This is a genomic window from Ramlibacter humi (genome assembly GCF_004681975.1).
GTDB lineage: Bacteria > Pseudomonadota > Gammaproteobacteria > Burkholderiales > Burkholderiaceae_C > Ramlibacter > Ramlibacter humi.
On sequence record NZ_SMLK01000008.1, the window covers coordinates 1 to 57,671 of the forward strand.

General features: G+C 69.5%; 42 protein-coding genes (1 of these 42 running past the window's edge). 19 read left to right on the top strand and 23 right to left on the bottom strand.

The window, feature by feature from the left end; translation table 11 throughout:
* Positions 1 to 146: 146 nt before the first annotated feature.
* From EZ216_RS18700 to EZ216_RS18725, 6 genes are all read right to left on the bottom strand, one after another.
* The gene (locus EZ216_RS18700; protein ID WP_135251314.1) at positions 147 to 788 is read right to left on the bottom strand and encodes a glutathione S-transferase family protein; all 642 of its coding nucleotides are present in this window, start codon (positions 786 to 788) and stop codon (positions 147 to 149) included.
* Between the two features lie 49 nt (positions 789 to 837).
* A complete protein-coding gene (locus tag EZ216_RS18705) occupies positions 838 to 1,263 on the bottom strand; it encodes a PaaI family thioesterase (RefSeq protein ID WP_135251315.1) in 426 nt (141 codons plus the stop codon).
* Between the two features lie 184 nt (positions 1,264 to 1,447).
* Positions 1,448 to 3,805: a DNA topoisomerase IV subunit A gene (gene parC, locus EZ216_RS18710; protein WP_135251316.1), complete on the bottom strand. Its 2,358-nt coding sequence runs from the start codon at positions 3,803 to 3,805 to the stop codon at positions 1,448 to 1,450.
* Between the two features lie 43 nt (positions 3,806 to 3,848).
* Complete coding sequence (locus EZ216_RS18715; protein WP_135251317.1) at positions 3,849 to 4,628, bottom strand: lytic transglycosylase domain-containing protein; 780 nt, start codon at positions 4,626 to 4,628, stop codon at positions 3,849 to 3,851.
* Positions 4,625 to 5,143, bottom strand: a complete 519-nt coding sequence (locus tag EZ216_RS18720) for a GNAT family N-acetyltransferase (RefSeq protein WP_135251318.1) — start codon at positions 5,141 to 5,143, stop codon at positions 4,625 to 4,627. The genes EZ216_RS18715 and EZ216_RS18720 overlap by 4 nt, the downstream gene beginning before the upstream one ends.
* A gap of 1 nt (position 5,144) precedes the next feature.
* A complete protein-coding gene (locus EZ216_RS18725) occupies positions 5,145 to 7,112 on the bottom strand; it encodes a DNA topoisomerase IV subunit B (RefSeq protein WP_135251319.1) in 1,968 nt (655 codons plus the stop codon).
* Between the two features lie 245 nt (positions 7,113 to 7,357).
* On the opposite strand from EZ216_RS18725, the gene EZ216_RS18730 reads away from it, so the two are divergent.
* On the top strand, positions 7,358 to 8,578 hold the full coding sequence (locus tag EZ216_RS18730; RefSeq protein WP_135251320.1) for an MFS transporter: 1,221 nt from the start codon (positions 7,358 to 7,360) through the stop codon (positions 8,576 to 8,578).
* Positions 8,579 to 8,583: 5 nt separating this feature from the next.
* Positions 8,584 to 8,718, top strand: a complete 135-nt coding sequence (locus EZ216_RS22020; RefSeq protein ID WP_275405165.1) for a hypothetical protein — start codon at positions 8,584 to 8,586, stop codon at positions 8,716 to 8,718.
* A 9-nt stretch (positions 8,719 to 8,727) separates the two neighbouring features.
* Here EZ216_RS22020 and EZ216_RS21510 read toward each other — a convergent pair whose 3' ends face one another.
* Positions 8,728 to 8,868: a hypothetical protein gene (locus EZ216_RS21510; RefSeq protein ID WP_167772963.1), complete on the bottom strand. Its 141-nt coding sequence runs from the start codon at positions 8,866 to 8,868 to the stop codon at positions 8,728 to 8,730.
* 66 nt (positions 8,869 to 8,934) lie between these two features.
* On the opposite strand from EZ216_RS21510, the gene EZ216_RS18735 reads away from it, so the two are divergent.
* From EZ216_RS18735 to EZ216_RS18755, 5 genes are all read left to right on the top strand, one after another.
* The gene (locus EZ216_RS18735) at positions 8,935 to 9,747 is read left to right on the top strand and encodes an SDR family oxidoreductase (protein ID WP_135251321.1); all 813 of its coding nucleotides are present in this window, start codon (positions 8,935 to 8,937) and stop codon (positions 9,745 to 9,747) included.
* A gap of 1 nt (position 9,748) precedes the next feature.
* Positions 9,749 to 10,321 carry a class I SAM-dependent methyltransferase gene (locus EZ216_RS18740; protein WP_135251322.1) on the top strand — a complete coding sequence of 191 codons (573 nt, stop codon included), beginning with the start codon at positions 9,749 to 9,751 and terminating at the stop codon, positions 10,319 to 10,321.
* Positions 10,318 to 11,205 (top strand): 4-hydroxy-tetrahydrodipicolinate synthase, encoded by an 888-nt coding sequence (gene dapA / locus EZ216_RS18745; RefSeq protein ID WP_135251323.1) that lies wholly within the window; start codon positions 10,318 to 10,320, stop codon positions 11,203 to 11,205. Before EZ216_RS18740 ends, dapA begins: the two co-directional genes overlap by 4 nt.
* Before the next feature lie 26 nt (positions 11,206 to 11,231).
* The gene (gene bamC, locus EZ216_RS18750; protein WP_135251324.1) at positions 11,232 to 12,311 is read left to right on the top strand and encodes an NlpB/DapX family lipoprotein; all 1,080 of its coding nucleotides are present in this window, start codon (positions 11,232 to 11,234) and stop codon (positions 12,309 to 12,311) included.
* A gap of 118 nt (positions 12,312 to 12,429) precedes the next feature.
* Positions 12,430 to 13,203, top strand: coding sequence for an MBL fold metallo-hydrolase (locus tag EZ216_RS18755; protein WP_135251325.1), 774 nt, complete (start codon positions 12,430 to 12,432; stop codon positions 13,201 to 13,203).
* Positions 13,204 to 13,267: 64 nt separating this feature from the next.
* Here EZ216_RS18755 and EZ216_RS18760 read toward each other — a convergent pair whose 3' ends face one another.
* The 3 genes from EZ216_RS18760 to EZ216_RS18770 form a co-directional block, all read right to left on the bottom strand.
* Positions 13,268 to 13,522 carry a hypothetical protein gene (locus EZ216_RS18760; RefSeq protein ID WP_135251326.1) on the bottom strand — a complete coding sequence of 85 codons (255 nt, stop codon included), beginning with the start codon at positions 13,520 to 13,522 and terminating at the stop codon, positions 13,268 to 13,270.
* A 142-nt stretch (positions 13,523 to 13,664) separates the two neighbouring features.
* Positions 13,665 to 14,162, bottom strand: a complete 498-nt coding sequence (locus tag EZ216_RS18765; RefSeq protein WP_135251327.1) for a hypothetical protein — start codon at positions 14,160 to 14,162, stop codon at positions 13,665 to 13,667.
* The gene (locus tag EZ216_RS18770; protein WP_135251328.1) at positions 14,159 to 15,283 is read right to left on the bottom strand and encodes a JmjC domain-containing protein; all 1,125 of its coding nucleotides are present in this window, start codon (positions 15,281 to 15,283) and stop codon (positions 14,159 to 14,161) included. The genes EZ216_RS18765 and EZ216_RS18770 overlap by 4 nt, the downstream gene beginning before the upstream one ends.
* A 32-nt stretch (positions 15,284 to 15,315) precedes the next feature.
* Between EZ216_RS18770 and EZ216_RS18775 the strand changes: the two genes are divergently transcribed.
* Complete coding sequence (locus EZ216_RS18775) at positions 15,316 to 15,834, top strand: FKBP-type peptidyl-prolyl cis-trans isomerase (RefSeq protein ID WP_135251329.1); 519 nt, start codon at positions 15,316 to 15,318, stop codon at positions 15,832 to 15,834.
* Positions 15,835 to 15,992: 158 nt separating this feature from the next.
* Here EZ216_RS18775 and EZ216_RS18780 read toward each other — a convergent pair whose 3' ends face one another.
* From EZ216_RS18780 to coaBC, 3 genes are all read right to left on the bottom strand, one after another.
* Complete coding sequence (locus EZ216_RS18780; protein WP_167772964.1) at positions 15,993 to 16,568, bottom strand: glycine zipper 2TM domain-containing protein; 576 nt, start codon at positions 16,566 to 16,568, stop codon at positions 15,993 to 15,995.
* 131 nt (positions 16,569 to 16,699) lie between these two features.
* Positions 16,700 to 17,146 (bottom strand): dUTP diphosphatase, encoded by a 447-nt coding sequence (gene dut, locus EZ216_RS18785; RefSeq protein ID WP_135251331.1) that lies wholly within the window; start codon positions 17,144 to 17,146, stop codon positions 16,700 to 16,702.
* The gene (gene coaBC / locus EZ216_RS18790) at positions 17,143 to 18,378 is read right to left on the bottom strand and encodes a bifunctional phosphopantothenoylcysteine decarboxylase/phosphopantothenate--cysteine ligase CoaBC (RefSeq protein ID WP_135251332.1); all 1,236 of its coding nucleotides are present in this window, start codon (positions 18,376 to 18,378) and stop codon (positions 17,143 to 17,145) included. The genes dut and coaBC overlap by 4 nt, the downstream gene beginning before the upstream one ends.
* A gap of 213 nt (positions 18,379 to 18,591) precedes the next feature.
* On the opposite strand from coaBC, the gene pyrG reads away from it, so the two are divergent.
* From pyrG to EZ216_RS18825, 7 genes are all read left to right on the top strand, one after another.
* Positions 18,592 to 20,262 (top strand): CTP synthase, encoded by a 1,671-nt coding sequence (gene pyrG / locus EZ216_RS18795; protein WP_135251333.1) that lies wholly within the window; start codon positions 18,592 to 18,594, stop codon positions 20,260 to 20,262.
* A 1-nt stretch (position 20,263) separates the two neighbouring features.
* Positions 20,264 to 21,121 (top strand): 3-deoxy-8-phosphooctulonate synthase, encoded by an 858-nt coding sequence (gene kdsA / locus EZ216_RS18800; protein WP_135251334.1) that lies wholly within the window; start codon positions 20,264 to 20,266, stop codon positions 21,119 to 21,121.
* Between the two features lie 14 nt (positions 21,122 to 21,135).
* Entirely contained in the window at positions 21,136 to 21,426 is a 291-nt protein-coding gene (locus tag EZ216_RS18805) for a DUF1330 domain-containing protein (RefSeq protein ID WP_135251335.1), read from the top strand.
* A 141-nt stretch (positions 21,427 to 21,567) separates the two neighbouring features.
* Entirely contained in the window at positions 21,568 to 22,851 is a 1,284-nt protein-coding gene (eno, locus tag EZ216_RS18810; RefSeq protein ID WP_135251336.1) for a phosphopyruvate hydratase, read from the top strand.
* Between the two features lie 143 nt (positions 22,852 to 22,994).
* Positions 22,995 to 23,276: a septum formation initiator family protein gene (locus tag EZ216_RS18815; protein ID WP_135251337.1), complete on the top strand. Its 282-nt coding sequence runs from the start codon at positions 22,995 to 22,997 to the stop codon at positions 23,274 to 23,276.
* A gap of 31 nt (positions 23,277 to 23,307) precedes the next feature.
* Positions 23,308 to 23,928 (top strand): nicotinamide riboside transporter PnuC, encoded by a 621-nt coding sequence (gene pnuC, locus EZ216_RS18820; RefSeq protein WP_135251338.1) that lies wholly within the window; start codon positions 23,308 to 23,310, stop codon positions 23,926 to 23,928.
* Positions 23,925 to 24,551 (top strand): AAA family ATPase, encoded by a 627-nt coding sequence (locus EZ216_RS18825; protein ID WP_135251339.1) that lies wholly within the window; start codon positions 23,925 to 23,927, stop codon positions 24,549 to 24,551. The genes pnuC and EZ216_RS18825 overlap by 4 nt, the downstream gene beginning before the upstream one ends.
* 119 nt (positions 24,552 to 24,670) lie before the next feature.
* On the opposite strand, the gene hslO is transcribed toward EZ216_RS18825, so the two are convergent.
* Together hslO and EZ216_RS18835 are read right to left on the bottom strand one after the other, a co-directional pair.
* Positions 24,671 to 25,648 carry an Hsp33 family molecular chaperone HslO gene (gene hslO, locus EZ216_RS18830; RefSeq protein WP_135251340.1) on the bottom strand — a complete coding sequence of 326 codons (978 nt, stop codon included), beginning with the start codon at positions 25,646 to 25,648 and terminating at the stop codon, positions 24,671 to 24,673.
* Positions 25,649 to 25,685: 37 nt separating this feature from the next.
* Complete coding sequence (locus EZ216_RS18835; RefSeq protein WP_135251341.1) at positions 25,686 to 26,210, bottom strand: gamma carbonic anhydrase family protein; 525 nt, start codon at positions 26,208 to 26,210, stop codon at positions 25,686 to 25,688.
* Between the two features lie 114 nt (positions 26,211 to 26,324).
* Here EZ216_RS18835 and EZ216_RS18840 point away from each other — a divergent pair, with 114 nt between their 5' ends.
* Together EZ216_RS18840 and EZ216_RS18845 are read left to right on the top strand one after the other, a co-directional pair.
* Positions 26,325 to 27,551, top strand: coding sequence for an EAL and HDOD domain-containing protein (locus EZ216_RS18840; RefSeq protein ID WP_135251342.1), 1,227 nt, complete (start codon positions 26,325 to 26,327; stop codon positions 27,549 to 27,551).
* A gap of 12 nt (positions 27,552 to 27,563) precedes the next feature.
* The gene (locus tag EZ216_RS18845; RefSeq protein WP_135251343.1) at positions 27,564 to 28,358 is read left to right on the top strand and encodes a ferritin-like domain-containing protein; all 795 of its coding nucleotides are present in this window, start codon (positions 27,564 to 27,566) and stop codon (positions 28,356 to 28,358) included.
* Positions 28,359 to 28,367: 9 nt separating this feature from the next.
* On the opposite strand, the gene EZ216_RS18850 is transcribed toward EZ216_RS18845, so the two are convergent.
* The 7 genes from EZ216_RS18850 to EZ216_RS18880 all read right to left on the bottom strand — a co-directional run bounded on the left by EZ216_RS18850 (position 28,368) and on the right by EZ216_RS18880 (position 55,523).
* Positions 28,368 to 30,056, bottom strand: a complete 1,689-nt coding sequence (locus EZ216_RS18850; protein ID WP_135251344.1) for a ShlB/FhaC/HecB family hemolysin secretion/activation protein — start codon at positions 30,054 to 30,056, stop codon at positions 28,368 to 28,370.
* Positions 30,056 to 49,996, bottom strand: coding sequence for a leukotoxin LktA family filamentous adhesin (locus EZ216_RS18855; RefSeq protein ID WP_135251345.1), 19,941 nt, complete (start codon positions 49,994 to 49,996; stop codon positions 30,056 to 30,058). The genes EZ216_RS18850 and EZ216_RS18855 overlap by 1 nt, the downstream gene beginning before the upstream one ends.
* A 233-nt stretch (positions 49,997 to 50,229) precedes the next feature.
* Complete coding sequence (locus EZ216_RS18860; protein WP_135251346.1) at positions 50,230 to 51,405, bottom strand: MFS transporter; 1,176 nt, start codon at positions 51,403 to 51,405, stop codon at positions 50,230 to 50,232.
* A gap of 113 nt (positions 51,406 to 51,518) precedes the next feature.
* Entirely contained in the window at positions 51,519 to 52,487 is a 969-nt protein-coding gene (locus EZ216_RS18865; protein ID WP_135251347.1) for a threo-3-hydroxy-L-aspartate ammonia-lyase, read from the bottom strand.
* A gap of 5 nt (positions 52,488 to 52,492) precedes the next feature.
* Positions 52,493 to 53,467, bottom strand: a complete 975-nt coding sequence (locus EZ216_RS18870; protein WP_135251348.1) for a Bug family tripartite tricarboxylate transporter substrate binding protein — start codon at positions 53,465 to 53,467, stop codon at positions 52,493 to 52,495.
* Between the two features lie 147 nt (positions 53,468 to 53,614).
* Positions 53,615 to 54,535 carry a site-specific tyrosine recombinase XerD gene (gene xerD / locus EZ216_RS18875; RefSeq protein WP_135251349.1) on the bottom strand — a complete coding sequence of 307 codons (921 nt, stop codon included), beginning with the start codon at positions 54,533 to 54,535 and terminating at the stop codon, positions 53,615 to 53,617.
* 16 nt (positions 54,536 to 54,551) lie between these two features.
* Complete coding sequence (locus tag EZ216_RS18880) at positions 54,552 to 55,523, bottom strand: tripartite tricarboxylate transporter substrate binding protein BugE (RefSeq protein WP_135251350.1); 972 nt, start codon at positions 55,521 to 55,523, stop codon at positions 54,552 to 54,554.
* A 121-nt stretch (positions 55,524 to 55,644) separates the two neighbouring features.
* Here EZ216_RS18880 and EZ216_RS18885 point away from each other — a divergent pair, with 121 nt between their 5' ends.
* Positions 55,645 to 56,550: an AEC family transporter gene (locus EZ216_RS18885; protein ID WP_239024438.1), complete on the top strand. Its 906-nt coding sequence runs from the start codon at positions 55,645 to 55,647 to the stop codon at positions 56,548 to 56,550.
* Here EZ216_RS18885 and queG read toward each other — a convergent pair.
* Positions 56,533 to 57,573 (bottom strand): tRNA epoxyqueuosine(34) reductase QueG, encoded by a 1,041-nt coding sequence (gene queG / locus EZ216_RS18890; protein ID WP_135251418.1) that lies wholly within the window; start codon positions 57,571 to 57,573, stop codon positions 56,533 to 56,535. The genes EZ216_RS18885 and queG overlap by 18 nt on opposite strands.
* A gap of 27 nt (positions 57,574 to 57,600) precedes the next feature.
* Here queG and tsaE point away from each other — a divergent pair, with 27 nt between their 5' ends.
* Positions 57,601 to 57,671, top strand: the 5' end (the start) of a protein-coding gene (gene tsaE / locus EZ216_RS18895) for a tRNA (adenosine(37)-N6)-threonylcarbamoyltransferase complex ATPase subunit type 1 TsaE (protein WP_439126748.1). The gene runs 442 nt beyond the window's last position; only the first 71 of its 513 coding nucleotides appear in the window; its start codon is at positions 57,601 to 57,603; the stop codon falls past the right edge of the window.

The following is a 57,671-nucleotide window of genomic DNA, read 5'->3' on the forward strand; positions in this document are numbered from 1 at the left end:
GTGGCGAGCGCAGCTCGCAACGAGTTGCGCCGGCCGTCCCGGGCCCGGCCGATTCGGCGGGAAGCCTGTGCGAGCGCAGCGGAGCACGGCCGCTGGAGCATGAGGCTGCGCCAGGCGCCACCCGCCGCGCCACCCCGGACCTCGGCTCACCATTTCGGCGCCAGCTTCTCCCCCGGCAACACTTCATACGGATCGCCCCACCCCGGCAACTGCTTCAACCGCGCCCGCCACGCAACGATGTTCGGAAAGCGCCCTTCGACGTCATAGCCGCTCTCCTCCACCGGATAAAACACATACCCGCTCAACGAGAAATCCGCGATCGTCGGCGCATCCCCCACCATCCACTCGCGCCCCGCGAGGTGCTTGTCGACGACGGCATATGCGCCGTCCACGCGTCCCTTCAGCCAGTTCATCACCGCCGGATCCGGCGGCGCAGGACCGAAGGCTTTGGAAAACCGGTAACTCGCGAAGTAGCTGGTGAACTTGTGGTTGTCGAACAGGATCCAGCGCAGGATCTCGTGCTTCTCCTCCGCCGTGCGCCCGCCGAATTTCCCGTGCCTGTCGGCCAGGAAAGTGAGGATCACGCCCGACTGCGTCATCAGCTTGCCTTCGGCCTCCAGCACCGGCGCCTCGCCCATCTCGTTGGTCGATGCGCGCCAGTCGGGCGAACGCGTGGCGCCATTCATGAAGTCGACGAACACGGTCTCGAAAGGCTGGCCCATCGCACGCAGCGCGAAGGCGACCTTGAACGTGTTGCCGGATTGGCAGAAGCCGTGAAGACGGTACATGGTGAACCTCCGTGTTGACGGGATTCCCGCCTAGGCGGGGATGACGGAACTACTTCTGGCGGCGATGCGCGGCCGGCGGCAATGCATACGTGCCCACGGCGTGCGCCACGGGCTCGGGATCGCCTTCGGAAAACAGCGTCACCTCGCCGATGGCCAGCGTCTTGCCGACCTTCAGCAGCCGGCAGTCCGCGACGATGCCCTTGTCGCCCGCCGGCTTGCGCATGAAATGAAACGTGAGGTCGGTTGTCACCGTCAGCGGTTCGATGCCCACCGTGCCGTGGAGGGCCACGTACAGCGCCACGTCGGCCGTGGCCATCATCACCGGGCCGGCCACCGTGCCGCCGGGGCGCAGCTCACCTTCGCCCACGTCGTGCACCACGCGGCATGACTTGTGCCCGACCTCCAGCACCCGCACCCGCGTCTGCGGGAACTCGGCCGCGATGAATGCGGCGATCTCTTCCTTGCTTGCTGCCATGCCACTAGTGTGCCGGATGCGGCTCAGCAGGCCAGCGAGGGCTGGAAGCGCGTGCCATCCAGGCCCGCACGCACGTGGCGCGCGGTCGCGTGCAGGGACTGGCCTTGGGACACGCCTGCAGCGCATCGCCTTGCGCCTGGACGCCCGCCACTTCGGAATCGGCGAACGACAGGCGCATGGCTCGCTACTCCACGCGCTCGATGGACGTGGGATCGAAGGTGAAGTTGCCGGCCTTGCCCTTGCGGCCACGGGCACCCAGCGCGTTGTTCAGCGAGCGGATCTCCAGTGTCTCATCACGCTCCTTGCCGCGGAACATGCCGCGGATGACGACGCTGCGCACGTACGCGGCGGCGCCGGCCAGCGTTTCCTTCTTCTCCAGGTCCATCAGCACCAGGCCGCGGCCGCCGTTGGCCTGCTGGCGCAGTTCGCCGATCGGGAAGGTGAGGATGCGCCGCGCCGACGAGACGCAGGCGACGTGCGTCGCGGGAACATTCAATGCACCTGCCGTGCCGCCCGCCGGCGCCGGCACGTTGGCCGGTGAAGGCCGGCACAGCGCTTCGCCTTCGCCGCAGGTGACGAAGCCCTTGCCGCCGCGCTGGCGCGACGTCATGTCGGCCACCGTGGCCAGGAAGCCATAGCCGCCCGTGTTGGACAACAGCAGCCAAGCGTTGGCCGCGCCGGCGAAGTAGTGCACGAGGTGCGTGCCCGACTCCAGGTCGATGTAGGTGGTGACCGGCTGGCCGTCGCCACGCGCGCCCGGCAGCGTGGACACCGGCACCGAGTAAACGCGGCCGTTGCTGCCGAAAGCCAGCAGCGTGTCGACGGTGCGGCACTCGAACGCGCCGTACAGGCCGTCGCCGGCCTTGAACGCGAAGCTGGCGGCTTCGTGGCCATGGCCCTGGCGCGCGCGCACCCAGCCCTTTTGCGAGACGACCACCGTGACCGGCTCGTCCACCACCTTGATCTCGGCGACGGCCTTCTTCTCTTCCTTGATCTCGGTGCGGCGCGCGTCCTGGAACTGCTTGGCGTCCTGCTCGATCTCCTTGACCATCAGGCGGCGCAGCGCGGCCGGGCTGCCGAGGATCTCTTCCAGCTTCTTCTGCTCTTCGCGCAGGTTCTTCAGCTCCTGCTCGATCTTGATGGCTTCCAGCCGCGCGAGTTGCCGCAGCCGGATTTCGAGGATGTCCTCGGCCTGCCGGTCCGAAAGGCGGAAGCGGTCGATCAGCGCCTGCCTGGGCTCGTCGCTGCCGCGGATGATGGCGATGACCTCGTCGATGTTCAGCAGCACCAGCTGCCGGCCTTCGAGGATGTGGATGCGGTCCAGCACCTTGTCCAGGCGATGGCGCGAGCGGCGCTCGATGGTGCGCTGGCGGAACTCGATCCACTCCACCAGCATCTGGCGCAGCGACTTCTGCACCGGCCTGCCGTCCAGGCCCACCATCGTCAGGTTGATCGGCGCGGACGTTTCCAGGCTGGTGTGCGCCAGCAGCGTGGTGATGAGGTCCTGCTGCTCGATCTTGCTGGTCTTGGGCTCGAACACCAGGCGCACCGCGGCGTCCTTGCTCGATTCGTCGCGCACCGCATCCAGCACGGACAGCACCGACTGCTTCAGCTGCAGCTGGTCCTGCAGCAGCGCCTTCTTGCCGGCCTTCACCTTCGGGTTGGTGAGCTCCTCGATCTCTTCCAGCACCTTCTGCGAGCTGACGCCGGGCGGCAGTTCGTTGACCACCAGCTGCCACTGGCCGCGCGCCAGGTCTTCGATCTTCCAGCGCGCGCGCACCTTCAGCGAGCCGCGCCCGCTCCTGTACGCCTCGGCGATGTCGCCGGCGCTGCTGATGATCTGGCCGCCGCCGGGGAAGTCGGGGCCGGGCAGCAGCGTGAACAGCTCTTCGTCCGTGAGCTTCGCGTTCTTCACGAGCGCCACGCACGCGTCGGCCACTTCGCGCAGGTTGTGGCTGGGGATCTCCGTCGCCAGGCCCACCGCGATGCCGCTGGCGCCGTTGAGCAGCGTGAACGGCAGGCGGGCGGGCAACCGCACCGGTTCTTCGAACGCGCCGTCGTAGTTGGGCACGAAATCGACCGTGCCTTCGTCGATCTCTTCCAGCAGCAGGTTGGTGATGCGGGCCAGGCGCGCTTCCGTGTAGCGCATGGCCGCGGCGCCGTCGCCGTCGCGGCTGCCGAAGTTGCCCTGGCCGTCGATCAGCGGGTAGCGCTGGCTGAAGTCCTGCGCCATGCGCACCAGCGCGTCGTAGGCGGCCTGGTCGCCGTGCGGGTGGAAGCGGCCGAGCACGTCGCCGACCACGCGCGCGCTCTTCACCGGCTTGGCGCCCGCGTTGCCCGCGCCGAAGCCCAGGCCCATGCGCCACATCGAGTACAGGATGCGGCGCTGCACCGGCTTCTGGCCGTCGCTGACGTCGGGCAGCGCGCGGCCCTTCACCACCGACAGGGCGTATTCCAGGTAGGCGCGCTGGGCGTAGCTGGCCAGGTCGATCTGGTTGCCGGCGCCGCCGTCGTCCAGGGGGATCAGCTGTTCTTGGTCCATGGGTTCACTTGTTGTTCGGCCGCTGCCGCGGCGGACGGCACGCTCAGCGCTCCAGCGGCGGCGGCAGGTTGCCGCGGCCTTCGGCGCCGCCGGCCAGTTCCATGCGCACGCGCGCGGGCGCGCGGCCGCGCAGCGGCGCGGGCGGCTTGAGCATGGCGTACAGCTGCAGCACCGTCTTGACGTAGTTCTGCGTCTCGCGGAAGTTGGGCACCTTGTTGCCCGCGCGCAGCACGGCGCCTTCGCCCGCGTTGTAGGCGGCCAGCGCCAGGTCCAGCTGGCCGGGGTACAGGTCCATCAGGTAGCGCAGGTAGCGCGTGCCGGCGCGGATGTTGGTGCGCGGGTCGGCCAGCTGCTTGTCCACCGGCGACTTCGGCGCGGCGACGACGCCGTAGCGTTCGGCCGTGGAGGGCAGCACCTGCATCAGGCCCACCGCGCCCTTGGGCGAGACGGCCGTGGCGTCGAAGCCCGATTCGGTGGCGATGAGCGCCTTCAGCAGGTCGTAGTCGATGCCCAGCGAATCGGACGCTTCCTTCAGGTGGTGCTTCACCTGCTTGTACGACGGCGAGATCTCGAAGAACGCGATCAGGCGCGATGCGGTGGCGGGCACCTGCACCGGCCGCGGCGTGGTGGCGGGCACCCCTTCGCTGGTGTCGAAGCTTTCGCCGCCGCGGAAGAACAGCTCGTAGCGGTCGTCCTGTTTCTCGCTGGCGAAGTGCGCCGTGCCCTTCTCGTCCACGTAGCCCCATACGTCCGCGCGCGCGGGCGCGGCCAAGCCCGCGAGGGCGAGGGCCAGCGCCGCGGCGGCGAACGTGGCGCGCTTCACGCGGCCAGCTCCAGCGCGTGCGCGCGGCGCGCGGCGTACTCGGACTGCAGCACCGACATGACCACCAGCGACTCGAAGCCCGTGGCCGTGCGGACGGACTCGCGCAGCGTGCCTTCGACGACGAAGCCTTCGCTGTCGTACAGCGCCTTGGCGCGCGTGTTGTGGGTCTTCACGTCCAGCCAGAAGCGGTGCGCGCCCAGGTCGTCGAAAGCGACCTTCTTGGCCACGCGCAGCGCGGCGCGGCCGTAGCCCACGCCCTTGCGCTGGATGACCATGCGCTTCAATTCCAGCGACTGGTGCGGGCTCTTGCAGCCGATGAGGATGAGGAAACCCACCGCGTCCAGCCCGTCGCCGCCTTCCACGATGAAGTGCCGGAAGTCCGGGAAGCGGATGGCCGCCTCGTGCTGGGTGCGCTCCCAGGGCGTGATGTACGGCAGGTTCTCCGGGTCGCGCTCGATGGAGAGCACGAATTCCAGGTCGCTCTGCATGGTGGGCCGAAGGCGCACGCGGGCCATGTCAGATGTCGATCTCGACGGCGTCGCCGTGCAGTTCCATCAGCTCGCGGCGCGCGGCGGCTTCGCCCTTGCCCATCAGCTTGGTGATCAGGCTTTCGGTGCCGGCGAAGTCCAGCCGGCCCAGCTGCACGGGCAGCAGGCGGCGCGTGTCGGGGTTGAGCGTGGTTTCCCACAGCTGCTCGGCGCTCATCTCGCCCAGGCCCTTGAAGCGGCTGATGGTCCACTTGCCTTCGGCGACGCCTTCCTTGCGCAGCTTGTCCAGGATGTGGGTGAGCTCGCCCTCGTCCAGCGCGTATTCCTTGCCGGCAGGCTTCTTGCCGCGCGCGGGAATGTCCACGCGGAACAGCGGCGGCCGCGCGACGTACACGTTGCCGGCCGCGATGAGCTTGGGGAAGTGGCGGAAGAACAGCGTGAGCAGCAGCACCTGGATGTGCGAGCCGTCGACGTCGGCGTCCGAGAGGATGCAGACCTTGCCGTAGCGCAGGCCGGAGAGATCGGGCTCGTCGTTCTGCCCATGCGGATCGACGCCGATGGCCACCGCGATGTCGTGGATCTCGGTGTTGGCGAACAGGCGGTCGCGCTCCACTTCCCAGGTGTTCAGCACCTTGCCGCGCAGCGGCAGGATGGCCTGGCACTCCTTGTCGCGGCCCATCTTGGCGCTGCCGCCGGCGGAGTCGCCTTCCACCAGGAAGATCTCGTTGTGCGAGAGGTCCTTGCTTTCGCAGTCCGTCAGCTTGCCGGGCAGCACGGCGACGCCGCTGCCCTTGCGCTTCTCGACTTTCTGGCCGGCCTTCTGGCGCGACTGCGCCGCCTTGATGGCCAGTTCGGCCAGCTTCCTGCCGTAGTCGACGTGCTGGTTGAGCCACAGCTCCAGCGCCGGGCGCACGAAGCTGGACACCAGGCGCACCGCGTCGCGCGAGTTGAGGCGTTCCTTGATCTGGCCCTGGAACTGCGGGTCCAGCACCTTGGCGGACAGCACGTAGCTGGCGCGCGCGAACACGTCTTCCGGCAGCAGCTTCACGCCCTTGGGCAGCAGCGAGTGCAGCTCGATGAAGCTCTTCACCGCGTTGAACAGGCCGTCGCGCAGGCCGCTTTCATGTGTACCGCCCGCGCTGGTGGGGATGAGGTTGACGTAGCTCTCGCGCACGGGCGCACCGTCTTCCGTGAAAGCCACGCACCAGGCCGCGCCCTCGCCTTCGGCGAAGGTCTCGTTGTTCTCGGCGTAGCCCTCGCCCTCGAACAGCGGGATGACCGGGTCCGCGGGCAGCGTCTGCATCAGGTAGTCGCGCAGGCCGCCCTTGTATTGCCAGCTTTGCGATTCCCTGGTCTTCTCGTTGACCAGGTACACCGCCACGCCGGGCATCAGCACCGCCTTGCTGCGCAGCAGGTGCGCCAGCTCGGCCATCGGCAGCTGGCTGGACTCGAAGTACTTGCCGTCGGGCCACACGCGCACGGTGGTGCCGGACCGGCGGTCGCCCTCGGCGGCCTTGCGCACCTTGAGCGGCTCGATCACTTCGCCGCCGGAGAACACGATGGCGGCGACCTGGCCTTCGCGGTGGGTGGTCACCTCCAGCCGCCTGGCCAGCGCGTTGGTGACGGACACGCCCACGCCGTGCAGGCCGCCGGAGAAGCTGTACGCGCCGCCCTTGCCCTTGTCGAACTTGCCGCCGGCGTGCAGCCGCGTGTACACCAGCTCGATGACCGGCGCCTTTTCTTCGGGGTGCAGGCCGAACGGGATGCCGCGGCCGTCGTCTTCCATGCTGACGGAGCCGTCGGCGTGCAGCGTGACCTTGATGCGCTTGCCGTGGCCGGCCAGCGCCTCGTCGGCGGCGTTGTCCAGGACCTCCTGCAGGATGTGCAGGGGGTTGTCGGTTCGGGTGTACATGCCCGGCCGCTGCTTGACGGGCTCCAGGCCCTTGAGCACGCGGATGGAGCCTTCGGAGTACTCGGTGGACGGTCGGGTGGCCATGAGGGTGCGGATTGTAGTCGGGCGCGGGGCTGGGACTGTATGAAATCACAGGCCGCATGGAGGGGGCGAAAGCGGACGCCCTTACGCAGAGCTCGCGGAGGTTGCGCAGAGGGCGCAGAGAAGACAAATTGATCGGACTTTTCCTCCGCGATCTCTGCGCAACCTCCGCGTACTCTGCGCAAGGGAGTCCGGCTTCGTACCCCCGCCCAAGGCAGGTCTTGCGGCTTTGGCTACAGTCGCGCCCCATGTCAACTGCCCGTCTCCCCTTGCGCCAGGTGCTCGCCTGCGGCGCCGCCGTCGTCACCCTGTCCATGGGCATCCGCCATGGCTTCGGGCTGTGGCTCCAACCGGTCACCCAGGCCCAGGGCTGGACGCGCGAGACCTTCGCCTTCGCCATCGCCATCCAGAACATCGCCTGGGGCTTCTTCGGCATCTTCGCGGGCATGCTGGCCGACCGCTTCGGCGCGTTCCGGGTGCTGGTGGCGGGCGCCCTCCTCTACGCGCTGGGCCTGGCGGGCATGGCGCTGTCGCCGACGCCGCTGCTGTTCGCCCTGACGGCGGGCGTGCTGATCGGCGCGGCGCAGGCCGGCACCACGTACGCGGTGATCTACGGCATCGTCGGCCGCCAGGTCGATCCCGCCCGGCGATCCTGGGCGATGGGCATCACCGCGGCCGCGGGCTCGTTCGGGCAGTTCCTGATGGTGCCGGTGGAAGGCTTCCTGATCAGCGGCACCGGCTGGCAGAACGCGCTGCTGGCGCTGGCCGCCGCGGTGCTGCTGATCGCGCCGCTGGCACGGTGGCTGCGCGAACCGGGGTTCGCCGCCGGCGCCACGCCGGTCCGGCGCGAGCAGACCATTGGCCAGGCGCTGCGCGAAGCGTTCAAGTACCCCAGCTTCCAGTTGCTGATGGCGGGCTACTTCGTGTGCGGCTTCCAGGTGGTGTTCATCGGCGTGCACATGCCCAGCTACCTGAAGGACAAGGGTCTGCCGCCGCACGTGGCCAGCTACGCGCTGGCGCTGATCGGCCTGTTCAACATCTTCGGCACCTACATCGCGGGCGTGATGGGGCAGAAGCTGGCCAAGCGCAAGATCCTCGCCACCATCTACCTGAGCCGCGCGGTGGCCATCGCCGTCTTCCTGTGGGCGCCGCTCACGCCGATGTCGGTCTACGTGTTCTCGGCCGTGATGGGCTTCCTGTGGCTGTCCACCGTGCCGCCGACCAACGCGGTGGTGGCGCAGATCTTCGGCGTGGCGCACCTGTCGATGCTGGGCGGCTTCGTGTTCTTCAGCCACCAGATCGGCTCGTTCATGGGCGTGTGGCTGGGCGGCCTGCTGTACGACCGCACCGGCAGCTACGACATCGTCTGGTACCTGGCCATCGCCCTGGGCGTGTTCGCCGCGCTGGTGAACCTGCCCGTGCGCGAGAACCCGATCCGCCGCGCCGGCGCGGTGCCGCAGCCGGCCTGATCGCCATGGCGCCCGCCATCCGCCGGATCACCGCCTGGGGCGCCGTCGCGGCAGCCCTGGCGGGCGTGTTCGCCCTCTACACCCGGCCCGACGTCGCGGTGATGCTGGCGGAGCAGTTCTGGGCCTGCTTCGGCAGCTGAAGCCGCGGCTCAGCGGGCCGCCGCCTCGCCTTTCAGCCGGAACACCCTCACCGCGTTGCGCCACGCCACCTGGTCGGCCGCCCTGGGCGCCAGCTGCGCCCGCAAGCCATGGGCGCACCAGGGTTCGGGTGCGCGATCGTGTCCAGCCATCCCTCAAGGGCATCAAGCGCAAACCCGGGTTCCCCCTGATCCCGGGATGAAGGAACATCGCGGCCCATGGCCACCTACGTCATCACCGGCGCATCCGAAGGCATAGGCGCGGAACTCGCGCGGCAGATCGCGGCGCGCGACGGCGGCAACGCCGCCCTCGTGCTGGCCGCCCGCAATGCCGGCAAACTGGCCCAGGTGCAGGCGCAGTGCGACGCCCTGGGCGCCAGCGCGATCGTGGTGCCCACCGACGTCGCGCAGGAAGCGCAGTGCCGCGCGCTCATCGCCACGGCGGTGGACCGCTGCGGCGGCATCGACGTGCTGGTGAACAACGCCGGCGTCTCAGCGCACGCGCTGCTGGAAGACGTCAGCGCCGAAGACCTGCACTGGTACCAGGACCTGATGCAGGTCAACCTGTGGGGCGCCGTGTGGTGCACCCACGCCGCCCTGCCCCACCTGAAAGCCACTCGCGGCCAGGTCGTCGCGGTGTCCTCGCTGGCGGGACTGGTGGGCGTGCCGGGCCGCACGGCCTACAGCGCCACCAAGTTCGCCATGACCGGCTTCTTCGAGGCGCTTCGCGCGGAACTGAGGCCGGCGGGCGTCGGGGTGACCATCGCCTATCCGGGCGTCGTCGCCACCGAGATCCGCCGCAACGGCTTCAATGCCCAGGGCCGCCCGGCGGGCAAGAGCGGGCTGAAGGAAGACGATGCGATGCCGGTGGACGAATGCGCGCGCCTCATCCTCGAAGGCATGGCCGCGCGCGAGCGCGAAGTCGTGATGACGGTGCGCGGCAAGGCCGGCCGCTTCCTCAAGCTGCTGGCGCCCGGGCTGGTCGAGAAGATGTCCCTGGCCGCGCTGGCCGACCACGCGCGGCCGCGCTGAGATGCACGGCACGGGCGAGCCCTCCCCGTGGGTGGTGCGCTGGTCGCACCTGGTGCGCGCGGGAGGCAAGGTGCTGGACGTCGCGTGCGGCCACGGGCGCCACATGCGCTGGTTCGCGGACCGCGGCCATGCGGTGACCGGCGTGGACCGCGATGCCGGCGTGGTGGCGGCCGTCGCGGACCTGGGCCGCGCGGTGCAGGCCGACATCGAGAACGGCTCCTGGCCTTTCGCCGGCGAGACCTTCGACGCGGTGGTCGTCACCAATTACCTGTGGCGGCCGCTGTGGCCCGCGCTGCTCGGCTCGCTGGCACCCGGCGGCGTGCTGCTGTACGAGACTTTCGCCGAAGGCAACGAAACGGTGGGCAAGCCTTCGCGCCCCGACTTCCTGCTGAAGAACGGCGAACTGCTGCAGGCCTGCGCCGGCTTGCGGGTGGTGGCCTACGAGGACGGCTTCCTGGAAGCGCCCGACCGGTTCGCCCAGCGCATCGCCGCGGTACGACAGGACCCCGGCCACGGAAGGGCTCGTCACAGGCTCCAGATAGAATCCGCCTTTCCCGAGCGAACCCGACAATGACCCCCATCACTGGCAGTATCGTGGCGCTGGCAACGCCCATGCAGGACGACGGCAGCGTCGACTACGCGGCGTTGCGCAAGCTCATCGACTGGCACATCGCCGAAGGCACCGACTGCATCGGCGTGGTCGGCACCACGGGCGAATCGCCCACCGTGAACGTCGACGAGCACCAGGAAATCATCCGCGTCTCCGTGGACCAGGCCAAGGGCCGCGTGCCCATCATGGCCGGCTGCGGCGCCAATTCCACCGCCGAAGCCATCGAGTTGGCGAAGTACGCGAAGAAGGTCGGCGCCGACTGCCAACTGCAGGTGGTGCCCTACTACAACAAGCCGACGCAGGAAGGCCAGTACCGGCACTTCACGGCCATCGCCGAAGCCGTGGGCGACCTGCCGATGGTGCTGTACAACGTGCCCGGCCGCACCGTCGCGGACATGCAGCACGACACCGTGCTGCGCCTGGCCCAGGTGCCCGGCATCGTCGGCATCAAGGAAGCCACCGGCAACCTCGAGCGCGCCCAGTGGCTGCTGCGCGACGCGCCCAGGGGCTTCTCCATCTACTCGGGCGACGACCCCACCGCCGTGGCGCTGATGCTGTGCGGCGGGCACGGCAACATCAGCGTCACCGCCAACGTCGCGCCGCGCGCGATGCACGAGCTGTGCATGGCCGCGGTCGCCGGCAAGGCGCGCGAGGCGATGGCCATCCAGAACAGGCTGATGCCGCTGCACAAGCAGCTGTTCGTCGAGGCCAACCCCATCCCCGTCAAGTGGGCGATGGCGCGCCTGGGCCTGTGCGGGCCGGCGCTGCGCCTGCCCATGACGCCGCTGTCGCCGCAGTTCCATGCGCAGGTGGAAGCCGCGCTGCGCTCGGCGGGCCTGCCGGCCTGAGATCAATCCAAAAAGGAACACGCAAAGTGAACCGTTTCGCAAAGCTGGGCATCGTCGCCGCATGCGCCGCGCTGGCCGCCTGCTCGGTGCTGGAGAACGACCGCATCGACTACAAGTCCGCCAGCAAGGGCCCCACCCTGGAGGTACCGCCCGACCTGACGCAGCTGTCGCGCGATTCGCGCTACCAGGTGCCCGGCGGCCCGGTGACGGCCAGTGCCTATCAGGTGGGCACCGCGGCGCCGTCCGTGCCCACCGCCGCCAACACCGTCGGCGACGTACGCATGGAACGCGCCGGCGACAAGCGCTGGCTGGTGATCAACCGCCCGGCCGACCAGCTGTGGACGCCCGTCCGCGACTTCTGGCAGGAGAACGGTTTCCTGCTGTCCACCGACCAGCCCAACCTGGGCATCATGGAGACGGACTGGGCCGAGAACCGCGCCAAGATCCCGCAGGACTTCATCCGCAGCACGATCGGCAAGGCTTTCGACGGGATCTACTCCCTGCCCGAGCGCGACCGCTTCCGCACGCGCCTGGAACGCAGCGCCAACGGCGGCACGGAGATCTACATCTCGCACCGCGGCATGGCGGAAGTCTATGCCGGCCGCGCCGGCGATTCGACCACGTGGCAGGTGCGACCGGCCGACCCCGAGCTGGAAGCCGAGATGCTGCGCCGCCTGATGGTCAGGCTGGGCGTGCCGCAGGAGCAGGCCAAGGCCCAGGCGGCTTCGGGCGTGGTCAAGACCACTTCGCGCGTCGCCACCGTGAACAACGCGCCGGTGGTGCAGATCGACGAAGGCTTCGACCGCGCATGGCGCCGCGTCGGCCTGGCGCTGGACCGCACCGGCTTCACCGTGGAAGACCGCGACCGCAGCCAGGGCACGTACTTCGTGCGCTACGTGCCGCCGAACCCCGACAAGAAGGAACCCGGCTTCCTCGCCAAGCTGTTCAGCGCCTCGCCCAAGGCCGAACAGCCGCTGAAGTACCGCATCGCGGTCAAGAGCCAGGGTGAAGCCACCACGGTGTCGGTGCTCAACGCCCAGGGCGCGCCGGACGCTTCCTCCGATGCGCAACGCATCGTGCAGGTGATCGCCGACGACCTGAAATGACGGACGACGGGGCCGCTGCGCGGCCCGCGTGACGAATGACAAATGGCGGAAGGCACCGTCATTTGTCGTTGAGGCCGCAGGCCGAAGTCATTCGTCATCCGGCATCGGCAGTACCGCGATGATCCGTTTCAAGAGCCTGGGCAGCGGCAGCACCGGCAATGCCACGGTGGTGCAGGCGTGCAGCGGCGCGTCCACCACCCACCTGCTAGTGGACTGCGGGCTGGGCATCCGGCAGCTGGACAAGCGCCTGGGTCAGGCCGGCATGCTGGCCGAGCAGATCGACGCGATCTTCATCACCCACGAGCATTCCGACCACATCGGCTGCGCGCGTTCGCTCGCGCTGCGCGAACGCATCCCGGTGTGGATGTCCGAAGGCACCTGGCTGGGCCTGGGGCAGCCCGACTTCGACGGCCTGCTGCGCATCGCGCGCGACTCGGACGCCATCACCGTCGGCGCGCTGGAAGTGCGGCCCTTCACCGTGCCGCACGACGCGCGCGAACCGCTGCAGCTGACCTGCGGCGATGGCGACCGGCGCCTGGGCATCCTCACCGACCTGGGCCACGCCACGCCGCACGTGATCGCGCAGCTTTCGGGCTGCGCCACGCTGCTGCTCGAATGCAATCACGACCCCGGGATGCTGGAGAAAGGGCCCTACCCGTGGTTCCTGAAGCAGCGTGTCGGCGGTGACTGGGGTCACCTGGCCAACGACGCTGCCGCGGCCATCGCGCAGGCGGTGCTGGCGCATGGCCTGAAGCAGGTGGTGGCCGCGCACCTGAGCGAGCAGAACAACCGGCCGGAACTGGCGCGCGACGCGCTGGAATCCGCGCTGGGCGCCGCGGTGGAAGTGCACGTGGCCGACGGGCCGACGGGCAGCGGGTGGCTGGCGGCTTGACGGCGTGACGTCCAAATACAAAAGCCGCCCGAAGGCGGCTTTTGTTTCGCAATCGGCGAACCGATTACTTGCTGGCGGCGGAAGCGGCCGGGGTGGCGGCAGCAGCCGGGGCCGAAGCGGCGGCGGCAGCGTCGGAAGCGGCCGGGGCGGCGGCAGCAGCCGGAGCCGAAGCGTCGGCGGCCGGAGCGGAAGCAGCGGGAGCGGGAGCCGGGGCAGCGGCGGGGGCCGGAGCGGGCGCGGGCGCCGGTTCTTCCTTCTTGCCGCAAGCAGCCAGCGCGGCGGCAGCCACCAGGGTCGCCAGGACGAGCGATTTCTTCATTTCCAGTTTCCTTTGGGTCTGAGAGATTTTGGCCACGCAACCGGGAGTGGCGCGCTGGCTGAACAGCTAGTACGAGCTTTCTGCTCAGCCAGAAATTATAGGGCTTTCCGTTGCGTCTTCGGGACAAACCCTGAGGCCTTCGTCACAAACCCAACGTGGTCGCCGGGAACGAAGGAGAGCTGCGCTGCAGCCATTCCCGCAACCGCTCGCGCAAGGCGAGGCGCCGCTCGGGCTCGCGGCCCGTGTAGCCATTGCAGCGCTCGGGGTCGCGCCTTTCCATCACCCACGAAGGTGTCCAGATCGCGCTGGGCAATTCCAGCTCATCGGCCGAAGGACAAGCCCGGGCTTCGACGATGTGCGACCACTGGCGCCGCCAGGTGACGAAGCGCGCGTGCCGCCGCACCACCTCGTCCCAGCGGCGCGCGAGCAGCGTGCACTTGCGGCCGCTGGCCGACCATTGCTGCAGCGACTCGGCCACCGCCCGCTCACCCAGCGGCCAGTCGGCGAATTCCGCGTCGCACAGGATGATCTCGCGCCAGCCTTCGCGCGCCGCGGCCGCGAGCGCATCGCGCACGAGCTGCCGGAAAGCCTCGCGGCCTTCGAAGCGCCCTTCGGGCAGCGGTGCGGCGTCCGCCGTCATGCGCCTTCCTCCTGCAGCCAGCCGGCTTCGGCCCACGACGCGAGCAGGTCCAGCGCTTCGTCGCTCGCCCGCGCGAGGTCCTCGGGCGCCAGGCGGCGATCGTCGGCCAGCTTGCGCATCAGGCGGGCGTCGGGCCCCGAAGCACGCCAGCTCTCGCCGTTGACGAACAGGTGGCGGCCGTCGTACAGCATGCGCGTGCGGCGGTCCAGCACCAGCGCGCGGCCGGGCGACGGCGGGCGGCCCGCATCGAACCACACGTTGGCCTTGGGTTCGCTCAGGTACTCGCCCAGCGCCCGCCCCAGCGCACGCGGATCCTTCAGTGCGGCGCGCAGCGCGTCCTGCGCGAAACGCTCCAGCTCGGGCGGGATGGCGCCGGCCTCGCGCACCGCGGCCTGCGCCGCGTCGCGGTACATCGTGCCCGCGCCCTCCTCCACGTCGTCGGCCAGGCGCTGCAGCAGTTCGCGGGCGAGTTCCTCGCGGCCGGGCGCGCGGAACCCGATGGAGTACGTCTGGCACTCGCCTTCGGCGATGCCGTCGTGCGCGTAGCGCGGCGGCAGGTACAGCATGTCGCCGGGTTCGAGCACGTGCTCCTCTTCCGGCTCGAAGTCCGCCAGGATCTTCAGCGGCAGGTCCTCGCGCAGCGACAGGTCGGACTGGCGGCCATAGCGCCAGCGCCTGCGGCCCTGCGCCTGCAGCAGGAACACGTCGTAGCTGTCGAAGTGCGGCCCGACGCCGCCGCCATCGCTGGCCCAGCTGATCATCAGGTCGTCCAGCCGCGCCTGCGGCACGAAGCGAAAGCGCTGCAGCAGCCGGTGCGCCGCTTCCACGTGCAGGTCCACGCCCTGCACCAGCAGGGTCCAGGCCGGGCGGGACATTGGCGGCAGCGATCGCGGACCGAACGGCCCGCGGCGCAGCGACCAGCGGCCGCCGGCGCGCTGCTCCACGACGCGGGACTCGACGCCTTCCTGCTGCGCCAGCGCGAACAGCTCGCGGCGTTCCAGCAAAGGCCGCATGTCGGGCACGGCGCCGCGCACCAGCAGTGGCTTGCGCTGCCAGTGGCGCTTCATGAACTGGCGGGGGGAGAGGCCGCCGAGCAGCGGCGTGGGAAGGTGGACGTCCATGGATGGCGGGGGAACTGCGAGAATTCTCCCTTATGGAAGTCACCCCGCAATGCGTCGTCGCGCTGACCTGGACGCTGAAGGACACCCTCGGCGAGGAACTTGACGTGCTCGATGAGCCGGTGGAGTTCCTGCTCGGAGGCAACGACCTGCTGGCCAAGATCGAGGAAGCCCTGCAGGGCCACGAGCCCGGCGACCGCCTGGACCTGCACCTGGAACCCGAGGACGCCTTCGGCGACTACGACGAGCAGCTGGTGTTCCTGGAGCCGCGCTCGCTGTTCCCCGGGCAGATGGAAGAAGGCATGACCTTCGAGGGCCTCCCGGCGGGCAGCAACGAGCAGGCGCCGAAGAACCTGCTGTACACCGTCACCGAAATCTATCCCGAGCACGTGGTGCTGGACGGCAACCACCCGCTCGCGGGCATCGCGCTGCGGCTGCACCTGAAGGTGGAAGCCGTGCGCGAAGCCACCGAAGAAGAAGTCGGCCGCGGCACCGCTGGCACCGGCTTCTTCCGCGTGCATCCGCAGGCGCCGGGTGGCGACCTGCTGCACTGAAACCGGGAGCAAACTCCCTTACGCAGAGGTCGCGGAGGGAGCGCAGAGTTCGCGGAAGTGAAACTTCCACCGATTTTTCTCTGCGAACTCTGCGCCTCCTCCGCGACCTCTGCGTAAGGGAGTCCGCTTTCAGAGGAGGCGACGAGCCCCCGACGCCATCATGAACGGTAGATGACGCCGTTCTCGACGCGCACGCGGTCGCCCACGCGCAGGTCGCCCAGCGCGCCCACCTCGAAGGTGCGCCACTGGCCCTGGTCGGTCTGCACGGTCACGCGGTAGGCACCGTTCGCGGCGGCAGCCTGTTGCTGCTGCTGCTCCTGGCGCTGGCCGATGCCGTTGCCGATGGCCGCGCCGCCGGCCGCGCCCAGCACGGTGGCGCCGCTGCGGTTGTGGCCGTTGTTCACGTTCTTGCCGAGCACGTTGCCGACCACGGCGCCGATGACGCCGCCGACCACCGCGTTGCGCGCGCTGGGGTTGGTGGCACTGGTCTGCCCTTGGGCCACCTGCTGGATGTCCGTCACGCGGCCGAATTCGACGGCGGCGACGGGCGCGCTCTGCACGACGGTGCCGCTGGGGTACGTGGCCACCGGTGCCGGCGCGCTGTAGACCGGGGCTTGCGAGACCGGCGGATTCGGGTCGGCCTGGCCGAGGCCGTTGCCGGGATAGCTGCTGCAGGCGGACAGGACGGCGGCGGCGGTGGTGACGCCGGCAACGAGGGTGAGACGGTTGCGCATGGGAAATTCTCCTTTTGGGAACGTTCCCCCGATTAGAGGCATGGCCCCGACGGTTGGCTTGCCGGGATCGCCGCGCATCGGCGTAGGAGCAGGCAGCCCGTCCTGTAGGACCGGCCTGCGACGGCTGAAGCTCAGCCCTTTCCGGTCGATCCGTAGCCGTTCGCGCCGCGCTGCGTGGCCGGGAATTCGCTGACGACGTTGAACTCGGCCTGCACCACCGGCACCACCACCAGCTGCGCCAAGCGCTCCATCGGCTGCAGCGTGAAAGCCGTGTCGCTGCGGTTCCAGCAGCTGACCATCAGCTGGCCCTGGTAGTCGCTGTCGATCAGGCCCACCAGGTTGCCCAGCACGATGCCGTGCTTGTGGCCCAGGCCCGACCGCGGAAGGATCAGCGCCGCGTACCCCGGGTCTTTCAGCCAGATGGCGATGCCGGTGGGCACCAGCCGCCATTCGTTGGGGCCGAGATGGAGCGGCTCGCCGATGCAGGCGCGCAGGTCCAGGCCCGCGCTTCCGGGCGTGGCGTACGCGGGCAGCTGGTCCGCCATGCGCGGATCGAGGATCTTGACGTCGACTTTCATGCTTTTGCGGTGCCGGGCAGGCCGGACATGCGCCTGGCGATCTCCACCACCAGGGTGCGGGCCAGCTGCAGCTTGGGCGCGCGCGGCAGTTCGTGCGCGCCCTGCTCGTCCACCAGCAGCAGCTGGTTGTCGTCCTGCCCGAAGGTGAGCGGGCCGATGTTGCCGGCCAGCAGCGGGATGCCCTTGCGCACGCGCTTGGCCTGCGCGTGCGCCAGCAGGTCGTGGCTTTCGGCGGCGAAGCCGACGCAGAACAGCTCGCGCTTCTTCGCGCGCTCCGTCTGCGCCACGGTAAGAAGGATGTCCGGGTTCTCGACGAAGGACAGCGTGGGCGCCTGGCCGCTGCCGTCCTTCTTGATCTTCTGGCCGGCTTCGTTGGCGGGCCGCCAGTCGGCCACGGCGGCGGTGGCGACGAAGACGTCGGCGCGCGGCACGGCCGCCAGCGTGGCGTCCAGCATCTGGCGCGCCGACTTCACATCGACGCGGTCCACGCCGCGCGGCGTGGGCAGGTGCACGGGGCCGGCCACCAGCGTGACCTGCGCGCCCGCTTCCCGGGCGGCGCGCGCGATGGCGAAACCCATCTTGCCGGAGGAATGGTTGGTGATGCCGCGGATCGGGTCCAGCGCCTCGAAGGTCGGGCCGGCCGTGACCACCACTCGCTTGCCCGCCAGCGGCTTGGGCGACAGGAAGGCGACGATGTCTTCCAGCAGCTGGTCCGGCTCCAGCATGCGGCCATCGCCGGTCTCGCCGCAGGCCTGGAAGCCGCTGCCCACGCCGAGGATGGTGGCGCCGTCCTGCGCCAGCTGCGCCATGTTGCGCTGCGTGGCCGGGTGGGCCCACATCTCGCGGTTCATCGCCGGCGCGATCAGCAGCGGCACGCGGGCGATGGGGCGCGCCAGGCACATCAGGCTGAGCAGCTCGTCGGCACGGCCGTGCACCAGCCTGGCCATGAAATCGGCGCTGCACGGCGCGATGACGATGGCGTCGGCCTCGCGCGAGAGGTTGATGTGCGGCATGTTGTTCGGTTCGCGCGCGTCCCACTGCGAGGTGTGGACGGTGCGCCCCGAAAGCGCCTGCATGGTGACCGGCGTGATGAACTGCTCCGCCGCTTCGGTCATCACCACCTGCACGGTGGCGCCTTCCTTGACGAAGCCCCGGCACAGCTCGGCGGCCTTGTAGCAGGCGATGCCGCCCGTCAGGCCCAGGACGATGTGCTTGCCCCGAAGGTCATTCATGGCGCGGGAATGTAGCAAATACGGACATCCTTGCGCGGAGCACGCAGAGGAGGCGCGGAGATCGCGGAAAAGACATTGAGGACTTCTTCGCGTCCTCTGCGAAGCCTCGGCGTGCTCTGCGTAAGGGTGTCCGCATTCTGGCCGCCAGCGGCTGCGAGCGCTCGTATAATCGCGCATTACCACCTCCCCGGAAGGCCACGCTTTCCGAACGACATGACCAAATTCGTCTTCGTCACCGGCGGTGTGGTGTCCTCCCTGGGCAAGGGAATCGCCTCAGCCTCCCTCGCTGCGATCCTGGAATCGCGGGGCCTCAAAGTCACCCTGATCAAGCTCGACCCGTACATCAACGTGGACCCGGGCACCATGTCGCCGTTCCAGCACGGCGAGGTGTTCGTCACCGACGACGGCGCCGAGACCGACCTGGACCTGGGCCACTACGAGCGCTTCGTCACCACCCGCATGGGCAAGGTGAACAACTTCACCACCGGCCGCATCTACCAGTCGGTGCTGGAAAAGGAACGCCGCGGCGACTACCTCGGCAAGACCGTGCAGGTCATCCCGCACGTCACCAACGAGATCCAGGAATTCATCAAGCGCGGCGCGCGCGTGGGCGAGCCCAACGCGGCCGACGTGGCCATCGTCGAAATCGGCGGCACCGTGGGCGACATCGAATCGCTGCCCTTCCTGGAAGCCGCGCGCCAGATGAGCCTGCGCATGGGCCCCAACCAGGCCGCTTTCGTGCACCTCACCTACCTGCCGTGGATCGCCGCGGCCGGCGAGCTGAAGACCAAGCCCACCCAGCACACCGTGCAGAAGCTGCGCGAGATCGGCATTTCGGCCGACGCGCTGCTGTGCCGCGCCGACCGCAAGATCCCGGAGGAAGAGCGCGAGAAGATCTCGCTGTTCACCAACGTGCCCGAGTGGGGCGTGATCTCCATGTGGGACGTGGACACCATCTACAAGGTGCCGCGCATGCTGCACGAGCAGGGCCTGGACGGCCTGATCTGCGACAAGCTGCGCCTGAACACGCCGCCGGCCAACCTCAAGCGCTGGGACGAGCTGGTGTACGAGGTCGAGCATCCGCAGGGCGAGGTCACCATCGCCATGGTCGGCAAGTACGTGGACCTGTCCGACAGCTACAAGTCGCTGAACGAAGCGCTCAAGCACGCGGGCATGAAAAACCACGTGCGTACCAGGATCGACTACGTCGACAGCGAGACGCTGACGACCGAGAACATCCGCCAGCTGGCCAAGTACGACGCGGTTCTGGTGCCCGGCGGCTTCGGCAAGCGCGGCATCGAAGGCAAGATCTCCGCCGCCCGCTTCGCCCGCGAGAACAAGGTGCCCTACCTGGGCATCTGCCTGGGCATGCAGGTCGCCACCATCGAGTACGCGCGCCACGTCGCCGGCCTGCAGGACGCCAACAGCACCGAATTCGAGCCGAAGACGCCCCATCCGGTCATCGCGCTCATCACCGAATGGCAGGGTGCCGACGGCACCATCAACAAGCGCGACGAGAATTCCGACCTGGGCGGCACCATGCGCCTGGGCGCGCAAAGCTCCGACGTGGCCCCGGGCACGCTGGCGCACAAGATCTACGGCGACGTGGTCACCGAGCGGCACCGCCACCGCTACGAAGCCAACGTCAACTACCTCGACCAGCTGCGCAAGTCCGGCCTGGTGATCTCCGCCCTCACCCAGCGCGAGCACCTGACCGAGATCGTCGAGCTGCCGCAGGACGCGCACCCCTGGTTCATGGGCGTGCAGTTCCACCCCGAATTCAAGTCCACGCCGTGGGACGGCCATCCGCTGTTCAACGCGTTCATCAAGGCCGCGCTGGACCACCAGGCTTCCGCCGGCAAGAAGTTGAAGGCGGTGGCCTGACATGAAACTGTGCGGATTCGAAGTGGGCCTGCACAGGCCCTTTTTCTTGATCGCCGGCCCCTGCGTGGTCGAATCCGAACAGCTGCAGATGGACGTCGCCGGGCAGCTGAAGGAAATGGCCGCCGCCCTGGGCATCCCCTTCATCTTCAAGAGCAGCTACGACAAGGCCAATCGCTCCTCGGGCGCCAGCTTCCGCGGCCCCGGCATGTCGCGCGGCCTGGACATCCTGGGCAAGGTGAAGCGGCAGCTGGGCGTGCCCGTCATCACCGACGTGCACACGACGGAGGAAGTGCCTGAGGTCGCCAAGGTCGTCGACGTGCTGCAGACGCCCGCCTTCCTGTGCCGCCAGACCGACTTCATCCGCGCCGTGGCCCAGTCGGGCAAGCCGGTGAACATCAAGAAGGGCCAGTTCCTCGCGCCCCACGACATGAAGAACGTCATCGACAAGGCCCGCGCCGCCGCGCGCGAAAAAGGGCTGCCCGAAGACAGCTTCATGGCCTGCGAGCGCGGCGCCAGCTTCGGCTACAACAACCTGGTGTCGGACATGCGCTCGCTGTCCATCATGCGCGAGACGGGCGCGCCGGTGGTGTTCGACGCCACGCACTCGGTGCAGCTGCCCGGCGGCCAGGGCACCAGCTCCGGCGGCCAGCGCGAGATGGTGCCGGTGCTGGCGCGCGCCGCCATCGCGGTGGGCGTCGCCGGCGTGTTCATGGAAACGCACCCCGACCCCGCCAAAGCCCTGTCCGACGGCCCCAACGCGGTGCCGCTCAAGCACATGAAGGCGCTGCTGGAAACGCTGGTGGCGCTGGACCAGGTCACCAAGAAGAACGGCTTCCTCGAGAACGACTTCAACGCCTGAAAGCAAGAGACACGATGCCCTCCGCCTACATCCTCGCCAACATCGACGTCACCGACCCGCAGCAGTACGAGGAATACAAGAAGTACTCCACCCTCGCCATGCAGGCGCACGGCGCCGAAGTGTGCGTGCGCGGCGGCGCCGTAAAGGTGCTGGAAGGCGACTGGTCGCCCAGGCGCGTCGTGCTGCTGAAATTCCCGTCGGTGGAGAAGGCGCAGGCCTTCTACGACTCCACCGAGTACGGCCGCGCGAAGAAGGCCCGCGAAGGCGCGGCCGTCATGCGCATGGTGCTGATCGAGGGCGTGTGAAATACAACTCCCCTACGCGAAAGACGCGAAAGTGACGCGAAGGACGCAAAAAGACAGATGGATTTTTTCGCGTCCTTCGCGTCACTTTCGGGGCCTTCGCGTGCGGTAGTCCCGCTTTTTTGACTTCAAAGAGAGACTGCAATGAGCGCCATCGTTGACATCGTCGGCCGCGAGATCCTGGACTCGCGCGGCAACCCCACCGTCGAATGCGACGTGCTGCTGGAATCGGGCACCATGGGCCGCGCGGCCGTGCCTTCCGGCGCGTCCACCGGCTCGCGCGAGGCCATCGAACTGCGCGACGGCGACAAGTCGCGCTACCTGGGCAAGGGCGTGCTTCGCGCCGTGGAGCACATCAACACCGAAATCTCCGAATCGGTGCTGGGCCTGGACGCTTCCGAGCAGGCCTTCCTGGACAAGACCCTGATCGACCTGGACGGCACCGAGAACAAGAGCCGCCTGGGCGCCAACGCCATGCTGGCCGTGTCCATGGCCGTGTCGCGCGCCGCCGCCGAGGAATCGGGCCTGCCCCTGTACCGCTACTTCGGCGGCATGAACGGCATGCAGCTGCCGGTGCCGATGATGAACGTGGTGAACGGCGGCGCGCACGCCAACAACAACCTCGACCTGCAGGAACTGATGATCATCCCCGTGGGGGCGCCCAGCTTCCGCGAAGCGCTGCGCTACGGCGCCGAGGTGTTCCACGCGCTGAAGAAGATCATCAACGACAAGGGCATGAGCGTGGCCGTCGGCGACGAAGGCGGCTTCGCGCCGAACGTGGAGAACCACGAAGCCGCCATCGGCATGATCCTGCAGGCCATCGAAGCCGCCGGCTACCGCCCCGGCGAGCAGATCGCCCTGGGCCTGGACTGCGCGTCCAGCGAGTTCTTCAAGGAAGGCCGCTACCACCTCGAAGCCGAAGGCCAGGTGCTGGAAGCCGGCGCGTGGACCGACATCCTCTCGTCCTGGTGCGACAAGTACCCCATCATCAGCATCGAGGACGGCATGGCCGAGGGCGACTGGGACGGCTGGCGCCAGCTGACCGACAAGCTGGGCTCGCGCGTGCAGCTGGTGGGCGATGACCTGTTCGTCACCAACACCAAGATCCTGAAGGAAGGCATCGAGAAGAAGATCGCCAACTCCATCCTGATCAAGATCAACCAGATCGGCACGCTGACCGAGACCTTCGCCGCCATCGAGATGGCCAAGCGCGCCAACTACACGGCCGTGATCAGCCACCGCTCGGGCGAGACCGAGGACAGCACCATCGCCGACATCGCGGTGGGCACCAACGCCGGCCAGATCAAGACCGGCTCGCTGTCGCGGTCCGACCGCATGGCCAAGTACAACCAGCTGCTGCGCATCGAGGAAGACCTCGGCGACATCGCGCAGTACCCGGGCCGCGCGGCCTTCTACAACCTGAGGTAATGAGACCACCCCGAAGCGCCTTCGGCGCCTTCCCTCAAGGGGCGCCATCAGCGGCCCGGCAAAGCCGGTTCCGCGATGGCCCTTGGATGGAGCGCGCGCAATCGCAAGGCCGCTTCCGTCACGAAGACTCGAGAGGAACTTGAATGTCGAGTCGCCTCGTCCCGCCCCTCCTGCTCGCGCTGCTCGCCGTCGTGCACGCGCAGCTGTGGTTCGGCCGGGGCAGCGTGGGCAACGTGGGCGAGATGGAGCGGCGCCTGGTGCAGCAGCAGCAAGCCAACGTGCAGCAGCAGCAGGCCAACGAGCGCCTGGCCGCCGAGGTCAACGACCTCAGGGAAGGCCTGGAGATGGTCGAGGAGAAGGCGCGCGCCGAGCTGGGCATGGTCAAGCCCAACGAAATCTTCGTCAACGTCGTGACGCCCAAGTGAGCCGCGGCACCCTGCCGCGCACGCCGCGCTGATGGCCGAGTCACTGTTCGCGACGGCTTTCGTCCTCTGGGGCTCGCCGGTCAGCTGGCTCGAGCTGGCCGGCGTGGTGATCTCCCTCGTCATGGTCGCCTGCAACATCCGCGAAGTGCATTGGGGCTGGCCGCTGGCCATCGTCGCCTCGCTGATGTACTTCGCCATCTTCTGGCGCAGCAAGCTGTACGGCGACGCGGGGCTGCAGCTTTTCTTCGCCACCGTGGCGTTCTGGGGCTGGTGGCAGTGGCTGCGCGGCCACCGCGCCGACGGCCACGAGCTGCACGTGGCGTTGCTCACGCCGAAGCAGCGCTTCCTCACGCTGCTGGCCGGCGCGCTGCTGTGGCCGCTGACCGGGCTGTTCCTCCTGCGCTTCACCGACACCGACGTGCCGTGGTGGGACGCCTTCCCCACCGCGTGGAGCCTCGTCGGCCAATACCTGCTGGGCCGCAAGTACCTGGAGAACTGGGTCGTGTGGATCCTGGTGGACGTCGTCGGCGTGGGCCTCTTCGCCTACAAGGGCCTGTGGTTCACCGCCGCGCTGTACGCCGTGTTCGTCGTGATGTGCGTCGCCGGCCTGCGCGAATGGCTGCGGCGCTTGCGGGCCGGGGCGGCGGCATGAAGGTCGCGCTGCTCGGCGCCGAAAGCACCGGCAAGACCACGCTGGCCGGTGCTCTCGCGCGGGCGCTGCAGGCGCGCGGCCACCGCGTCGCGGCCGTCGGCGAGTACCTGCGCGAATGGTGCGAGCGCGAAGGCCGCACGCCGCGGCCCGAAGAGCAATTGCCCATCGCCGAAGAACAGGAGCGCCGCGTCGACGCCGCCGCGGCGCAAGCGGACATCGTCATCGCCGACACCACCTCGCTGATGGTCGCCATCTACAGCGCCATGCTGTTCGACGACGGCACGCTGTACCGGTTCGCGCTGGAAAGGCAGCGCGGCTACGACCTGACACTGGTCACCGGTCTCGACATCCCGTGGGTGGCCGATGGTTTGCAGCGTGACGGCGAGCACGTGCGCGGGCCGGTGGACGAACTGGTGCGAGAAGCTCTGCGCAAGGCCAGTGTGCCGTATCGCGTGGTGTACGGCACGGGGGAGGACCGGCTCGCCAACGCCTTGCAGCCGGTGCTGGAGAAGCTGGGCGAAAGGCCGCCGGACAAGGGGCCGCGCTGGCAATGGAGCTGCGACAAGTGCAGCGACCCGGACTGCGAGCACCGGCTGTTCACCGGCCTTCAGCGTTCGCCCTGAACTTGTCATGCCGGGCTTGACCGGGCATCCACCCCGGACACGGACCAGGCACGGCCAGCCGCCGGAGATGGAGGCGGGTCAAGCCCGCCATGACAGCGTTCCTGCCGATGCCTCGGCCGTCACTGCACCGCCGACGACACCGGCGGCTGGTCCCCCGGCGAGGTGAACAGCTGCCCGATGTCCACCGCATCGAACCGGTACTCCTGACCGCAGAAATCGCAGGCCACCTCGATGCGGCCCTGCTCCTCCAGGATGGACTCGGCCTCTTCGCGGCCCAGACTCTGGATCATGCTGCCCACCCTGTCGCGGCTGCAGCTGCAGGCGAAGCGCGGCGTCTGCGGCGCGAAGCGCAGCACCTTCTCTTCCCAGAACAGCCGGCGCAGGATGGTGTCCACGTCCAGTTCCAGCAGCTCTTCGCGCTTCAGGCTGGCGGCCAGCGTGGCGATGCGGTTGTAGTGCTCGTTCAGGCCGATCTCTTCCTCGTTGGCCTTGCTGACCATCGACCCCTCCAGGTTGCCCTCGCCTTCCAGTGGCAAACGCTGGATCAACAGACCCGCGGCCACCTTGCCGTCGGCGGCCAGCACCAGCGTGGTGTCCAGCTGTTCGGACTGCAGCATGTAGTGCTGCAGCACGTCGCTGAGCTTTTCCAGCTTCTCGCGCCGGTCGCCGTGCAGCGGCACCACGCCCTGGTACGGCTGCTGGCCCGGGAACTTGTCCTTGGGGTCCAGCGTGATGGCGCAGCGGCCGTGATTGCGCACGTTCACCAGCTGCGGCAGCCGGTCGCCGACCTGCACGTCGCCCACCACCTTGGCGGTCACGCGCACGGACAGGTCGTGCTGCACCTCAGCCACCGCCACCTTCACCGGCCCGTCGCCGAAGATCTGCAGCACCAGCGCGCCGTTGAACTTGATGTTCGACTGCATCAGCACGCCGGCCGCGGCCATCTCGCCCAGCAGCTCCGCCACCGGGGGCGGGTACGCGCCGGCTTCGGAGTTGGACTGGCGGCGCGCCAGGATTTCGGTCCATGCGTCGGTCAGGCGCACCAGCGCGCCGCGCACGGGAAGGCCGTCGAAGAGGAATTTGTGGAGCTCGGACATCGGTTCGCGCTGGGCCAAAGCTGTCTTAACTGATGGCTCAGGCGACCTTCTTCAAGCCCTTCGCGAAGCGCCGGGCGTTGCTCACGTAGTGCTCGGCGCTTTCGGCCAGCTTCTTCGCCGCGGCGTCGTCCAGCGTGCGCACCACCTTGGCGGGCGAGCCGATGATCAGCGAGTTGTCCGGGAATTCCTTGCCTTCGGTCACCACGCTGCCCGCGCCCACGATGCAGTTGCGGCCGATGCGCGCGCCGTTGAGCACGACCGCCTGGATGCCGATGAGCGAGTTGTCTCCTACCGTGCAGCCATGCAGCATCACCTGATGGCCCACGGTGACGTTGCGGCCGATGGTCAGCGGCTTGCCGACGTCGGCGTGCAGCACCGACAGGTCCTGGATGTTGGTGTTCTCGCCGATGCGGATGGTCTCGGTGTCGCCGCGGACCACCGCGCCGAACCAGACGCTGGCTGAATCGCCCAGCTCGACGGCGCCGATGACCTGGGCGCTGTCCGCGACCCAGGCGCCCTGTCCCAGCTTCGGTGCCGTGCCGTCGAGTTCGTAGATCGCCATGGAGCCGTCCTTCAGATAGGGAAAAAAGGCATTGTAGGTAGGCTGTTCGACGCGCTGCGGCGGCGGGCCCCTGCGGAAAATGCCGCGAACCGCCCCGCCGCAAACCACCGAACCATGACCGCCACCGCCGAAACCGCCCAACCCGCCCGCGCCAGCCTCGAGCTGGCCCGCCAGGTGATCCTGGACGACGCGCGGACGGTGTTTGGCTACGAGCTGGCCGCCGGCACCGAGCCGGCTCGCGGCGAGCAGATCGCCGAGCTGGTGTCGCACGCCCTGGCGCTGTGCGCGAGCAAGCCCCTGGCCGAACGCCGCGTGCTGTTCCTGCACTGCGGCCCCGAGGCGCTGGACAGCGAGCACCTCGCGCTGGCCGACGCCACGCGCATCGTGCTGCGGCTGTCGCTGCCGGCCAACCCGGATGCCGCGCAGCTGGCCGCCGGCGCCGCTCGCCTCGCGGAGCTGCGCCAGAAAGGCTTCCGCTTCGCCCTGCCGCACGACGTGCTGGCCACGGCCTGGCACGGCTGGCTGGCGCAGGCCGACTTCCTCTTGCTGGATGTGACACGGCTGCCCGCTCCGGCGCTGGCCGGCGTGGTGAAGCTCGCGCGCCAGCACAAGCCTCGCCTGCTGGCTTGCGGCGTGCCCGACGACGCCTGCCTGCGTTCGTTGCGCCAGCTGGGCATCGACCTGTTCCAGGGTCCCTTCTTCTCGCGGCCCGTGCCGGTGCCGGGCCAGAAGATGCGCCCCAGCCAGGCCGCGGCGCTGCAGCTGCTGTCGCTGGTGCGCCGCGAGGCCGACGTCGGCGAGATCGAAGCACTGCTCAAGCGCGACACCGCGCTGAGCTTCCAGCTGTTGCGCTTCATCAACTCCGGCGCGTTCGCCCTGCAAGGTGAAGTCACCTCGCTGCGTTCCGCCGTGATGGTGGTCGGCATGCACCGCATGATGCGCTGGTCCACGCTGCTGCTGGCCACCGCCGGCGACGCGCCGGCGCTGGGCCACCACGCCATCGTGCGCGGCCGCCTGATGGAACTGCTGGGGGCCGAACTGCTGCCTCCCGACCAGTGCGACCAGGCTTTCGTCACCGGCGTGTTCTCGCTGCTGGACGCGATGACCGGCGTGCCCATGAAGACCGCTTTGGAGGGCTTGGGCCTTCCCATCGCGGTGACCGATGCGCTGCTGGACCAGAAGGGCGTCTTCGAACCCTTCCTCTCGCTGGCGCAAGCCTGCGAAAGCGGCGACGCCGAAGCCTTCGCCCGCGACGCCGACCGGCTGCTGCTGTCGGGCCGCCAGATCAACATGGCGCACCTGCAGGCGCTGGCCTGGGCCGAGGACCTGCTCACTCGCTGAGACAATCGGCGCATGGAACTGCGCCGATGGGCGCTGGATGCCCTGTGCGAGAGCGACCCCGCCCGCAAGGCGGCGTCCACGCGCGAACTGCACGAAGCCGCCGAAGGGCTGGCGATCGAGCCGCACGCGCCGCCGGCCACCCTGCCCGTCCCGGGGCGGCCCAGACGCCCCGAGCTCGTCCACCCCGCCAAGGTGCCGCGCCGCTCGCCCACGAAGCCCGAAGGCCTGGCGGCGCTGCTGCATGCCATCGCGCACATCGAGTTCAACGCCATCAACCTGGCGCTGGACGCGGCGTGGCGATTCGACGACGGCCTGCCCCGCGAATTCCGGCTCGACTGGTTGCGCGTGGCCGCGGAAGAGGCTTACCACTTCAGCCTGCTGCGCGACCACCTCGCCACGCTGGGCCATGCCTACGGCGACTTCCCCGCCCACGACAACCTGTGGCAGATGTGCGAGAAAACCTCGCACGACGTGGTGGCGCGCATGGCGCTGGTGCCACGCACGCTGGAAGCGCGCGGGCTGGATGCCACGCCGCAGATCCAGCAGAAGCTGAGGCAGGCCGGCACGCCCGACGCGCTGCGCGCGGTCGACATCCTCGACGTGATCCTGCGCGACGAGGTCGGCCACGTCGCCATCGGCAACCACTGGTACCGCTGGCTGTGCGCGCGCGACGGGCTGGACCCCGTGGCGCACTACCGCGTGCTGGTGGAACGCCACGCCGCGCCGCGGCTGCACCCGCCCTTCAACGAGGCGGCGCGGCGCCGCGCGGGCTTCTCCGACGAGGAGATCGCGATCCTGCTCGGCTGACCCGGCGGGTCAGAGCAGGAACCAGGTCAGCTGCGCGTTGAGGCGGTAGTCGCGCGGCTCGGTGGGCTGCCGGTTGATCGGGAAGCCCATCGTCGCCCGAGCCGAGAACTTCGGGTGGGTGAGGGTCATGCCCAAGCCGATGGTGGTCAGCACGTCGGCGCCGTCGGTGTTCAGCGGCGGGCGGAACGGCTGCACCTCGCCCCGGTCGAAGAAGACGAAGCCGGTGGACTGCCAGTTGCCCTGCATCGGGAACGCCTTGTGCGCTTCCAGGTTGATCACGAAGCCCTTGTCGCCGGCGAACAGGCCGGGCGAATAACCGCGCACGCTGCCTTCGCCGCCGATCACCAGCTGCTCGCTGGAAGGCAGCAGCTTCACCGGCGCGTACTGCCAGGTGAGCGCGCCCACCAGCGTGACGTCGTTGCCCATGTTCTGCGTGCGCCGCGCCGTGCCGCGCAACAGGCTGAAATGCCGCGGCGAGGCGCCCTCGATGCGATTGACGCCGGTGGCGGCTTCCACGGTGCCGGTCCAGTAGCCCGACGTGTCCAGCCGCTGCAGCTCCAGCCCCAGCGTCTTCGTCCACAGGTCCGCCGCCGTCAGCGGCAGGCCGGTCATGAAGTTGGCCGTGCGGCGGCGCTTGACGCCCACCAGGCCATCCAGCTGGAAGCTGCTGCTGACCACCAGCGGGTGGCGCAGTTGCAGCGACATGGCCTTGGCGGTGCCGGTGACGTCCAGCGGCGCGATCGGGCCGCTGACGATCTTCGTGCGGTCCTCGAAGTACCCGGCCGTCAGGCGCGTGCCGCGCACGCTCACCGGAAGCGTGTACGTGAGGTAGTTGCCTTGATGGCCGCGGGAGTGCACCGTCGAGAGGAACAGGTCGTCGCGGCGGCCCGTGAGGCTGCGGCGCACGTAGCTGACGCCCAGGCGGCCCTCGCCGGTGAGCTGCGAGCCGTTGTTGTCGGCGAACACGCGCAGGTCGTTGCGCTTGGGCTCCTGCACCGTCAGGCCGATGTCGGTCTGCCCCACCTGTGAACCCGGCCGCAGGTCGGCGCGCAGCTGGGCGTCGTTGGTGCGGTTGAAGCGCACCAGGTCTTCCTCCAGCGTCGGCAGGTCCACCAGCATCGGCGGCTTGAGCGACAGCCGGTCGGTGATGTAATTCCCGTTGGTGGACTCGTTGCCCTGGATCAGGATCGCGCCCACGCGGCCTTCCACCAGGCGGATGTGCACCACGCCGCCGGTGACGTCCTGCGGCGGCAGGCTGGCGCTGGCCGTGACCACGCCCTTGCTGCGGTACAGCTCGTTGATGCGGTTGACCAGCTCGCGCAGCTCGGACAGGCGCACCGTGCGGCCCTTGAAGCCGCGGGTCAGCGCTTCGAGTTCTTCCGGCTTCAGGATCTCCGAGCGCGGCTCGAAAACGATGTCCTTCACCTCGAACTGCACCGCGTCCGCGCCCGGCGCCACCGGCGCCGGCGGCGCGACGGGCGCCACGGGCTGCTCGATGCGCTGGCGTTGCTGCTCTTCCAGCCGCTGGCGCTGCTCGCGCTCGATCTCGCGCTGCTGCAGCACGCCGGGATCGGCGGACGGCGGCACCACGACTTGCGCCGCCGCCGCGGCCGAGAACAGCAGCAGCGACAGGGCGAGGGATGGGCGCGGACCCATCCGGCCGGATCGGCGTCCGGCCTTGTCGATTCGTCTCTTCATCACTCGCCCGCCTGGTCGTCGCCGTCACGCCGTTGCGGCGCGCCCGGTGCGGGCAGCTGCACGGGCTCGAATTCGGGCATCTGCACCGGCACGCCGGTGAACTGCACCACGCCGCGCTCCACCTGGATGGGCGGCAGCATGGGCGGCTGCACCAGGCGCACCGTGCGGGTCTGCTCCTCCACCGAGGTTTCGGCCACGCTGGAATCCAGCCCGGTGCTCTCGCTGTGCACGGTGTGGCTGTGGTCGGACAGCAGGAACGCCGAGCGGTGGATGATGTCCGCGCCGCGGGTGACGAAGCTGTCGCGGTCCAGGTACAGGTAGAACGTGCCCGGGCGGCTGAACAGCTGCAGGTCGAACGTCTTGTCCGGGCCCGGCGTGGTGTTGTCCACCAGCATGTGCGTCAGCGGGTTGTCGATGGTCATGCGCTTGACGATGTAGCCATTCTGGACTTCCAGCGTGCCGGTCGGGATGGTGAGCGCCCCCTGCACCGCCTGCAGGTTGTCGAACGTCACGCCCAGCGGGCTGTTGATGGTGAGCTTCACGTTGCTCATCACCGGGTTGTAGCGGCCGATCAGCGTCGTGATCAGCGCCGGCGAGCTGCGCGTGTGCTGCACGGACGCATCCACGCTGTCGCTCACCAGCACCAGCCGGCGCCCCACCTCGAAGTTGTCGCCCACGATGGCATCGCGTGCGTACAGCAGCAGGCCGCCGCCGACCAGGTGCCTGGCGTGGATGTTGCCGTTGGTCGAGTCGAGGACCGCGTCGCCTTCTGCCGCGGCCACCAGGTTGGCGTTGATGTCCCGGTTGGCCGTCAGGCGCGCGCTGCCCGCCGACGAGATCACCTCGTTGACGTTGATCGCGCCGCGCGTGGCGAACAGCGTGATGTCGCCGGCCGACTGGGTCTGGCCCAGGTTGACGTTGGCGCCGGCCACGGCGTTCACCGGGCCCAACGTCGCGATCACCGTCCCGCCGTTGAGGTCGTTGCCGACGGACAGCGCGATGGCACCGTTGGCGCGCGTCAGCGTGCCGTCGATGTTGCCGGCGGTGGCCGACAGCACGGCGTTGCCGCCCAGGCTTTCCACGCGGCCGTAGGCCGTGCCCGGCGTGCCGCCGATGGACTGCGCCGCGGTGATCGTCACCGCGTTCCGGCCCTCGACCGTGCCCACCTTCACGTTGCCCGTGCCGGCCGTCAGCGTCACCGCGTTGGCGGAATCGGTCGTCGTCGCGGTCAGGTCGCCGGTGGTGGCGGTGGCCGCGATGCTGCCGGTGTCGGTGGTCAGCGCGCCCGCGGTGATGCCGGACTGGCCCGTCAGGTTCATCGCCGTTTCCGCGTTGGCCGTTCCGATGGTGATCGTGCCGGTCTGCGCGTTCACGGTCAGCGAACCGTTGCTCGCCGTCGTCGTCGCCAGGTCCGCGTTGTTGCGGGCGGTGACCTGCGCACTGCCGGAAGCGGTGGTGGTGTCGCCCGTCACGTTGCCGTTCTGCGCGTTCAGGTACACATTGCCACCCAGGCTTTCGATGCGCGTGTAGCGCGCGCCCGGCGTGCCACCGATCGACTGGCCCGCGGTCACGGTCACGTCGTCCTGGCCTTGCAGCACGTCCACCTTCACGCTGCCCGTCGTCGCGGTGAACGTCGCCGCCGCAGCCGAGGTGCTCGTGGTGGCGGTCAGGTCGCCGGTGCTGGCCGTGGCCACGATGCCGCCGCTGTCGGTGCCGAGGTTCGTCGCCGTGATGCCCGTCTGGCCGGTCAGGGACATCAGCGTCTCGGCGTTGGCCGAACCGATGGTGATCGTGCCGGTCTGCGCCCGCACCGTCAGCGAACCATCCTTGGCCGTCGTGGTGGCCAGGTCCACATTGTTGTGGCCGGTCAGCTGCGCGTTGTTGAGCGCGGTGGTCGCGTCGCCGGTGATGTCGCCGTTCTGCGCGTCCATCGTCACGTTGCCGCCCAGGCTTTCCACCCGGACGTAGCGCGCGCCGGCGCGGCCGCCGATCGACTGGCCCGCCGTCAGCGAAACGGCGTTCTGCCCTTCGACCGTATCCACCTTGATGTTGGCCGCGGTCGCCGTCAGCGTGACCGAGCCCGACGAGTCCACCGTGGTGGCCGTCAGGTCGCCCGTGCGCGCCATGGCCGACAGGCCGCTCGTGGCCGAGTCGGTCGTCAGGCTGTTCGCCGTCAGCGCCGTCTTCGCGTCCAGCGTCATCTGCGTCTCGGCATTGGCCGAGTCGAGCGTGATCGAGCCATTCGTGGCCGTCACCGTCAGCGTTCCGTTGCTGGCTTGCGTCATGGTCAAGTCCACGTTGTTGCTGGCCGTGACCTGCGCATTGTTTAACGCCGTGGTCGTGGTGCCCATGACGTCACCGCCTTGCGCTTCCAGCGTCACATTGCCACCCAGGCTTTCGATGCTGGAGTAGCGCGACGCCGCGCGACCGCCGATGGACTGGCCGGCCGTCAGCGTCACCGCGTTCTGGCCTTCAACCGTGTCCACCTTGATGTTGCCCGCCGTCGCGGTCAGCGAAGCGGAGCCGGCGGAGTCCACCGTGGTGGCTGTCAGGTCGCCGGTGCGCGCCGTCGCCGACAGGCCGCTCGTCACCGAGTCGGTCGTCAGCAGGCGAGCCGTCAGTGCCGTCTTCGCGTCCAGCGTCATCTGCGTCTCGGCATTGGCCGAGTCGAGCGTGATCGCACCGTTGGTGGCCGTCACGGTCAGCGTGCCATTGCTGGCTTGCGTCGTCGTCAGGTCCACGTTGTTGCTGGCCGTGACCTGCGCGCTGTTGAAGGCGGTGGTCGTGGTGCCCATGACGTCGCCGCCTTGCGCGCTCAGCGTCACATTGCCACCCAGGCTCTCGATGCTGGAATAGCGCGACGCCGCGCGGCCGCCGATGGATTGGCCGGCCGTCAGCGTCACCGCGTTCTGGCCTTCAACCATGTCCACCTTGATGTTGCCCGCCGTCGCGGTCAGCGAAGCGGAGCCGGCGGAGTCCACCGTGGTGGCTGTCAGATCACCCGTGCGCGCCGTCGCCGACAGGCCGCTCGTCACCGAGTCGGTCGTCAGCAGGCGAGCCGTCAGTGCCGTCTTCGCGTCCAGCGTCATCTGCGTTTCGGCATTGGCCGAGTCGATGGTGATCGAGCCGTTCGTGGCCGTCACCGTCAGCGTGCCGTTGCTGGCTTGCGTCGTCGTCAGGTCCACGTTGTTGCCGGCCGTGACCTGCGCGTTGTTGAAGGCGGTGGTCGTGGTGCCCATGACGTCGCCGCCTTGCGCATCCAGCGTCACATTGCCACCCAGGCTCTCGATGCTGGCATAGCGCGACGCCGTACGGCCACCGATGGACTGGCCGGCCGTCAGCGTCACCGCGTTCTGGCCTTCAACCGTGTCCACCTTGATGTTGCCCGCCGTCGCGGTCAGCGAAGCGGAGCCAGCGGAGTCCACCGTGGTGGCTGTCAGGTCACCCGTGCGCGCCGTCGCCGACAAGCCGCTCGTGGCCGAGTCGGTTGTCAGCAGGCGTGCCGTCAACGCCGTCTTCGCGTCCAGCGTCATCTGCGTTTCGGCGTTGGCCGAGTCGAGCGTGATCGAGCCATTCGTGGCCGTCACCGTCAGCGTGCCGTTGCTGGCTTGCGTCGTCGTCAGGTCCACGTTGTTGCCGGCCGTGACCTGCGCGCTGTTGAACGCGGTGGTCGTGGTGCCCATGACGTCACCGCCTTGCGCATCCAGCGTCACATTGCCGCCCAGGCTCTCGATGCTGGAATAGCGCGACGCCGCGCGGCCGCCGATGGATTGGCCGGCCGTCAGCGTCACCGCGTTCTGGCCTTCAACTATGTCCACCTTGATGTTGCCCGCCGTCGCGGTCAGCGAAGCGGAACCTGCCGAGTCCACCGTGGTGGCCGTCAGGTCGCCGGTGCGTGTCGTGGCCGACAGGCCGCTCGTCGCCGAGTCGGTCGTCAGGCTGCGCGCCGTCAACGCCGTCTTCGCGTCCAGCGTCATCTGCGTTTCGGCGTTGGCCGAGTCGAGCGTGATCGCACCGTTGGTGGCCGTCACCGTCAGCGTACCGTTGCTGGCCTGCGTCGTCGTCAGGTCCACGTTGTTGCTGGCCGTGACCTGCGCGTTGTTGAATGCGGTGGTCGTGGTGCCCATGACGTCGCCGCCTTGCGCATCCAGCGTCACGCCGCCGCCCAGGCTTTCCACGCGGACGTAGCGCGCCGCGGTGCGGCCGCCGATCGAGCGGCCCGCCGTCAGCGTCACCGCGTTCTGCCCTTCGACCGTGTCCACCTTGATGTCGCCCGCGCCCGCGCTCGCCGTGAGGCTGACCGCGGCGTTCGAGTCCACGGTCGTGGCCACCAGGCTGCCGGTCACCGCCGTCGCATCGATCGTGCCCGTTCCGGTGGTGGTGAGCGTCCCCGCCGTGATGCCGGCCTGCCCCTGCAACGTCAGGTTGCCGGCCGACGTGGCCGAGCCCACCTGCAGCGAACCCGCCGTCGAAGTGATCCCCGCCGTCGTGGCGGCCTGCACCGTGGTGAGGTCGACCGAGTTGGCGCTGATCGCGACCGAGCCGCCGGTACTCTGCGCCAGCGTGCCGGTGAGCGCGCCGCCCACCGTCAGCTGCAGCGCGCCGCCGGCCACGACGTTGCCGAGGATCAGGCCATCGGCTTCGCTCAGGCGAATGGCGCCCTGCGAGCTGGTGGCCGAGAGCCCGGCCACCTGCATCTCCAGCGCGTTCGGCGTCGCCGTGTCGATGGTGTTGGCGCCCGTGCGCGTGGCATCGCCGATGCCGTCGCGCGCGGTCAGCGTGACCAGCGCGCCGGTGCCGTTGGCGACGATGTCCGCCGCGGCGTCCGAGTCGGATTCGACGATGCGGCCGGTGGTGGCCGTCAGGGTGATGGCCTGGCCGTTGGTCTTGCCGCTGGCGACGCGGTTGACGTACAGGTTGCCGCTGTTGGCGGTGGCGGCGATGGCGCCGCTGGTGCTGTCCAGCTGGCCGCCGGTGGCGATGTCCACCGTGGCCCCGGTCACGCCGATGGCGCCGCTGTCGGTGTGCACGTTGCCCGTGACCTTGGCCGTGCCGCCGGCCAGCAGCGTGACGCTGCTGCCCGTGGTGGTGACGTCGCCGACCGACAGGTCGTCCACCGCGGTGAGCGACACGTTGCCGCTGCTGGCGGTGGAGATGCCGCCGTTCACCGCCGCGATGGTGGCGCTGCCCGCGGCGGAAGCGCTGACGATGCCGTTGGAAGAACGCAGCTGCTGCGCCGTCAGGTCACCGCCGGTGGCGGTGAGGTTCAGCCCGCCGTTGGCCGCGTAGGTCCCCACCTGCAGCGACGAATCCGGCGAATCGATGTACGCCGCGCCGCCGGCCGTGCCGGACAGCAGGCCGTCGGCATCGACGTCCACTTTCACGTAGCGCCCCGGGGAGCCCACGTTGCCGCCGGCATCCAGGCGGACGTTCTTCGCATCCACCACCACGCCGTCCAGGTAGGAAACCAGGTTGCCCGCCGGCGCGTCCAGCCAGGCCGTGCCGCCTGCCGCCACGCGGCCGAAGGTGAAGTTGGCGCCGGTGCCGCGGACATAGGCGTCCTGGCCGGCCGAGGCGGACACCAGGCGGTTGGCCTGGACCACCAGCGGCAGGCCGTTGATGTCGCCGATGCTGCCGGTGCCGGCCAGCAGCGTGACGTCGCCGGGCGTCTGGATGTTCACCGCCGACGTGCCGGCGCTCAGGATGCTCTGCGGGGCCGTCACGCTGACCGCGCCGCCCGCGGTGATCTTGTCCAGCGTGATGTTCTGCGCCGTGCTCTGGACGTACGTCAGGCCGCCGGCGGTGGCGGTGAACTTGCCCGTCGCGTTGACGAAGACCGGCGCGGTCTGCTGGATCTGGAAGGCGTACGGCTGCGTGCCGCTGGCCACCGGGTTGCCCGCGGCGTCCACCGCCACCACCGAGCCGGGCACGTTGGCCAGGGCCAGCGCCGCCGACTGCTCGGGCGTCAGGTTGCCGCTTTGCAGGTCGGTCAGCTTGATCGTCACCGGCGCCGCCAGCTTGCCGATGGCGCCGGAGGTGTTCAGCTTGATGTCGCGTCCCGTGAGGTTGGGGTTGCCGATGCCCACCGGCGTGCCGGGCTGCAGCGCGCTGCCGTTGATGGAGGCGTTGAGCTGCGGCTCGGTCCAGACGGCGTTCTTCGTCAGGTCGTTGATCTGGTCCAGGCTGGCGTGGAAAGCGAAAGTCGAGCTGTACGAGCTGCCCATCGCCGCCTTCCAGCCGGACCCCAGCAGGCTCTGCAGCGAGCCGGTAGCGCTCGCGTACAGGCCGGCCGCGTAGGCCTGCACCTGGGCATCCGTCGGGCTGGCCACGCCGGTGGCCGCGGCGGCGAGCGCGCGGTACAGGTCCAGGTTGGCGGTGGCCAGGGTGTATTGGCCCTGGGCGTCGACCGTGCCCTTGCCCAGCAGGCGCCAGTACTGCTCGTACTGCACATTCACCTGCGACTCGAAGCGCGTGACCGACGCGGCGCTCGAGTGGTTCTGCGCGTCGACGGCGTTGGTCTCGGCGCCGTACGCCGCCGTGAGCTTCAGGTTCTGCCAGATGTTGCGCACCTGGGTGTCCGACAGCGCCTGCGCGGCCGTCTGGCCCGCGGCGCCGTAGATCGTGCCGTTGGGCACGTTGACGTACAGGTTGCCGCCGGCGGTGGACGCGATGCTGCCGATCAGCAGGTCGCCGCCCAGCTGCGTCAGGCCGATGTCGTTCTGCGCGCTGACGTTGACGACGCCGCCGCTCACCAGGCCGTTGGGCTGCGTGGCGTAGTGCGCCGACAGCCGCACGGGCGCGGTTTCGCTGCCGATGCCGCCCAGTTCGCTGGACAGGGTGATGTTGCGGCCTTCGACGTTGGCGGCGCTGCCCGCGACGGCCGTGAGGGCGTTGTCGGCCTGGATCACCACGTCGCCGTAGCTGGCGCCGGTCTGCGAACGGATGGTGTTCAGCGCCGCGCCGCTGTTCAGACGCAGGTACACGCCGTCGGAGCCGGCGGTGGCGCTGAGGTCGCCGCCGGTCAGCGTGGCCGTGAACGCGCGGTCGGTGCTGCCGATGCCGTTCTTCGCGCTCAGGTTGAGGCTGTTGGTCAGCACCGAGCCGGTGGCCGATTCGGTGATGCTGCCGCCGCTGGAGCTGATGGTGGTCGTGCCGTTGGGGTTGACCAGCGCGTTGTTCACCACCACCGGCGCGTTCGACGTCACCGCCACCGAGCCGCGCGAGTTGCCCGAGAAGTCGATGCCGAACGGGTTGCTGGCCTTGACCGACTGCGTCAGCGTCAGCGACGCGCCCGTGACGTAGCGGTATTGCCACCAGGCGTGCGCTTCGCCGTGCTGGTAGCTGTTGGTGTATCCGGTCGCGTTCGGGTTGAAGCCGTAGTTGCAGCTGGAGCCGTCGCAGCCGTGGTAGTGCACGTTGAGCGACGCGCCCCAGTTCTGCGTGGCCGTGATGCTCTGGCGGAAGTCGACCGAGTTGTCCTGGCCGGACAGCAGGTAGCCCTGCGGCGTGCTGGTGGCGTTGCCGCCGGACTGGTTGACGTAGCGCCACGGGTTGTTCTGCGTGCCGCTGCTGAACGTCCAGTTGCCGTAGGTCCAGTTCGTGGTGTCGAACGGCCGGCTGAGCGTGGCGTTGAGCTTCCATTCCCAGCGCAGGCCCGCCACCGGGTTGAACGTGGTCGAGGCGTTCTGCGACGACGACACCGCGCTGCCCGCCTTCAGCTGGTCCTTGGTCGAGAACTCGCTGCCCTGGAAGACGTTCATCCCCGCGCCCGGGCTGTACGTGTACACCCAGTGGTTGCTGCCCGAGGCGCGGTTCTTGTCGACGATCTCCACCTCGCTCACCAGCGCCGAGGGCACCGCGGTGTTGCCGGTGTTGATCTTGTTCAGGTTCAGCGCCAGGCCGGTGTTGTTCACCACCTGCACGTCGCCCAGGCCGCCGTTCACGTGGATGTTGCCCAGCGTGTTGGTGCTGATGATCTTGCCGTTCAGGCCCACGTAGCCACCGCCGGACGACGCGCGCACTTCGCCCAGCGAGATCTCGTTGGTGACCGCGTTGTACGTGGCGTTGATGTACGAATCGCCGCCGCGCGTGATGCCGCCCACGCCGCCCGGGATGTCGAACACCGGGTTGGTGGTCTGGCCGGAGTCGTACAGGTACTTGTAGTAGGCCAGCGTGCCGCCGCCGACGATGCGGTGCTCGACCACCGGCACCAGCTTCGGGAAGAGACCGCTCGACCAGTCGTACGTGTAGCCGACCGGCACGTCACCCCAGATCAGCGGGTCGGTGAGGTTGGCCCCCAGGTTCAGCGACCACTGCGTCGGGCGGCCCGCGGAGATCTTGCCGTTCACGTCGATCGTGTTGGCCACGATGCTGACCTTGCCGCCGTAGATCTGGCTGCTGTTGGCGCTGCCCGCCAGGCTGGCGTTGGCGAAGCTGCCGGTCCTGCTCAGCGTGCGCACCGGCACCTTGGCGAACGAGCCGCCGCTGCCGCTGATGTCGTGGTGGTAGCCCGCGGGGCTCAGGCGGTCGGCCGTGCCGCCGCTGCAGTCGCCCTTGGCGAAGGCCGCGCAGTTGCCGAACCACACCCAGCTGTAGTTGCGGTTCTGGCCGGCGCTGCCGATCAGCTCGGACGTCAGCGCGTCGGTGGTCGTGAACTGGCCGTTCGCGTTGTAGATGGCGTTGATCGCGTAGACCACCGCCTCGGTGGCGTCGGGCACGACCGTTGCCGGGTTGCCGCCCGGCCACAGCATGTAGCTGGACCACTCGGAGTACGGGTTGCCGCCGGCGTAGTGGGTGCCCGGGTTCGTGATCACCGCCACCCCGTTCGGGATGGTGACGTTGACCTGCTGGCCGTAGATGGTCGAGTTCTGGCCCAGCGAGCCGGAGTTGTTGTTGACCAGCACCGCGCCGCCGAGGTTCTCGATCGCGCCGCCCAGGAACAGCGCGGGGCCGTAGTTGCCGTCCCCGACCTTGCCGTTGTAGGCGTTGTCGATGTCGATCTTGGAGGTGCCGGTGCCGGGCCTCTCGTCGATGTGCAGCCCGGCGGCATCCGCCTGGGCGCGGCCCGCCTGGCCCGTGAAGATGACCTTGCCGCCCGGCTGGTTGGGGATGTAGACCGAGTTCAGCAGCAGGTAGTTGCCGCTGTTGTTCTTCACCGAGATGGTGGGCGAGCCGTACGAGGTGAACGTGCCGTTGCCCGCCAGGGTGTCGGCGTTGATGGTGGCCGTGCCGCCCGCGGCGTACAGCGTGCCCAGCTCGAACGCGCCCACGGTGCCGGTGCTCACGCCGCTGGCCAGCAGCTGCGCCTGCGTGCCGCTGTAGTTGTCGGCGACGAACTGCTGCGGGTCGAAGACCGGGTTGTAGGCGAAGATGAACGGCGCCGCGCCGTTGTTGTAGGTCAGCGAGTTGCCGTTGATGGCGATGTCCAGCGTGTGGTAGACGCCCGCCGTCGCGTCGCCGTTGAAGGTCACCTTGGAAGTGCTGGGCGTCGTGACGGTGCTGTCGCCGGCGGTCACCGGGATGAAGTACAGCTGGTAGCCGCGGCCCTCGGCCGTGGACGTGCCCATGGGCTGCCCGTTGTACGCGCCCACCGTGATGTTCTGGCCGCTGCGCAGATGGGCGCCGTCGTCCACCTGCACTTCCGCGTTGCCCGCCAGGCGGGTCAGCGCATTGGCGTCCGGCACCGCCACCAGCCCGCGCACGTAGCCCTGCGCGTTGGAACTGCCGGTCATGGCCGTGTCGTACGAGCCCAGCGGGTCCTTGCCCGCGGTGATGTTCACGTTGCCGAACGCTTCCATCACGGCGCCGGTGCCGCCGCCGATCGTCACCTTCTGGTTGTTGGTGATGTCGGTCGTGGCGTTGGCGCTGCCCACCGAAGCCAGGCCCCAGGTGTTGACCTGGGCCGCGGTGTCCACGCTGCCGACCGTCCAGGTGCCGGCGCCGATGTTGCCCTGCGACTTGAGCTGGTTGTTGGTGCCGAAGGTGACGTTGTTGTTGAACGTGGCCCGGTAGGTGGATTCGGTGCCCGCGCCGGCGATGGCGCCGCCGGTGGCCAGCGACACCTGGTCGCTGGCGGTCGCCCAGGTGGACGCGGTGGCGACGATGCCGCCGGTGTTGTTCACCGGGTCGGTGCCGGAATTGACGGTGACGTCGTTGGCGAACCTGGCGTCGGTGTTGCCGGTGAGCGTGGTGCGGCTGAGAACGGCCGCGCCGCTGAGCACGCCGCCGGCGGCGCCGGTGGCCGAATCGCCTGAGCGGTCTTCCTTGAACGTGTTGGAGGCTTCCACTTCCACCACGCCGGCGGCGTTCAGCGTCAGCGTGGAGCCGAGGCTGGCCTCGACCGTGGAGTTGCCGGTGTGCAGCGCCACCGCGCCGCTGGCGCCAGCCACCGAGGCGTTCACCGAGGTGGCGAGGCGGCTGGACGTGTCGTTGTGGCTGGCGTTGACGATGAAGTCGTCGCCGTAGATCGTGGTGCGGGTCGCGTTGCCGGCGATCCAGGCCTTGGTGCTGGAGGTGTCGTCGGTCGTGGCCGTCGCGGCGTTGCCGGCGAACATGCCGCCCGCGCCCGAGGTGGCCTCGGCGGTCTTCTCGTCCTTGCCGCTGGCGATGATGCTGACCGAGCCCGCGCGGCCCTGCGTGGTGACCACGCCGGTGCCCATCCAGGCCTCGGTGATGCCGGACGACTTGGCTTCCGCCACGTTGGCGCCCATGGCGACGTAGCCCGCGGCCACGCCGGTGCTGGTGGCCTTCTGGCGCGTGTTGTTGATCGCCGCGACGCTCACGTCGCCGGCGGGCAGCGTGACGCTGTTGCCCACCGAAGCGCGCACCGTGGCGCCGCTGATGGCCTGCGACAGGGTGGCGTTGGCGCCCAGCAGCGTGCCGCCGGAGCCGGCGATGGTGTCGGCATCCGCCGAGTTGCCCGTGGTCGGCGTCATGACGCCGGCGCTCACCGCCAGCGCGCCGGCGCCGTTGATCGCGGCCGAGTCGGCGACCGAGGCGGTGACCGTGGGCCTGGCTTCGGCCAGCGCGATGGAGGCGCCGACGCTGAAGCCGCCGACCGCCACGCCCCACGCGGTGGCGCTGACGTCCGGGGTGGCGAGCGCGGTGACGTTCACCGCCTCGCCGGCGGCGAGCGTGCCGCGCGCGGTGGCCGTGACGTTGCCCTGGTCGCGGGCCGTCGAGCCCGCACCGGTGCCGGCGACGATACCGCCCGCGGCCGCGATGGCCGAGCTGGTCACCGCCCCGCTCTCGGACGCGGTGAGGCCGATGGTCTTGTACTGCGTGACGTTAGCGCCGGCGAGGGTCTCGGCCGTCACCTGGCTTTCCTTGTCGGCGATGGAGGCGACCACGCCGACCGCGCCGGCGCCTACCGCGGCGCCGACGCCTTCGGTGGCGACGCTGCTGGTGTCCTGCGCCGACACCAGGACCGTGTTGCTGGTGCCGGTGCCGCCGGTCACGGTGCCGCCCAGCGAGGCGCTGACCGTGTTGCGGACGATGGCGTCGGCCACGCCGGCGCCCACGCCGACCAGGCCGGCCGCGCCCACGTAGGCCTTGACCTTGGCCGCCGAATCGGTGCCGTTGTCGCGCATCAGCGCGCCCACCGCGACGTTGGCCGCGTTGAGCGTCGATGCGGTGGACTTCGCGATGATGTTGTCGTAGATGCGGGTGTAGCCCACCGCGCCGCCCACGCCCACCGTGCCCGCCGCGCCCGCGCCCACGGTGCTGGTCGTGCTCACCTGGCCGGACGCGTTGATCGCCACCGAGCCGGCCGTGACCGACGACGACTCGATGTTGGCCGTGACGGCGTCGGCGGCGCCGCTGCCGACGGCCGACGAGGTGTTGTACCTCGTGCTCGCCAGCCGCGCCTGCTCGGCGGTGGTCAGCCCGGTGCTGCCGCCCACCGTGGGCGTCGAGTTGGAATAGCTGCTGACGGACGACAGCGTGCCGCTGCCGTTCTTGTCGGTCTCGGCCGACGCGCCGGCCGCCGTGCCGTCGCCGATCAGCAGGACCGCGGCGGATCCGCCGATGCCGACGGTGCCGCCCGCGCCCGCGGTGGCCGTGACCATGTCGACGTCCTTGATCGTGCCCGCGGCCACCGTCACCGTGCCCGGCGTGGTCACGGTGCTGTTCTTCATCTCGCCCGTGACCTGGCTCTTGACGATCACGACGTTGGCGCCCGCGCCGACGCCGGCCGCGCCGCCGCCGCCGCCCGCGCCCGCCTTGGCGTCGATGTCGACGTTCTCGGCGGCGCTGATGCTGATCGCGCCCATGGCCTGGCCGACCTTCCCGCTGCCGGTGCGGTCGCGCGTGACGGTCTTGGTGGTGGTGGTGCCGCCCGAGCTGTTGGTGGCGCTGCTGGACGTCGAGCTGTCCGTCGACGCCGCCGGCGCGGTGTCGCCCGCGGTGGTCCGGTACATGCCCGCCACCGTGGTGTTGTTCAGCAGGGTGACGTCGGCCATGCCGGCGATGCCGGCGCCGCCGCCCACGGCGCCGCTGACCACCAGGCTGTTCATCGCGCTGTTGGTCGCCGCGTTGATGGTGAGGTCGCCGCCGGCCAGGCGCAGCGCGGTGGTGTTGCTGGTGGCGGAGGGATCGCCCACCCAGGCCTTGGTGCTGTTGCTGGCGATGCCGACCACGAAGCTGGCCGCGCCGCCCGCCGAGGCGCCGATGGCGCCCGCGCCCGCGACGGCGTTGTAGCCGCTGGTGGTGAGCGCGTTCACGCCGAGGCTGGCCGCGGACACGGCGCCGCCGTCCACGTGCGCCTGGGTGTCCGCGCTGAAGCGGTTCACCACGCCGGTGCCGGCGATGCCGCCGGAGCCGGCCGCGAAGCCGGCCACCACGTTGGCGGCGGACTGCGACGCCTTAGCGCCCACCTTCACCGCGCCCAGCGTGGGCATCAGGGTCTTGTCGAAGGTGTTGGTGGTGGTGATGTCGTAGACCGGGTTGGCCCCGTCGGTGGCCTCCGGGTCGTTCACCGCCCGCTGCTGCGTGTCGGTCACGCTGCCGGCCTGCACGGACTTGGCGGCCAGCACGCCCGTGGTGGCGTTGGTGAGGTACGCGTACGTCTTGCGTTCCATCAGGTTGGTCGCCGCCGCGCCGGCGGCGCCGACGCCCGTGCTGCCCGCCGCGCCGATGACGAACGCGCCGGCGTAGGTGTGGCTGGACGCGTTGACGAACAGGTCGGGCACGCTGAACGTCGTCAGCCGGCTGTTGACCTTGGCGTCCTGGATGTACGACTTGGTGGTGCCGCCCAGCACGTTGACCACCGGCGTCAGCGCGATGCCGGCGGAACTGCCCAGGCCCAGCGTGGCCGCGTTGGTGACGGCCGACTGGTGCGAGGTGGCCGTCACGGCGATGCCGCGCACCGACTGCGTGGTCTCGGTCAGGTCGGCGTGCGTGTACGTCGGCGCGAGCACGGCGTTGACGTTCACCGGCGTCACCAGGTCGCCCGTGCGCACGCCGGTCATCGCGGCGCCCAGGCCCTTGGCGTCCACCTGGGTGCTGCCGCCGTCGATGTGGGCATCGGTGGTGCCGTCCATCATGTTCACCACGACGGAGACGCCCGCGCCGGCCGCGCCGGGGCTGGCGCCCGCGGCGCCGGCGATGACCTTGGCCTTGTCGTCGTTGAAGGCGAACACGCCGACGTTGTTGTCGGCCATCACGCGCGCGCCGTTGGCGATGTAGGCGCGCGTCGAGTTGTCCATCAGGTTGGTCGCGTTGGAGCCGCCCACGCCCAGCGAGGCGGCGGCGCCCAGCGCCACGGCCACGGTGTCGATGGTGGCGTCGGACTTCGCGTCGACCACCAGGCTCCTGACGCTGGCGTCCGCCGCGCCGGACACGTGCGCGTCGGCCGTGTTGGCGATGCGGTTGATCGAGGCCGCTATGCCCACGCCGGCGCTGCCGAAAGCCACCGCCGCGCCGCCCGAGGCGGACGAGATGGTCGACGTGTCGCTGCCCTTGACCGTGACATCGGCGGTGGAGCCGGTGATGCCGGTGGTCATCAGCTCGGCGGTGGTGTCGTTGCTGATGAAGTTGGTCGAGATCGAGCCGGCGAAGGCGTTGCCGCTGCCGCTGCCCCCGATGGCGGCCGACAGCGACTTGATGCCCGCGTTCTGCGTCGCCAGCACGTCGATCTGCGAGGCTTCGGTGAGCGACGAATCGGCCACGTGGGCCAGCGTCTCGTTGTCGATCGAGTTGTAGGCGAACGCGGCGCCGGCGCCACCCTTCTTGCCCACCGCCACGTTGCCGGCGAGCGACTCGATGCTGGAGTCGTCGTGCGCCCACACCTTGACGATGTTGGTGCCGCCGTTGCCGTCGGTGGTGGTGACGCCGTCCAGCTTCGCTTCGGTGTCGTTGGTGATCTGGTTGACCGAGATCGACGCCGTGACCGCGGCCTGCCCGCCGGCCAGCGCGCCGGCCACCGACAGGTTGCGGATCGCCGAGTTGGCCTGCGCCGCCTCGACCGTGATGCCGGTCTGCGCGTTCAGCGCGACGCCGCTCGCGGTGGCGTACACGTCGTTGTCGATGTCGTTGTACGAGATCGCCGCGCCGATGGCGGTCTGGTCGTTGCTGTTGACCACCTGGCCGGCCACCGAATCGATGGTGGACGAGTCGGAGGCCTTGATGGTGATGGTCTTGCCCGTGATCGAGCGGTAGGAGGCGTTGGCGGCCGGCGCCGAGACCTCGGCCTTCACCGCGTTCTGGGTCTGGCTGACGACCACCGAGCCGGCGCCGGAGAACTTCTCCGAGCTGCCCGCGCCGAGCGCCAGGCCCAGGATGTGGGTGGCCGAGCCGGCCTCGATGTTCACCACGCTGCTGGCGCCCGTGGCGTCCAGCTTGGCGTTCTCGACCCTGGCCGTCACGGTGTTGCCGATCAGGTTCTGGACGTAGGAGATGCCGACGTTGGACGAGCCGCCGCCGGTGCTGACCTGCACCACGCCCGCGACCGACGTGATGCAGCTGCCGCTGCCCGCGGCGCCGACGCCCGCCTGGCGGCCGCAGTAGTCCAGGCCCTTGGCCACGTTGGCGCGCTCGCCGGACTCGTCGATGATGTTCTCGTAGGTCGTGATCGCGCCGGATTCCTTGGCGATCACGTCGATGCGGCCGGCGGCCGTGACGGACGAATTGCCGCTGATCTCGGCCGTGGTGCGGTTCTGCACCTGCGTGATGACGAACGCGCCGCCCAGCTGCGTGCCGTCCTGGCGCTCCGACACGGTGGCGCTGCCGCCGCCCGCGCCGATCTCGCTGGCGTTGTAGGCCTCGACGGTGACCGTCTGGAATTGCTTGACCGTCGAGCCGGTGATCTTGGCCTCGGTGTCCGAGCGCAGGTCGGCATAGCTGACGGCCGCGCCCACGCCGCTCTTGCCGCCGAACGCCAGCGAGCCGCCGCCGGTGCCGATGAACTTGCGGCTGTAGGCGGTGACGTCCAGGTCGGCGGCGGCGTTGCCGTCGCCGGTGACGCTGGAGTCCTCGATGCGCGCCTTGGCGTAGTTCTTGGTGTTGCCGTCGCCGTCGACCGGCGACAGCGTGATGGACACCGAGCCGGCCACCGCGTACGAGGGGATCGGGTTGTTGTCCGGCGTCAGCACCACGGCCGCGCCGATGCCCAGCGACAGCTGCTCGCCGCCGGTGAGGGCCTGGACGTCCACGTCCCGCGCGCCGGTCACGGTCGAGCCCTTGATGTAGGCCTCGGTGCCGTTGCCGATCATGTTGACCGCCACCGCGCCCGCCACGCCGACCGCACGGGTCTGGCTCGGGTTGTTGGCGCGCGTGAGCGCGCCGGAGCCCGCGGCCGTGGTGATGTCCGCGTCGGACACGGCGCGCACCAGCAGGCTGGGCGTGGTGGACGAAGTCCCCGACTGGTCCACCGACGCCGAGTCGATGCGCGCGGTGGTCTTCATGTCGGTCATGTTGACCGCGGCGCTGCCCGCGCCCGACAGGCCGAAGGTCGGCGGCGTGGGGGCCGGCGGCTTGGTGGCCGTGGCGCTGGAGCGCGAGCGGGTCGGCTGCGCCGGCGACACGCCCAGGATGTTGTTGGTCAGGTCCGTCATCGCGGTCTGGTACGCCGCGGAGGCCTTGTCGAAGAAGCCGGGGCCCGGACCGGGTGCGGCCGAGTTGGAGACGGAGCCGGCGATGCCGATGGCTTCCACGCGGCCGCCGGTGCGCGCCTCGACGTCGATATCCCTCGCCTTCACGCTGCCCGTGTAGCTGCCCGCGCTGGCGCGCGCGCTGCCCGTGAGCGAGTAGGTGTCGTTGTCCGCGATCTCGGCGCGGGTGTCGGTGGTGACGTCGTTGATGCCCAGGCCGATGCCCACGGCGGTGGAGGACGACAGGTTCACCGCGCCCGCGATGGACCAGGCCACCGTGTTGTCGCCGGCGTCGACCGCCAGCTTGCGCGCCGTGACGCTGGCCTCGTTGTCGAGCGAGGCCACGGTGCGGTTGTTCACGCCAATGAGCGTGACGATGCCGTTCACCGCGATCGGGTTGCCGCCGTCGGATGCCTTGCCGGCGCTGGCACCGAAGGAGAAGACCTTGTCGGACGTGTTGGCCCTGACGCGCACGTCGTCCACCAGCTTGTCGGTGGCCGTGACGGTGAAGGCGCGCACGCCGTCCGCGTCGGCGGCGCCCGCCGTCTCCGCGATGCCGCGGATGGCGACGTTCTCACGCACCACCGCCTCGGCGACGCTGGCCACGTCGATCTGGCTGAGCGAGAAGCCGATCGCCTTGTTGCTGCTGCCGATGGCCAGCTGGGGCGCCCCGGCCTGGAACAGCAGCGTGGTGTCCACGTTGGCCGTGACAGACACCGGCGCGTCCAGCGCCCAGGCCTGCGTGTCGGCCGGCCGGCCGCGGAACAGCAGGATGGTGCCGGTGGGGTCGTAGGTGTCGGCGTCGGCCGGGCGGGTGGTGAAGCTGCGCGTGGCGCCGCCGGTGGAGCCGTCGCGCACGTTGAGCCTGGCGCCGTCCTGCACCTCGGCCTGCGCCGTGTGCTGGAAGCTGATGATGTTGGCCGAGCCGGAGAAGCCCATCGAGGTTTCGTCCGAGCTGCCCGCCACCTTGGCCGACGACTTCCCATTCATCACGTCCAGGAAGTTGATGGTGTTCATCGCCTCGCTGAGCGTGCTCAGGCCGTCCCAGCGGTCGAAGTTCCATTCCGCGTTGCCGAACAGGATGCTCGGGCGGATGGGCAGCTTCACGTCGGAGCTGACGCCGATCTTGTCCGCGGTGATGTCCGCGTTGCGGCCCACGGTGGCGCTGGAGGTGAACGAGTAGTTGCCGATGGCCAGGCCGAGCGCGGCGTTGATGCGCGAGGGGCTGCCGGAAGCCGGCGTGGCCGCGGCCTTGATCGAGGGCGACGAGGTGGCCGTGTCGGCGGAGATGACCGTCTTCTCGCCGATGGTGCGGGCGGCCACCAGCACGGTGCCGGTGTTGCCGGTGTCGCTGGCGTGGATCTTCACGCCGTCGCCGATGAGCGCCACCGCGCCGTGCACGCTGTCCACGTACGAGATCGCGCCGCTGATGCGGAAGGGCGCGGGGGTGGGCGCGACCTTCTGGTCGATCTTCTGCGTGGAAAGGCCGAAGCGCTTCCAGAAGAAGTCCTCCAGGCCCTGCACCGTCTCCTGCTTGATGGCGTTCTGCACCATCGCGAAGGCGCCGGTGCCGGCCGAGGCCGACGCGGCCGTCCTGTCCTCGGTGACATGGTCGACGGCCAGCACGTTGACGTTCTTCGCGTCGGCGACGTCGGCCAGCAGCCTGGCGTTGGCGCTGGTGTTGTGGTCCGACCAGGCGACGGCGGCGGAGGCCTTGCCGTTCGGGCCGGTGACGGACTCCACCTCGTTCTTCAGCGACGTGAAGTTGCTGGCAGCGACCGTGACGGTGCCGGTGGACTTGATCTGCGCGCCCTGCGCGATGGTGGCGTTGGCGTCGACGTCGGCGGACGTGTAGCCGAAGGCGATGGACAGCTGGTTGGACTGGCTGTTGACGGCGCCGGCGCTGATCTTGCCGTCGATGGACGCGTCGTTGTGGGCCTGCACCGTGAGGTCGCCGCCCTTGATGGTGGCGTACTGCTGCACGTCCACCCGGGCGTCGGCCTTCGTCGTGGCGTACAGCGCGCCCACGCCCAGCGGCGTGGCGACCTGCGCGCCCGGCGTGGGCGGCACGGCCGTGGTGATGCCGGACGAGACGCTGTTGGTGGCCTTGAGGGTGACCGAGCCGGTGCCCTCGATCACGCTCCGCTTGGCCGCGGTGCCGCCGACGGTGACGCTGGAGATGCCGGTGGACTGCGAGTGGACGACGTTGATGCCCAGCAGGCTCAGCCCGAACGCGGCCGCCTGGCCGCCCAGGGCGGTGGCGTCGAGGCTGGTCACGGCCAGGTTGACGTTGCTCTCGACCGGCGCGTCGCCGTTGTAGTAGTACTTGGTGTCGACGGAGGTGTTGGCCACCATCGACACGTTGGCGCCGCGCACCGTGGCGCCGCCATTGGTGTCGCCGATCTGGATGCTGGTGGTGGCATCGCGGATGCCCATCAGGTTCGAGCTGGCGTGCAGGTCGGCCGTGAAGGTGACGTCGCCGGCGGTGAAGGCGCCGGTCGCGTTGGCCAGCACCGCGCTGTCGGCGGCCAGCGTGATGGACGGCGCCTTCAGCGTGATCTTGCCGGAGTTGCCCGTCGAATTGCCCGTCAGGTGCGAGTTGACGTCGGTGGGCGTGGCCACGGCGCGGCTGGAGATCACCTTGCCCGCCGCCACGTTGATGCTGGAAGTGGCTTCCAGCACGATGTCCGCGCCGGTCACCGTGATGCCCGACCCGTTGGCATAGCCGGCGTCGCCGCGCAGCAGGTTCTGGCTGACGTTGATGGTGGCCGGGTCCACGTAGACCGCGCCGCCGGCGCCGCCGCCGGTGCCGTCGGCGCGCAGCGCGCCGCCCGCGAGCTCGACCGTGTCCTTGGCGCTGAACTCCACGAAGCCGCCCGCGCCGGACGTGCCGGCGCTCGCGTCCAGCAGCGACCCCTCGCGGTTGATCGCGTTGCGCTCGGCCAGCACCGTGACCTTGCCGCCGCCGGACGCGGCGCCCGCGCCGGCCGCCACGATGCGCGCGCCGGCCTGCAGGTCGACGTCGCGGCCCGCCCGGATCTCCACCTCCCCGGCCTTCACGCCGGCCGCTCCGGGCGTGGCGAGAGTGCCGGCCACGGTCACGTCGGCGTCGGCGACGATGCGGATGCGGCCGCCCTCGGCAATCACGTTGGTGGCCGAGTTCAGGCCGTTGGCGTTCACCACGTCGCTGAAGTCGGGGGCGTTGCCCACGAAGCGGGCGCCCGCGAACACCACCCCGCCCACGTTCACCATGCCGGCCGAGAGGTTCACGCCGTCGATGGCGTTGATGCGGCCATTGACGACGATGGTGCCGTCCGGGTTGCGCGGGGCGGTGCCGGACAGCAGCGCGCCCACGGCGGCCGGGTCGGGCATGCCGGGCGACAGGAAGAAGTTGTTGACGAACTGCTGCGTCGGGGTGCTGACGTTCAGGGTGCCGACGTTCACCACGCCGGACGCGCCGATGAACATGCCGTACGGGTTGGCGAACCAGACGTTGCCGCCGATGCGGCCGTCCTTCACCGCGTTGAGCACGCCGTCGATGTTCGAACGCTCGTCGCGGACCAGGTTGATCAGGTTGGCCGCGCCCGTGGGCACGTGCAGGTTGGCGATCGTCGCCGCCGGCACGTTGAAGCGGCTGAACGAGTTGAAGGCGTTGGCGCCGTTGATCGTGCCGGTGCGCACATCGGTGACGGCGCCGGCCGTGCTGACGCTGGTGGCCGTGCGGCCGTCCGGCAGGATGGCCTGCGCGAACGCCGGGCCGGCCATGGAGAACGACACCATGGTGCCCAGGAAGAAGCCGAGGCTGCCGTCCCATCGGAACCGCGCACCGACGTGCACCTTGGTGTTTTGAACCATGACAGCGTCCCTTCGCTTGCTCTGTGTGACCGGGCGGCACAGCGCAGCACGGCGGACGTGATTGTGCGGTCCTTGTTACTATTTGCAAATCCTTCGAAAGGTTTCACTCACTGCGGACGCGCGATTTCCTTCACCCGGATCGCGAAAAATCGGCTACGTGTGAGTGAAATGCCGGTTGGCGTGCCAACAAGTTCACACCGGGTAAACCCAGGGTGATTTGTAACAGCGGCGTCTTATTCGGCGTGTTTCGGCGCCGGCAGGCGCCGGAACGCCCAGGCGGCGAACACCAGCTGCAGCGCGATGGCGGCCAGCACCGCCTCGTAGGTTTCGATGCCGGTGCCGCGCATGCCGGCGGCCACCAGCCCGGTGCTCCATTGCATGACGCCCACGCCCAGGAACATGGCCATGGTGAACACGGCCATGGCGCGGCCCATCATCCGCGCCGGGTAGGCGCTGCGCACGTCGGCGTACTGCAGCGTGCCGTAGCCGGACATCAGGCTGGCCAGCACCGCGATGGCGACGTCCAGCCAGAGCTGCCGGCTGAACGCCATCACCCCGTAAAGCACCGCCACCGTCAGCGTGCAGGCCACGATCCATTGCCGGCGGGTGCGCGGCCCGGGGTCGATGCGGCCGAACAGCGGCGGCCCGAAGACGCCCATCACCGACACCACCAGCGCGACGTTGCCGGCCTGCACCAGCGACAGCCCGTGCCGCTCCACCAGCAGCGGCCCCAGCCACAGCCCGCGCAGCGACAGGAACGACGCGTAGGTGAACAGCCCCAGCGCCACGATGCCCCAGGTGTGCGGCAACGCGAACAGCTCGCCGTAGCCGCGCAGCGTGGCCCACACCGCGGGCCGCGGGCCCGCCGCCGCGGGAGGTTCGCGCACGAGGAACGCGATGGCCAGCCACGCGGCGCAGGCCAGGATGCCCAGCATCACGAAGCCGGCGCGCCACGACCACTGCTCCACCACCCAAGCCAGCGGCGTGCCGGTGAGCAGCAGGCCGACCGAGCCGATGCCCAGCGCCGCGCCGTTGACGACGGCGAAGCGCTGCGCCTCGAAGCGGCGCGAGATGAAGACGGTGCAGGCCAGGAACGCGGGCGCGCAGCCCACGCCGATGACAAATTGCGCCAGCAGCAGCTGCGTGAACCCGTTCGAGGTGGCCGCCATCGCCGCGCCGGCGATGGTGAGCGGGAAAGCCGTCAGCACCGTGCGCCGCGGCCCCCAGATGTCCAGCGACAGGCCCATCACCAGCTGCAGGCCGCCGAACGCGAAATGGAACACGCCGGCGAACAGGCCCAGCTGCTGCGGCGTGAGCCCCAGGTCCTGCTGCAGCGGCGGCGCGAGAATGGCCGCGACGGTGCGGAAGGCCTGGCTGAGCGCGAAGCCGCAGATCAGGGCCAGCAGCATGGCCCAGGCGGAGCGCTCGGAAGAAGAAGCGGGAGACGACAAGGCCCGCGACTTTATCGCAGGCTGAATGCGGTATCCCCGCCCGATGCCACCCGCCGCGCCCGCAGAGCCGCTCAGTCGACCTGTTCCGCCCCCGTGAGCAACGCCACAAAGCGGTCAACACCAATGTTCCCGCCCGACAACGTGATCCCCACTTTCTGTCCCCTGAACTGCTCGCGGTGATGCATCAACGTCGCCAACGCACACGCCCCCGAAGGCTCCAGCACGATCTTCATGCGCTCGTAGGCAAAGCGCATCGCCTCCAGCACCACCGGATCGGGCACCGTGAGCACGTCGGTCACCAGGGCTTGAATGACTTCGAACGGATGCTTGCCCACCGCCTGCGTCTGCTGCCCGTCGCAGATGGTGCGCGGCACGTCGATGCCGACGATGCGGCCTTCGCGCAGCGACTGCTGCATGTCGTTGCCGCGCTCCGGCTCGGCGCCATACACCTTGATCGAAGGACGCAGGTGCTTGGCGGCCACCGTGCAGCCGGAGAGCAAACCGCCGCCGCCCGCGCACACGATCAGCGCGTCGAGATCGTTCACGTCCTGCAGCAGCTCCAGCGCCGCCGTGCCCTGCCCCGCCATCACGCGCAGGTCGTCGAAAGGCGGGATCAGGTTGCTGCCGCGCTCTTGCACCAGCTTCGTGGCGATGGCCGCGCGGTCCTCCTTGTAGCGGTCGTAGACCACGACTTCCGCGCCGTAGCCCTTGGTGGCCGCGACCTTCAGCGCGGGCGCGTCGTGCGGCATCACGATGGTGGCCTGGCAGCCGTGCAGCTGGGCGGCCAGCGCCACCGCCTGCGCGTGATTGCCGGAAGAGAACGCCACCACGCCGTGCTTGCGCTGCTCGTCGCTCAGCGAGTTCACCGCGTTGTAGCCGCCGCGGAACTTGAACGCGCCCATGCGCTGCAGGTTCTCGGCCTTGAGGAACACCTTCGCGCCCAGCAGCTCGTCGAGCGTGCGCGAAGTCAGCACCGGCGTGCGGTGCGCCACGCCGTCCAGGCGGCGCGCAGCCGTTTCGATGTCACCGAATTCAAGCATGTGGGTCACTCCGACTGGATGTTGGCGGACTTGATGATGGCGGCGTTGCCCGCCGATTCCTGCGCGATCTGCCGCCCGAATTCGGCGGCGCTGCCGCCGGTGGGCACGTTGTCGCTGTCCACCAGCCGCACGCGCAGCGGGGGCACGGCCAGCGCCCTGTTCACTTCGGCGTTGACGCGCTCGACGATCGCCGCGGGCGTGCCCGCCGGCGCGAACAGGCCGAAGACCGACGCCATGTTGGCGGAAGAGAAGCCCAGCTCCGCCAGCGTCGGCGCCTGCGGAAAGGCGTCCAGCCGCGCCGGCGCGCCGACGGCCAGCACGCGCAGCTTGCCGGCCTTCACGTGCTGCACGATGGCCGGGCTGGTGTTGACCGACAGCACCTCGAACTGGCCGCCCAGCGCGTCGGTGATCTGCTGGCCGCCGCCCTTGTAGGGGATGTGCGTGATGTTCACCTTCGCGCCGGCCTTCAGCTGTTCCAGCATCAGGTGGCCGAGCGACCCGGGCCCCGAAGTGGCCCAGCGCACCGCGCCGGGCCTGGCCTTCGCGGCCGCGATCAGCTCCGGCAAGGTCTTCGCAGGCGTGGCGCTGGTGGCGAGCAGCAGCACCGGCGAGTACATCACGCTGGCCACCGGCAGCAAATCCTTGGCCGGATCGAAGGGCGACTTGCCCAGGTGCGGGTTCAGCGCCAGCGGACTGATGGCCGAGAAGCCGAAGGTGTAGCCGTCGGGCGCCGCCTTGGCGACCGCATCCAGCCCGATGCTGCCGCTGGCGCCGGCCTTGTTCTCGACCACCACCGGCTGGCCCAGCACGGCGGCCAGGCGTTCACCCAGCGCGCGGGCGACGATGTCGCTGACGCCGCCCGGCGGGTAGGCGACGATCATCTTCACGGGCCTGGAAGGCCACGCGCCTTGCGCGAAAGCGGGCAACGCGGCGGCGGAAACAAGCGCGGCCAATGCGCCGCGGCGGTTGATGAGGGTCATGTGGGAATTGTCGCCGTTGGAAAGCGGACTCCCTTACGCAGAGCACGCAGAGATTTCGCAGAGGACGCGAAGAATGCTTTTGGCTGGCTTTGCTCTGCGATCTCCGCGATACCTCCGCGCGCTCCGCGTAAGGGAGTTCACATTGAATCAACCCCGGGGATGGTGCTGCGAATGCAGTTGCTTCAGCCGCTCGCGCGCGACGTGGGTGTAGATCGTCGTCGTGGAGATGTCCGCGTGCCCCAGCAGCATCTGCACGGCGCGCAGGTCGGCGCCATGGTTGAGCAGGTGGGTGGCGAAGGCGTGCCGCAGGGTGTGCGGCGACAACGGCGCGGTGATGCCCGCGGCGCGCGCGTACTTGCGCACCAGCACCCAGAACATCGCGCGCGTCATGCCCTGGCCGCGCGCGGTGACGAACAGGTCTTCGCTCTGCTGCCCGTTCAGGATCTCCGGCCGCGCCTCGGCCAGGTAGCGGGCGATCCAATCGCGTGCCACCTGCCCGAAAGGCACCAGCCTTTCCTTGCTGCCCTTGCCGAACACGCGCACCACGTGGTCGTTCATGCTGGCGTGGATGGACTTCAGCGTGACCAGCTCGCTCACGCGCAGGCCGCTGGCGTACATCAATTCCAGCATCGTGCGGTCGCGCAGGCCCAGCGGCGTGCCCACGTCGGGCGCGGCCAGCAGCGCTTCCACCTGCTTCTCGCTCAGCGTCTTGGGCACGCGCAGCGGCTGCTTGGCCGATTCCAGCTTCAGCGTGGGATCGGCCTGCACCAGCCGCTGGCGCAGGGCCCAGCGGAAGAAGCGCTTGAAGACGGTGAGCCGCCGGTTGGCCGACGTCGCCTTGGTCTCGCCGTGCCGCGCCGCGAAGTAGCCCTGCAGGTCGGCTTCGGTGGTTGCTTCCAGAGCGCGGCCGCGGGCACGCAGCCAGGCTGCGTAGAGCGTCAGGTCGCGGCGGTACGCGGCGAGCGTGTTGCGCGCCAGGCCCTCTTCCAGCCAGAGCGCGTCGATGAACTCGTCGATGGACGGGAAAACGCCGCCGGCAGGCGGTTGCTGCGCGGCGGCGTGGCGCATTGAGGTGCGCGGGTTGTCAGTCCAGCTTCAGCTTGGCCTGGTCCACGACTTTCTTGTAGACCGCGTATTCGGCCTTGATCTGCTCGGCGAACTGCTGCGGCGTGTTGCCCACGATGATGGAGCCGGTGTCCTCGATGCGCTTGCGCACCGCCGGCTCCTGCAGCGCCTTGAGCACGCCTTCGTGGATCTTGTTCACGACTTCCGGCGGCAGGTTCTTGGGACCGTAGATGCCGTAGAAGGCCAGGCGGTTCACCGGCTCCAGGCCCACTTCCTTGAAGGTGGGCACGTTGGGCAGGTCCTTCAGGCGCTGCGGCGCGGCCACCACGATGGGCACCAGGCGGTTTTCCTTGATGAAGGGCAGCGCCGAGGGCAGGTTGTCGAAGATCATCGGCACCTGGCCGGCCACCGTGTCGTTCAGCGCCGGGCCCGCGCCGCGGTACGGGATGTGCGTGACGAAGGTGCCGGACAGGCTCTTGTACAGCTCCATCTGCAGGTGGCCGATGCCGCCCGTGCCGGACGAGGAGTACGAGTAGCGGCCCGGGCTCTTCTTCAGCACTTCGACGAAGGTCTTGTAGTCCTTGGCCGGGAAGCCGGGGTGCACCGCGATCACGTTGGGCGTGGCCGCGATGTTGATGATGGGCGTGAAGTCGGTCGTCGGGTTGTACGGGATCTTGGGGTTGATCGCCGGGTTGGCCGCCACCGTGGACACTGTGGCGATGCCCAGTTCGTAGCCGTCGGGCGTCGCGCGCGAAGTCTGCGTGGCGCCGATGACGCCGCCGCCGCCGGCCTTGTTCTCCACCACCACGGCCTGGCCCAGCGCCTTGCCCAGGGGGTCGGCGATGACGCGGGCGATGATGTCGGTCGTGCCGCCGGGAGCGAAGGGCACCACCAGCTTGATCGGCTTGTTCGGGTAACCCTGGGCCAGCGCGGGGCCGGCGGCCGCGGCCAGCGTGGCGGCAGCCAGGGCGATCCAGTGACGGCGTTGCATGCGACTTCTCCTTTAAGGGGGATGCGAAACGGAAAACCCGCCAATGCTACCCAACCGGCGGCGGCGGCCCACGTGTGGATTCCACATAAGGGCTAACCCGGCAGCTGGGTATGCTCATGAGGTGGATTTCGCGCGTCTTCTTTTCCCTGACTTTTCCCTCATCGCCATCGGCTACCTGGTTTGCCGCTTCACCCCGCTGGACCGGACGGTCTGGGACTCGGTGGACCGGCTCGTGTACTACCTGCTGTTCCCGGTGCTGCTGTTCCACTCGGTGGTGCGCAACCCGCTGGACCTCGTCGCCATGTCCAGCCTGGTCGGCGCGGGCCTGCTGCTCGGGATCTCCGGCATCGGCATGGCCTACGCCCTGCCCCGCCTGCCCTTCGTCGGTGCACACATCGACCGGCGCGAACACGCCGGCGCGGCGCAGGTGGCTTTCCGCTTCAACTCCTTCATCGCGCTGGCGCTGGCCGAGCGCGTGGCGGGCGCGCAGGGCGTGCAGCTGCTCGCGGTGCTGATCGGCGTGTGCGTGCCTCTCTTCAACGTCGGCGCCGTGTGGCCGATGGCGCGCCACGGCCAGACCGGGCTGGCGGGCGCGCTGGTGCGCAACCCGCTGATCATCGCCACCTTCTCGGGCCTAGCCTTCAACCTGCTGGGGCTGCGCATCCCCGACTTCCTGGTGCCCACGATCACCCGCATCGGCGGCGCTTCGCTGGCGCTGGGCCTGATGGCCGCCGGCGCGGGCATGCAGTTCGGCAGCCTGTCGCAGTCGCGCGTGCTCACCGTCTCGGTGCTGGCGATCCGCCACTTCTTCCTGCCGCTGGTGGCCGCGGCGCTGATCGTGCTGTTCCGGCTGGACACGCCGCAGGCGCTGGTGCTGCTGTCGTTCTCGGCGATGCCCACCGCTTCCAGCTGCTACGTGCTGGCGTCACGGATGGGCTACAACGGCTCGTACGTCGCGGGGCTGGTGACGCTGTCGACGATGCTGGGCGTGGCGAGCCTCACCTTCGCGCTAGGCGTGCTGCGCTAGCGCCCACTGCACATGCTCGCGCACCAGCTCGCTGGGATGCGTGAGGCGAGCCTGCAGCGCCGAGCGCAGCGCGGCGTCGTCCGCGATGCGCAGCGCATTCCCCGCCGCCACCGCCACGTTGCGCAACCACCGCTCGTGCCCGATGCGCCGGATGGGCCCGCCTTCGGTGCGCCGCAGGAACTCGGCCTCGTCCCAGGACAGCAGCGCCGCCAGGGTAGCCCCGCTGAACCCCTCGCGCGGATCGAAGTCCGGCAGCGAGCTGCTTTGCGCGTACTTGTTCCACGGGCACGCCAGCTGGCAGTCGTCGCAGCCGTAGACGCGGTTGCCGATGAGGGGCCGCAGCTCCAGCGGGATGGGGCCGGGATGCTCGATGGTCAGGTACGAGATGCAGCGCCGCGCGTCCAGCCAGTGCGGCGCGACGATCGCGCCGGTGGGGCACACGTCGATGCAGGCGGCGCAGCTGCCGCAATGCGCGGTGACGGGGGGACTTTCGGGCAGCGCCAGGTCGACGTAGATCTCGCCCAGGAAGAACATCGAGCCGGCTTCGCGGCTGAGCACCAGCGTGTGCTTGCCGCGCCAGCCCTGGCCGCTGCGGGTGGCCAGTTCCACTTCCAGCACGGGCGCGGAATCGGTGAAGGCGCGGTGGCCGAAGGGCCCGATCTCCGCGGCGATGCGGTCGCACAGTTTCTGCAGCCGCGAACGCAGCACCTTGTGGTAATCGCGGCCCCGCGCGTACATCGAAACGTAGCCTTCGTCCGCGCGGCGCAGGCGGTCCCATTCGACGGCCTGCCACTCGCCCGATGTGCCCGCCGGCAGGTAGTCCATGCGCGCCGTGATGACCGAAAGCGTGCCGGGCACCAGTTCCGCGGGCCGCGCGCGCTTCACGCCGTGCGCCGCCATGTATGCCATTTCGCCGTGAAAACCGTTGGAGAGCCATTGCAGCAGGCCCGGTTCGGCGGAAGAAAGGTCGACGCCGGCCACGCCGATTTGGGAAAATCCAAGCTCGCGGCCCCATCGACCCAGGGCCGCGGCCAAAGAAGGACCGTCGATCTGACCGACAAGCAACGTCACCCGCCGATTGTAGGAACCGGCCCCGCGCCGGGACGGGCAGACGCCGCCCT

Excerpts from the sequence above, each read along its gene's own strand:
- EZ216_RS18700 (WP_135251314.1), bottom strand. The coding sequence starts at position 788 with ATGTACCGTCTTCACGGCTTCTGCCAATCCGGCAACACGTTCAAGGTC.
- EZ216_RS18705 (WP_135251315.1), bottom strand. The coding sequence starts at position 1,263 with ATGGCAGCAAGCAAGGAAGAGATCGCCGCATTCATCGCGGCCGAGTTC.
- parC (WP_135251316.1), bottom strand. The coding sequence starts at position 3,805 with ATGGACCAAGAACAGCTGATCCCCCTGGACGACGGCGGCGCCGGCAAC.
- EZ216_RS18720 (WP_135251318.1), bottom strand. The coding sequence starts at position 5,143 with ATGGCCCGCGTGCGCCTTCGGCCCACCATGCAGAGCGACCTGGAATTC.
- EZ216_RS18725 (WP_135251319.1), bottom strand. The coding sequence starts at position 7,112 with ATGGCCACCCGACCGTCCACCGAGTACTCCGAAGGCTCCATCCGCGTG.
- EZ216_RS18730 (WP_135251320.1), top strand. The coding sequence starts at position 7,358 with ATGTCAACTGCCCGTCTCCCCTTGCGCCAGGTGCTCGCCTGCGGCGCC.
- EZ216_RS22020 (WP_275405165.1), top strand. The coding sequence starts at position 8,584 with ATGGCGCCCGCCATCCGCCGGATCACCGCCTGGGGCGCCGTCGCGGCA.
- EZ216_RS21510 (WP_167772963.1), bottom strand. The coding sequence starts at position 8,868 with ATGGCTGGACACGATCGCGCACCCGAACCCTGGTGCGCCCATGGCTTG.
- EZ216_RS18735 (WP_135251321.1), top strand. The coding sequence starts at position 8,935 with ATGGCCACCTACGTCATCACCGGCGCATCCGAAGGCATAGGCGCGGAA.
- EZ216_RS18740 (WP_135251322.1), top strand. The coding sequence starts at position 9,749 with ATGCACGGCACGGGCGAGCCCTCCCCGTGGGTGGTGCGCTGGTCGCAC.
- dapA (WP_135251323.1), top strand. The coding sequence starts at position 10,318 with ATGACCCCCATCACTGGCAGTATCGTGGCGCTGGCAACGCCCATGCAG.
- EZ216_RS18755 (WP_135251325.1), top strand. The coding sequence starts at position 12,430 with ATGATCCGTTTCAAGAGCCTGGGCAGCGGCAGCACCGGCAATGCCACG.
- EZ216_RS18760 (WP_135251326.1), bottom strand. The coding sequence starts at position 13,522 with ATGAAGAAATCGCTCGTCCTGGCGACCCTGGTGGCTGCCGCCGCGCTG.
- EZ216_RS18765 (WP_135251327.1), bottom strand. The coding sequence starts at position 14,162 with ATGACGGCGGACGCCGCACCGCTGCCCGAAGGGCGCTTCGAAGGCCGC.
- EZ216_RS18770 (WP_135251328.1), bottom strand. The coding sequence starts at position 15,283 with ATGGACGTCCACCTTCCCACGCCGCTGCTCGGCGGCCTCTCCCCCCGC.
- EZ216_RS18775 (WP_135251329.1), top strand. The coding sequence starts at position 15,316 with ATGGAAGTCACCCCGCAATGCGTCGTCGCGCTGACCTGGACGCTGAAG.
- EZ216_RS18780 (WP_167772964.1), bottom strand. The coding sequence starts at position 16,568 with ATGCGCAACCGTCTCACCCTCGTTGCCGGCGTCACCACCGCCGCCGCC.
- dut (WP_135251331.1), bottom strand. The coding sequence starts at position 17,146 with ATGAAAGTCGACGTCAAGATCCTCGATCCGCGCATGGCGGACCAGCTG.
- coaBC (WP_135251332.1), bottom strand. The coding sequence starts at position 18,378 with ATGAATGACCTTCGGGGCAAGCACATCGTCCTGGGCCTGACGGGCGGC.
- pyrG (WP_135251333.1), top strand. The coding sequence starts at position 18,592 with ATGACCAAATTCGTCTTCGTCACCGGCGGTGTGGTGTCCTCCCTGGGC.
- kdsA (WP_135251334.1), top strand. The coding sequence starts at position 20,264 with ATGAAACTGTGCGGATTCGAAGTGGGCCTGCACAGGCCCTTTTTCTTG.
- EZ216_RS18805 (WP_135251335.1), top strand. The coding sequence starts at position 21,136 with ATGCCCTCCGCCTACATCCTCGCCAACATCGACGTCACCGACCCGCAG.
- eno (WP_135251336.1), top strand. The coding sequence starts at position 21,568 with ATGAGCGCCATCGTTGACATCGTCGGCCGCGAGATCCTGGACTCGCGC.
- EZ216_RS18815 (WP_135251337.1), top strand. The coding sequence starts at position 22,995 with ATGTCGAGTCGCCTCGTCCCGCCCCTCCTGCTCGCGCTGCTCGCCGTC.
- pnuC (WP_135251338.1), top strand. The coding sequence starts at position 23,308 with ATGGCCGAGTCACTGTTCGCGACGGCTTTCGTCCTCTGGGGCTCGCCG.
- EZ216_RS18825 (WP_135251339.1), top strand. The coding sequence starts at position 23,925 with ATGAAGGTCGCGCTGCTCGGCGCCGAAAGCACCGGCAAGACCACGCTG.
- hslO (WP_135251340.1), bottom strand. The coding sequence starts at position 25,648 with ATGTCCGAGCTCCACAAATTCCTCTTCGACGGCCTTCCCGTGCGCGGC.
- EZ216_RS18835 (WP_135251341.1), bottom strand. The coding sequence starts at position 26,210 with ATGGCGATCTACGAACTCGACGGCACGGCACCGAAGCTGGGACAGGGC.
- EZ216_RS18840 (WP_135251342.1), top strand. The coding sequence starts at position 26,325 with ATGACCGCCACCGCCGAAACCGCCCAACCCGCCCGCGCCAGCCTCGAG.
- EZ216_RS18845 (WP_135251343.1), top strand. The coding sequence starts at position 27,564 with ATGGAACTGCGCCGATGGGCGCTGGATGCCCTGTGCGAGAGCGACCCC.
- EZ216_RS18850 (WP_135251344.1), bottom strand. The coding sequence starts at position 30,056 with ATGAAGAGACGAATCGACAAGGCCGGACGCCGATCCGGCCGGATGGGT.
- EZ216_RS18855 (WP_135251345.1), bottom strand. The coding sequence starts at position 49,996 with ATGGTTCAAAACACCAAGGTGCACGTCGGTGCGCGGTTCCGATGGGAC.
- EZ216_RS18860 (WP_135251346.1), bottom strand. The coding sequence starts at position 51,405 with ATGCTGCTGGCCCTGATCTGCGGCTTCGCGCTCAGCCAGGCCTTCCGC.
- EZ216_RS18865 (WP_135251347.1), bottom strand. The coding sequence starts at position 52,487 with ATGCTTGAATTCGGTGACATCGAAACGGCTGCGCGCCGCCTGGACGGC.
- EZ216_RS18870 (WP_135251348.1), bottom strand. The coding sequence starts at position 53,467 with ATGACCCTCATCAACCGCCGCGGCGCATTGGCCGCGCTTGTTTCCGCC.
- xerD (WP_135251349.1), bottom strand. The coding sequence starts at position 54,535 with ATGCGCCACGCCGCCGCGCAGCAACCGCCTGCCGGCGGCGTTTTCCCG.
- EZ216_RS18880 (WP_135251350.1), bottom strand. The coding sequence starts at position 55,523 with ATGCAACGCCGTCACTGGATCGCCCTGGCTGCCGCCACGCTGGCCGCG.